Below are 56725 nucleotides of genomic sequence, written 5' to 3' on the forward strand. Positions count from 1 at the left end.
TAACAGGGGCACCGCCCCCGACCGTTGCGCGTAAACGTCAGGCCGCCGCGCCGCGCCCGGATATATGCAACAACGCCCCTCGATAGCGGTATCCGTCGTGGTTCCGACGTCGTCAAGGCGATCGCGCTCGGGGCATCCGCGGTGCTGCTCGGCCGCGCGACGCTTTATGGGCTGGCGGCGCGTGGCGAAAGCGGCGTCGACGGCGTGCTCGCGATACTGAAGGATGAGATCGATCGTACCTTGGCGCAAATCGGCTGTCCGACGGTTGGGCAGTTGTCGGCCGAGTTCCTGCAATCCGAACGTCCGGCGATCCACGCCAACGACTACGCACTCGTTTAAGAAGGGAGAGAAAGATGCCGGAGATTCGCATCAAGGGGATTCGTACGCGCGCGGTAAACGTGCCGCTGGAGTATCCGATACGCACGGCGGTGGGTGTCGTGGCTACGTCGCCGCTCGTTTTGATCGACCTGCATACCGATGCAGGCGTGACCGGCAGCGCCTATGTTTTCACATACACGCCGCTCGCGCTCAAGGCGGTTCAGCAGATGATCGATGGCCTGGCGAGCATCGTGGTTGATCGTCCGCTTGCCCCGATTCAGCTGGCACAAACGCTCGAGTCCCGCTTTCGCCTGCTCGGCAACACAGGGCTCGTGCGCATGGCATGCGCCGGCATCGACATGGCCGCGTGGGATGCGCTCGCAAGGGCACATGAGCTGCCCCTCGCGCGCTTCCTCGGCGGAGAAACGATCTCGCTGCCCGCCTACGACAGCCATAGCATGGACGACGTCGATCTCGGTCGAAAGCGAGCAGAGCAAGCCGTTCGTGCAGGCTTCAAAGCCATCAAGACGAAGATCGGTTATTCGAGCCTGGATCAGGACGTGAACGTGTTACGGAGCATTCGAGACGTCGTCGGTGACGGCGTTCAGATCATGGTCGATTACAACCAGGGACTCACGGTTCCGGAAGCGATTCGTCGCGGGCGTGCGCTGGATGATGAAGGCGTCGCCTGGATCGAAGAGCCGACCTTGCAACACGACTACACCGGTCACGCGAAAGTGCGAAGCGCTTTGAAAACGCCGATTCAGATGGGAGAAAACTGGTTCGGCCCCGATGAGATGAGCAAGGCGCTTTCAGCGAGCGCATGCGACTTCTGCATGCCCGATCTCATGAAGATCGGCGGCGTGACCGGCTGGCTGCGTGCTTCCGCGATAGCCGAGCAACATGGCGTTCCCATGTCGAGTCATATCTTCCAGGAATTCAGCGCGCATCTGCTGGCCGTCACTCCGACTGCACATTGGCTGGAACGGATGGATATCGCCGGACCGATCTGCGAGCCGTCGCTGACGTTCGAGGATGGCAAGGCTCTTTTCGGTGACCGGCCCGGCGCCGGCATCGTATGGCGCGAGAAGGAAGTCGAACGATTCATTGTCTGAGAAGCAGGCTGGCCGCAACGACATCCTGCCGTTACTCATCACGCAGCCTCCTTAAGAGAGGCGTCAATTCTTTAAATACGATGGAGACAAGCATGAACCCAAGCAGCTCTGGCGACGCCCTCGATGGCGCTCGCGTCAATTCGTTTCATCTGGTTATCATGTTCTGGTGCTCGCTGTTGATGGTCTTCGACGGCTACGACCTCGTGATCTACGGTTCGGTCCTTCCGGACCTGATGGCCGACTGGCACCTTCCTGCTGTTACCGCAGGGCTGATCGGTAGCGCCGCGCTGTTCGGGATGATGATCGGCGCACTGACGCTTGGAAGTCTCTCCGACAAATTCGGCCGGCGCATCGTCATTCTCACTTGCCTCGTCTTGTTCAGTGTCTCCGCGTTGGTCAACGGCTTTTGCACCACCTCGACTGAATTCGTGTTGTGCCGCTTCTTCACCGGCGTCGGTCTCGGCGGCATGGTTCCGAACATCGTCGCGCTGATGACGGAGATGTCGCCGAAGAGGAAACGCAACGTGATGGTGACGGTGATGCTCAGTTGCTTCTCGGTGGGCGGCGTGATCGCTGCGCTCACCGGCAAGGTCATCACGCCGCACTTCGGGTGGCGAGCCAACTTTTACGTCGCCGGACTTCCGCTCCTCGCGTTTCCGATCCTGTATCGCTGGTTGCCGGAGTCGCTCTCGTTTCTCGTGTTGAACAATCGCCTCGACGACGCGCGCAAAGTACTGCGCAAGCTTGCACCCGACTTCAAAGGGACGCCAGAGTCGCTGGCAATCGCAATGCGTGCCGAAATGACCGGTGGCAACCGCGCACGAGCACCCCAGTTGTTCACTGAGAGGCGCGCACTCAACACGCTGCTCATCTGGCTTTCTTTCGGCATGTGCATGCTGATGGTGTACGGCTTGAACACGTGGCTGCCCAAGCTGATGATCGCAAACGGCTACTCGATCGGCTCGAGCCTTAGCTTTCTGATCACGTTGAACGCGGGCGCGATTCTCGGCGGATTGGTGAGCGGACTGCTCGCCGACAAGTTCGGTGGCAAGCCGACGCTTATTCTCTTCTTCGCCGTCGCGGCGGTCTCCATCGGGCTTCTGGGTTTCCGTCAGAACGCGATCGTCTTGAATATTCTGTTGCTGCTCGCCGGCGCGACGACGATCGGAACGCTTTGCATCGTCCATGCGTTCGCGGCGCAGTTCTATCCGCCGCACATCCGGTCCACTGGCGTGGGTTGGGCAGCGGCCGCAGGGCGGTTTGGTGCCGTAGCCGGGCCGGCATTGGGCGGGTTTCTCGTGAGCGCGGGCTTGCCGGTCACGGTCAATTTCATGATCTTCGCCGTACCCGGAGTGATCGCGGCGATCGCCGTGACGCTGACTTCGTCGCGCGACGGCAAGTCCGTAGAACACTCGAAAGCCTCGGTTGCCATTGCGAAGTGATACGCGACCGCTCACATCAACAGACAGGATGACATGATGAATACGGCCAAACGAAACGATCAATGGCAAGGCAAGGTGTTTTCGGACGGATGGGTGGTGCCGGCTGGCGGGACTACCCCCGTCATCGAACCCGCGACGGGCGAGACGTTGGGACTTATCGGCGCGGGATCGCCGGCTGATATCGATCGCGCCGTGCAATCGGCAATGGTTGCGCAGCCTGCGTGGTCCGCGATGCCGTTCGACCAGCGCGCGGAAATCCTGCGCGAGGCGGCGCGGTTGCTCAAGGAGCGCGCTGCCGAGATCAATGAATGGAACGTACGCGAGTGCGGATCGACATACGCTAAAGCCGAGTGGGAATTGCATGCGACATACGAGCAGTTCCTGATGGCCGCGGCAATGCCGATGCAGCCGGACGGCGCGCTCTATCCGTCGGTCGTACCTGGCCGGATGAATCTCTCGCGGCAGGTGCCGATCGGCGTGGTGGGAGTCATCTCGCCCTGGAATTTTCCGATCATGCTTGCGATGCGATCGGTGGCGCCCGCGCTCGCGGTCGGCAACGCCGTCGTGCTGAAGCCGGACCCGCAAAGCGGCTTGGCGGGGGGCTTGCTCATGGCGAGCGTGTTCGAAGATTCAGGGCTGCCATCCGGCGTGCTGCATGTGATTCCCGGCGGCCCGCAGACCGGCGATGCGCTCGTGCGGCATCCGGACGTCGGCATGATTTCGTTCACCGGCTCGACAGCGGTCGGACGTTCGATTGGTGCCGTCTGCGGCGAGATGTTGAAGAAGGTGGCACTCGAACTCGGCGGCAACAACGCGCTAGTCGTGCTCGACGATGCGGATGTCGATGCGGCGAGTTCCAGCGGTGCGTGGGGATCGTTTCTGCATCAAGGGCAGATCTGCATGCAGACGGGACGCCATCTCGTCCACCGTTCGATTTACGAGGAGTACGTCGACAAACTGGCTACGCGTGCAAGCCAATTGAGCGTTGGTAATCCGCGGACTGGACAGGTACATCTCGGGCCGCTCATCAACGAAAAGCAAAGAGACAGGATCGACAGCATCGTCCGGGAAACGGTGTCTGCTGGTGCCAAACTTCAAGCGGGCGGGACGTTCACCGGGCTTTTCTATTCACCGACCGTACTGTCTGACGTGAAGCCCGACACGCCCGCGTTTCGTGAGGAGTTGTTCGGGCCGGTCGCTCCCATCACGGTGTTCGATACCGAGGATGAAGCCGTCGCTCTGGTGAATGGATCGCCCTATGGTCTGGCCGCCGCGATCCATTCCCGATCGATGTCGCGTGCGTTGTCGATGGCTTCGCGGATCAAGGCCGGCATGATCCACATCAACGATCAAACCGTGAACAACGAGTTCCATGTGCCATTCGGAGGGATGGGCGCTTCCGGAAACGGTGGCAGGTTCGGAGGACCGGCGAACTACCACGAGTTCACGCAGACACAGTGGGTCAGCCTTACCGACAAACCGATGATCTATCCGTTCTAGCGCTGCGCGCGCGGCGCGCTTGGACGGACGCCTATACTCGCTTCCGTCTATCCGCCGCTCCCAGGACGAGATGGGCCAACGATCCAATCACGATGCCCCAGAACGCGGACCCGAGCCCAAGAAAGCTCATGCCCGATGCCGTGGCGACAAAAGTAATGAACGACGCTTCCCGGTGCTGTTCATCCTGCACGAGCGCGATCAGGTTCGATAGCGTCGCGCCGAGCAGTGCGAGCCCGGCGAGCACCGCAACGAAGCCTTTGGGAAGCGCAGCAAAAAGCAAAACGACTGTCCCCGCAAAGATGCCGCCGAGCAGGTAAAAGAAGCCATTCGCGATGCCTGCGATGTAGCGTTTATTCGGATCGCGGTGTGCATCAGCGCCAGTGCAGAGCGCCGCGGTAATGGCGGCGATGACAACGGTAATCCCGCCGAACAGAGCGACGACCATCGATACCGCGCCCGTAATCATCAGGACGGGACGCGCGGGCGTCTGATAGCCGGATACTCTTAGAATAGCCAGCCCCGGAAGGAATTGACCAGTCAGGCTGACGAGCACCAGAGGCAACGCGAGACTGACAGTCGATTGCAAGGTCCAGTGCGGAATGATGAATTCAGGCCGCGTAATCTTGAGACTCACCGACTCGAAATGTGCCGTTCCGTGCACGACGGCAAAGATGCTGCCAAGCACCAGCACGACGATGAGCGCATAACGCGGAAGCAGCCGCCGGAAGATCACGTAGGCGGCCACCATGCCTAGCGCGAGCGCGGGATCGACGGAGACTGCCTTGAACACGCCGGTCGTGAATTGGAACAGGATGCCCGCCATCATCCCTGATGCGATGCCCGGCGGAATCTTTTTGATGACGAGGTCGAAGTAGCCCGATGCGCCAAGCGAGAGAATAATCAGCCCGGCGGTGATATATGCGCCGATCGCTTCGTTGAGCGGCAGCGCGGGAAACAGCGTAACCAGCAGTGCCGTGCCGGGCGCGGACCACGCGGTGATGATCGGCTGCTTGAGCAACCAGCTCAGCGCGATGCCGCAGATAGCCGATCCGATCGAGATTCCCCATACCCACGAGGCAACCATCGCGTTGCTGGCGTGAGCCGATCTCCCTGCTTCGAACAGGATCGCGAGCGGTCCCGCATAGGAGATGAGCACGGCCAACAGGCCGGCGGTGATTGCTGAAAGGGACCAGTCTTCCCGCAGGCTGCTGCCCTGCATCTGTTTTTGGCCGTCGAGGCTCATGGTTCGCATCGTCATGTAAGGAAACAGCGCACGCAACTCTACATCGAAATCGCTGCATCGTCCTCCTCCCCAGATGCGATTCTGCTTCGATGCGAACAAGCGCGTAATCTGTCGGCTTGGATGCATCGGCGGGGACCGGCGACGGTCTTCGAATCTCAGTCACTCACACGGGACGCTTCTCCATCATGGAATATCGACAACTCGGCCGCTCGGGCCTCAAGGTCTCCACCGTCACGCTCGGCACGATGACCATGGGCGGCAAGGGCAAGTTCGCTTACGTCGGCGACGTGGGCCTCGACGACGCGCGCCGCCAGATCGACATGTGCATCGACGCGGGCGTCAACCTGATCGATACCGCCGACGTCTATTCGAACGGCGCGTCGGAGGAGATCGTCGGCGAGGCGCTTGACGGCAAGCGCCGTGGCGGCGTGCTGATCGCGTCGAAGGCGCGCTTCCCCATGGGCGACGGCCCGAACGATCGTGGCCTCTCCCGTCATCATCTGGTGCGCGCTTGCGAGGCGAGCCTCAAGCGGCTCAAGACGGATGTCATCGATCTCTATCAAGTGCATGAGTGGGACGGCATCACGCCGCTCGAAGAAACGCTCGAAGCGCTCGACCTGCTCACGCGGCAGGGCAAGATTCGCTATGTGGGCTGTTCGAACTACTCGGGCTGGCATCTGATGAAAGCGCTGCACGTCAGCGAGCGCGATCGACTGCCGCGCTTCGTGAGCCAGCAGATCCACTACACGCTCGAAGCGCGCGAAGCCGAATACGAGCTTGCGCCGATCGCACTCGACCAGGGCCTGGGCATTCTCGTGTGGAGTCCGCTCGCGGGCGGGCTGCTGTCGGGCAAGCACCGGCGCGACACGACGCCCGAAGGCACGCGCCAGCTCGCCGGCTGGACCGAGCCGCCGATCCGCGATGCAGAGCGACTGTGGTCGATCGTCGATACGCTCGTCGAGATCGCGGGCGAGCAGAACGTGTCGGCTGCTCAGGTCGCGCTCGCGTGGACGCTCGGACGGCCGGCGGTGGCTTCGGTGGTCGTCGGCGGGCGCAACGAGGCGCAACTGCGCGACAACCTCGGCGCGGCCGATTTGAAGTTGACCGCCGATCAGCGCACGCGGCTCGACAACGTGAGCGCGCCGCCGCTGCTCTATCCGTACTGGCATCAGATGCAGACCGCGAGCGACAGACTCAGCCCTGCTGATCTGTCGCTGCTTGCACCGCATATCGATGCATCGCGCAAGTGAGAGGCACACCGACATGACAGGCCATAGCAATCCGCTGCTGCGCGACTGGCAAGCGTTGCCGCCCTTCGACGAGATTCGTGCGGAGCACTTCGCTCCTGCTTTCGCCGAGGTTTTCAAGCAGCATCTGAATGAAATCGATGCACTCGCCGACAACCCTGCCGCGCCCACGTTCGATAACACCGTCGCCGCGTTCGACGCAGCAGGCGCAACGCTTGATCGCGTGCGGTTGACGTTCGAGAACCTGTGCTCGTCGGAAGCGCCGCCTGCGTTGCAAGCGGTCGAGCGCGAAATGGCGCCGCTGCTCGCCGCGCACGACAGCAGGGTCACGCTGCACGCCGGTTTCTTCGCAAGGCTCGATACGATCCACCGGCAAGCCGCCACACTCGATTTGAGCGAAGAGCAGCAGCGTCTGCTGCAACGCCTGCATACCGATTTCGTGCGCGCGGGCGCCACGCTGCAAGGCGCCGATCGTGAGCGCTTTGCGGCCATCGCGACGCGGCTCGCCGATCTTCAGACGCAGTTTGCGCAGAACGTCCTTGCCGACGAAGCCGCCTACCAGTTGCGGCTTTCATCCGAAGCCGACCTCGCCGGTCTGCCCGAATTCCTGCGCCAGGCCGCACGTGGCGCCGCGCAGGAACGCCGCGTGGATGGCTACGTCATCACGCTCGCGCGTTCGCTGGTGCAGCCGTTCCTCACGTGGTCGTCGCGTCGCGATCTGCGCGAAGCGGCGTGGCGCGCGTGGACGAGTCGCGGGGAAACAGCGGCGCGCGACAACCGTCCGCTCGCGCGCGAAATCCTGGCGCTGCGGCAACAACAGGCGCGCCTGCTCGGCTACGACCACTACGCCGACTACGCCCTGGCCGATCGCATGGCGGGAAGTGCCGCCGCGGTTCATGAATTGCTTGCACAGGTGTGGGAACCGGCGAAGGCGAGCGTCGAAGAGGAATTGAAAGCGCTCGCCGCGCACGCCTCCGCACTCGGCGAGCCGACCGACATCGAGCCGTGGGACTGGTATTACCTGGCGGAAAAAGTACGCGCGGATCGCTTCGCCCTCGACGATTCGCAAGTGAAGCCGTACTTCAGCCTCGATGCGATGCAGAACGCGATGTTCGATTGCGCGAGCCGGCTGTTCGGTCTGGAGTTCGTCGAGCAGCGGGGCGTGCCGCTGTATCACCCGGACGTGCGCCTGTGGGAAGTGCGCCGGGGAGGGGAGCGCGTGGGCGTTTTCATCGGCGACAACTACGCGAGGCCGAACAAGCAAGGCGGCGCGTGGATGAGCGTCTATCGCAGGCAAAAGCGCGATGCCGGCGGCGGCAACGTCGAGCCGATCGTCGTGAACAACACCAACTTCTCACGCGTCGAAAACGGCCCGACGCTGCTCGGTTTCGACGACGTGCGCACGCTGTTTCATGAATTCGGCCACGGCCTGCACGGCTTGCTATCCGACGTCACGTATGGGCGGCTTTCGGGCACGAACGTGCCGCGCGATTATGTCGAGCTGCCGTCGCAATTGATGGAGCACTGGGCCACCGTGCCGGAAGTGCTCGCGAAGCACGCACTGCATGTAACGACTGGCGAGCCGATTCCCGGCGTGCTGATCGAGCGCATCAGGGCCGCGCAGACTTTCAATCAGGGGTTCGATACGGTCGCGTACACATCGTCGGCGCTGATCGACATGGCGCTCCATTCGCAGAAAGACGCTGATGGTATCGATATCGCGCGGTTCGAAGCCGAGGAGCGCGAGCGTATCGGCGTGCCGCGCGAAGTGGGCATGCGTCATCGCTTGCCGCACTTCGGGCACATCTTCAGCGGCAGCTACTATGCGGCCGGATACTACGTGTACATGTGGGCGGAAGTGCTCGAAGCCGATGCATTCGATGCATTCGAAGAAGCCGGCAACGCGTTCGATCCCGCGCTCGCGGACAGACTGCAACGCCACGTGTACAGCGCGGGCGACAGCCGCGAGCAACGCGCCGCGTATCGCGCGTTTCGCGGCCGTGATCCGCGCGCCGAATCGATGTTGCGCAAACGCGGCTTGCTGGCGAAAGATCAGACGTGATCCGATCGCGGTCCCGATGCCGCGACGGGCATCACCTCGTCGGTGCGGTCGAACACTTTTTCGGGCTCGTCGGCTTCTTCGGGCGTTTCGTTGTCGAGGACTCTGCGCATCCTGTCTTCGTCGAGTTCGTGAGTCCACTTGGCGACCACGAGCGTCGCCACCGCATTGCCGATGAAATTCGTCAGCGCGCGCGCCTCGGACATGAACCGGTCGATGCCGAGAATCAGCGCGAGTCCTGCGACGGGTACGTGTCCGACCGCGGCGAGCGTTGCCGCAAGCACGATGAACCCGCTGCCCGTCACACCGGCGGCGCCTTTGGACGTCAACAGCAACACGGCCAGCAGTGTGAGCTGATGCGTGAGGTCGAGTGGTGTGTTGGTCGCCTGCGCGATGAAGATGGCCGCGAGCGTCAGGTAGATCGACGTGCCGTCGAGGTTGAACGAATAGCCCGTAGGAATCACGAGCCCGACCACCGATTTTTTCGCGCCGAGATTCTCGAGCTTGACCATCACGCGAGGCAAAGCCGCCTCCGATGACGACGTGCCCAGCACGATGAACAGTTCTTCCTTGAGATACTTGATCAGCTTGAGCACGCTGAAGCCGTGAAACCGCGCTATCAGCCCGAGCACGACGAAGATGAACAGCAGGCAGGTGGCATAGAACGTCAGCATCAGCTTGCCGAGCGAGAGCATGCTGCCGATGCCGTACTTGCCGATAGTGAAGGCCATCGCGCCGAACGCGCCGATCGGCGCCACTTTCATGATGATACCGACGATGCCGAAGAACACATGCGAGATCTTCTCGACGAAGTCGAAGACGAGCGTGCCCCGGCCGCCGAACTTGTGCAACGCGAAGCCGAACATCAGCGCGAATAGCAGAACCTGAAGTATCTCGCCCTTGGCGAACGCGTCGACGACGGTCGAGGGGATGATGTTCATCAGGAACTCGGTCGTGCTCTCCATCTTGCGACCGCTGGTGACGGTGGCGACCGCCTTGGCGTCGAGCGTCGAAGGATCGACGTTCATGCCGGCGCCCGGCTGCACCAGGTTGACGATCACGAGCCCCACCACGAGCGCGATGCCGCTGACGATTTCAAAATAGAGCAGCGCAAGCCCGCCGGTCTTGCCGACCTTCTTCATGTCCTCCATGCCGGCAATGCCGACCACGACCGTGCAGAAGATGATCGGAGCGATGATCATCTTGATGAGCTTGATGAAGGCGTCGCCGAGCGGTTTCATCATTTCTGCGGTGTGCGGCGCAAAAAATCCGAGCAGAACGCCGGCGATGATCGCGACGATCACCTGAAAATAAAGTGATCTGTAAAGCGGTTTGTGCGCTGCCATTTGAGCCCCCAAACAGTCACTTCGGTCGTCGTCAGCGCCCTCACGCGGGCGGCCATCGCGATACCGGTCGATCAGACATTATCTGCTTACCGGATCATTACGAAGGCTAGGCTTCCCGTTCGTCGGCGGCAACCGGGCAAACCCGAGGGTGCGTTGCAGCAAAAAGTTCGCAAGAGGGGGCGTTCTCGGGCGATTCGTCAAAAGGCGCAGCGCCTTACAAAGCCACTACGTGCTTAAGCCGCTCATAAGCTTCGGCTCGCTATGCTCCGTGGCACTCGCTTTTTTGAACGCCGTAAGCGTGATTGACCACCGATCGCCACTCACAGGAATTCGACATGACCAAAGACGCACATACCGCAACCGAATATGCCCTAAGCAAAGTCCCCCAGATTACCCTGGGCTTTTGGGTCATCAAGATCGCCGCCACGACGCTCGGCGAGACGGGCGGCGACTGGGTGACGATGTCGTTGAACCTCGGCTATCTGATCGGCTCGGCAATCTTCACGTTGTTCTTCATCGTGCTCGTCTCTGGGCAGATCAAGGCCGATCAGTTCCGCCCGTTCCTCTATTGGGCAACCATCGTCGCCACGACGACGCTCGGCACGACGATGGCTGATTTCGCCGATCGATCGCTCGGTGTCGGCTATCCCGGCGGCGTCGCGATCATTCTGGTGCTCCTCGTCGCGAGCCTTGCGATCTGGTACCGGACCGAAGGCGACGTCTCCGTTCAAAGCATCACGACGCCCAAGGCCGAATGGTTCTACTGGATCACGATCCTTCTTTCGCAGACGCTCGGCACGGCGCTCGGCGACTGGCTGGCCGGCGACGATCGCGGCGGGCTCGGGCTTGGCTACGCATATGGTGCGCTGATCTTCGGGGCGTGTCTGGTGGTGGTCGCCGTGCTCTATTTCCGCACGGCGATATCGCGCACGGCGCTCTTCTGGGCCGCTTTCATCCTGACGCGGCCGCTTGGCGCGACGCTCGGCGATTTTCTCGACAAGCCCGTCGCGCAGGGCGGCCTGCATGTCAGCCGGCTGTACGCTTCGCTGATCCTGCTTGCGTTCATCGTCGTCAGCGTGGCGCTGATTCCGCAGCGGGCCGCGCAGAAGGCCGAGCCGGTTTGAGCAGACGCGTTACAGCCTTATCGGCCGAAGAAGACGTTGCACTGCGGGTCCGAACGGCATGGCCGTGACTGGTATCGTCCCATTTGTTTCTGGGTGTCCGGTACCGCTCCGTACGACGTGTCCGGGGTCGACTGGCTCGTTGCTGCGGCGTTGGTGGGATCGGCGGCGCCGGGCTGGCCTTGGGCGTACGCCGTCCCCGTCAAGGCGAACAAGCCGAGCGCGGCTGTCGCCAAAATCTGTGCTGATTTCATGTTAGCTCCTTGGATACACGCGAGTGCGGACCGCCAAAGACGGTTCATGATGTCGATATGACGGGTTATATAAAGGGGTTCGCATCCGGCACGCGCAGGGCATGGCACGGTGCGAACCTCGTACGTGGGACATCTGCGCGGCGGTCGCCGGACAGGGCAGAGAGGCGTGCGAAATCGGTAAAAGCCGATTCGACTTCGTGAGTCGTTCGGTGCGGCAAGAAAGCGGTCTGCCTTTACGTTATAGACCGTCCGAATGCTTGGTGTGAGGAATTGCGCCTGGCGCCTCGCCGGTGGCAAAGAACGGGCGGCGCGGAGACTAGCAGGTCGCTGAAAAGTATCGTGATCCTGGTATGGGAAGACACACGAACGCAGCGCACGCAACCGATGCTATCGTTCCTGCCATCCGTCGTCATCGAAAAGGAGAGGCTCGTGAGCGCATGGCTGCATCAAGTGTGGTCAACGGTGCAGCGCGAGTTTTCGGATCTGAACGACACGGAGGACGTGACGCAAGTCGTCCTCCGGCTGGGTCTCGCGCTCGTGCTCGGCGGTGTGCTCGGTTTCGAGCGCGAAATGGCGGGCCGGGACGCGGGCTTGAGGACGCACATGCTGGTGTCGGTCGGCGCGGCGCTCTTCGTGCTTGTGCCGCTCCAGTCGGGCTTCTCGCAGGAGAACATGAGCCGCGTGATTCAGGGACTCGTGTCCGGGATCGGCTTTCTCGGCGCCGGTGCGATCATCAAGCTGAGCGCCGAGCGCGAAGTGCGAGGGCTCACGACGGCGGCGAGTCTTTGGGTCAGCGCGGCCGTCGGGATGGCGGCGGGCTTGGGGCGCGAGGCGACCGCGATTCTCAGCGTGGCGATCGCGCTAATCATTCTTTCGGCGGCACGGGTGCGCAGGCCGGCGGAGTCGTCGGAGACATCGGAGCCGCCGAAATGATCGAATGACGAGTTCAGCGACGGTACGTGAGTCGCGCCTCTTCGAACTCGTGCAGCACTTCCCTCTCTTCGACGCACGAACTCCGGCTTCGAGCGTCGGCGCATCTCTGAAGCCCCTTGTCCTGCGTCCAATCGTTCGCTGCGATGACGTCGCGCGCTAATGTCTGCTGCTGATCGCCTTTGGACTGATCCCGGCGGAGCGAATTACGCGTGTTTTGATTAGGGTTTATACTTATATACATCTGTGAGCGTTCCAGAGCGAGCGCGATGGCGCCCTTTTTGCGCCCGCATCAGCACATCTGTTGCCGAAGAAACATATTTAGAGGTATCACGCCATGAAATCGCTTTTTGCCATAGTCATCTGGGCTACTGTCCTGACTCCTGTCGTCACGGGCTGGATTCCGAGAATCCGCGCATCGGTGCTGGAAGCACTGCAAGTGCGCGCCGAGGTCAGTGAAATCATGGCCGAAGCGTATCGTCGCCAGCGCTAGGCTCACGCGCAGCCAGGCAAGCAGGGGCGACGCAATGTCGCCCTTCGTCGAGCAGTTTTTAACACAGCCCGACGCGGCGACGTTATTCATACACCCGCTCTGCATCGAGCCCCACCTTCGCGCACAGCCAGTCGCAGAAGCACTTCACCTTCTCCGTGTTGCGTTCGTTTACGCGATACGACAAAAAATGCATCTCCCGGGCGAGCGGCTCGAAAACTTCCGCACCGAGCTCGACCAGTTCTCCAAGCGACAGCCCGCGCTCGGCGAGCCGCGTAGTTTCGAGCGCGACGCCCATGCCGTCTACCGCTGCTGATATCGCGAGCGCGCCGCGATCGAACGACGGCCGCGCGCGCGGTGGCAACGCAAGTCCGAATCACATGAACGGGTCGCACGGCATCGCCGGCTGGCAGTGGCTCTTTCTGCTGGAAGGTATTCCGACGGCGATCGTCGGGCTCATCGCGTTCTTCTATCTCGACGACAAGGTCGCCGATGCGAAATGGCTCACCGGTTCGCAGAAGGCGATGCTCGAAGCCAACCTGAGGGAAGAGCAGCCCGCCCACGCGCTGCATTCGGTGAAGGACGGCCTCATGCATCCGAAGGTGCTGCTGCTGAGCCTGATCTACTTCTTCTTCACGATGGGCCGTACGGCGTGAGCTTCTGGCTGCCGACACTCGTGAAGGCGAGCGGCGTGGCCGATCCGCTGGACATCGGCCTGCTTTCCGCGATTCCGTATGCGGCGGCGGCTGTGTCGATGCTGCTCGTCAGCCAGAGTTCGGACGCACGCGGCGAGCGTCGCTGGCATCTGGCCTTGCCGGGCGTGGTCAGAGCGGCGGGATTGTGCGCGAGCGTCGCGTTCGCCGATTCGACGCCGATCTCGCAGTTCCGGGTGCTACCGCCCGCGATCCTGAGCGGCGCTGCGGCCGTCGCGGGACGCGCGCTGGCGAACTCGATCGGCAGCGTTTCCGGGGTCGTCAGTCCGTATGTGATCGGACTGATCCAGACTGGCACGGGATCGACGGTTAACGGGTGCTCGGGTTGGCGGTGAGCCTGATCATCGGCAGCGTTGCCGGCCACGCCCCAAACTCACCGAAACCGGCCCAAACACGCCGATGGGCGTACATGCGCGCGTTCTGGCATCCCGTGTGCATGTCGATCGAACTGACGGACACGCCGCGCTTTCTGAAGATCCTCGGCGAGAAGCTGGTGGCGTTTCGCGATGGCAGCGGACGCATCGGCGTGCTGCACGCGCATTGCGTGCATCGCGGCGCGTCGCTGAAATATGGCGCGATGCAGGAACGCGGCATCAAGTGCTGCTATCACGGCATGGTCTTCGACGTGGACGGCACGTGTATCGCGTGCGCGAAGCAAGGTGCTTGTGCTTGATCTTTAATCGGCATCGGCGCGTCGGCGCCATTCCAGCCGCGTGCGTCCTTGAGGTTCGTAGTGTGTGCCGAAGCGCACGAGTCCATGCTTCCTCAGATGGCACGTCATTTCATAGCTCACGAGCATGCCGCTCTCCGTCGGCAGCACTTCGAGGTCGATCGAACGGATGCGCGGCTCGTAGACAAGTAACGTCGCCTCCATCTGCGCCTTGAGTTGATGCGCGGACGCCGGCAGGTTCCGGTAGATCGTGCTCAGATCGGGCAGGCCATAGTCCGGCAGATGCTTGAGCGTACCGGCGCGCGTGTTCAGGATGCGCTGCAAATTCTCCAATACGCTCAGGATTTCCAGCGTGTCGTTGTCGTGGCCTTCGAGTGGTTCTCCGTCGATGTGGCCGAGCAGCATGTCGTAGAGCGATGGCCCGATCGTCATGCAGTGCTGCCTGCTTCCTCGAACTCTACCGCGATGCCTTCGTCATCGGAGAACGAGAGGCGCACGCCTGTGCATTCATGCTGAGTGGCGGCGCGTGCGAGCAACTCGCGCGCGAGTACCGGCAGGATCTGCTGGTCGAGCAGACTGTCGATATTGCGCGCTCCCGTGTCGGGCAACTGACAGGCGCGCACGAGTTCGCAGATCAATGCGTCATCGCAGACGAACGGTACGTTGAAGCGCCGCTCGATGCGTCTTGCCACTTTATCGAGTTTCATCCGCAAGATCGATGCCATCGCATGAGTCGACAAGGGGCGATAGACCACCGTCTGAAACCGCGCGAGCAGCGCCGGCTGAAAGTGATCGACGAGCAACGGACGGAGCAATTCCATCAGCATGGCAGTGGTCGGCACGCCCCCGGGCGCGCTCGCTGCCATGATCTCCTCGCTGCCGAGATTGGACGTCATCAGGATCACGGTATTGCGAAAATCGATCACACGGCCTTCGCCGTCTCGCATGAATCCGCGATCGAACACTTGATAGAACAGGTTCAGCACATCGCGGTGCGCCTTCTCGACTTCATCGAGCAGGATGACGGAGTACGGCCGTTGACGCACGGCTTCGGTCAGCACGCCGCCTTGCCCATAACCCACATAGCCCGGCGGTGAGCCCTTCAGTTGCGATACCGTATGCGCTTCCTGATACTCCGACAGATTGATCGTGACGAGTGAACGCTCGCCGCCGAACATGAGATCGGCAAGGGTACGGGCGGTTTCAGTCTTGCCGACTCCCGACGGCCCCACGAGCAGAAACACGCCGAGCGGCGCTTCCTCCGGCGTGAGCCCCGCCTTCGCGGCGCGCAGGCTCTTGCCGAGCGTTGCAAGCGCATCGTCCTGGCCGACCACGACGCGTCCGAGTTGCGACTCCAGGTCGAGCAGCGTAGCGAGTTCATCGGACAGAAGGCTGCCGGCCGGGATACCGGTCCAGTCGGCGATGACGCGGGCGATCGCCGCTTCATCGACCTCCGCGTGGATCAGAGCGTCCGCGCCGTGTTGCGCAATGGCCGCGTGCGCCCGCGCGATCGATTTCTGTAGATCGCGTCGCGCGGATTCATCGGTAGCCGCGAGCCATTCTTCGCGGCGTTCGATGAGTGTTTTAACTGCGGCCTTCTGCTCGCCGACCGCGCATTCAAGCCGTTCGAGTTCGATCGCGAGCGCCGCAAGCCTCGCATCGATCGCGGTCAATCGCTCGCTCACGTCCGCCGATGTCGCGCCTTGATCGCGCACGAGCGCCGTGCGTTCGACTTCCAGCGCCGCGCGCTCCGCCATGAGGGTCGACATCGCGACCGGCGTCGCTTCCATGCTCATCTTCACGCGTGCGGCCGCGGTATCGAGCAGGTCGACGGCCTTGTCGGGCAACTGGCGCCCCGTCAAATAGCGGCGTGACAGACGCACCGCCGCGCCGACCGCCGCATCCGTTATATGCACGCCGTGGTGCTGCGCATAGCGCTCTTTCAAGCCGCGCAGCATGAGGCAGGCGCGCGCGTCGTCGGGTTCGTCGACTTTGACCATCTGAAAGCGCCGTTCGAGCGCGGCATCGCGTTCGAAATACTGTTTGTACTCGGACCACGTCGTCGCGGCTATCGTGCGCAACTCGCCGCGCGCGAGGGCGGGTTTGAGCAGGTTCGCGGCGTCCGCGCCGCCCGCTGTATTGCCCGCGCCGATCAGCGTGTGCGCTTCGTCGATGAAGAGCAGGATCGGCGTCGTGGAGTGCTGGACGGCTTCTATCACGTTCTTCAAGCGCTGCTCGAATTCGCCCTTGACGCCCGCGCCCGCCTGCAACAAACCGAGATCGAGCGTGAGCACGCTGACGTTGCGGATCACGGCGGGCACGTCGCCTTCTGCAATCTTGAGCGCAAGACCTTCGACCAGCGCCGTCTTGCCGACGCCCGGCTCGCCGACGAGGATCGGGTTGTTCTTGCGGCGCCGCGCGAGTATATCGACCATCTGACGAATCTCGACGTCGCGGCCGAACACGGGATCGATCTTGCCATCGCGTGCCTTTTGCGTGATGTCGATGGTGAAGCGTCGTAGCGCTTCGGATTCGGGTTGCGGCTCCGCTGACGCAGCAAAAGACGCTTCAACCGACACCCGATCGAGCTCGCCGCGCAGCCGTTCGATCTGGGTCGCGGACACGGAGAGCAAAGGCCACGCATCGGGCGCGCGCAAGAGATGAGGTGCGTCGGCGAGCGCCGCGAGTAGATGAGCGGAACGGATCGATGGCGAGTCGCCTTCGAGCGACGCGCGCACCCACGCCGCCTCGAGCCACACTCCAAGCCGTTGCGATAGCCCCGGTTTGCCGCGCAATTCGTGCGGTAACCGATCGATGGCGGCAAGCAAACCGTTCCAGATTGAGTCGACGTCGAGCTCATAGCGTCGCAGGATCGCGACGAGATCGCCATCGCCCAGTTCGAGCAACTTGATCAGCCAGTGCTCGACATCGAGATCGCGGTGCGCGCGCGTTTCGCACAGGCTGGCCGCAGCGGCGAGCGCGCGGGCGCAATGATCGTTGAGACGGCGCAGGTACGGGGAAAAGTCGCGTTGGGTCATGGCGAAAAGGGCAAGGATGGCGTCGGTCCGCGCGCGGCGGACCGACGATAAGAAGGCTGTTACGAGCGCTCGTTCCAGCTATCGGTGTGGATGATGTTGCCGTCCTTGTATGACCACGTAATCTTCTCGTAGCGCAGTTCGATGTCTTCGAGATGGTTGTGCTTCTCGAACGACGGGTTCTTGATGTCGAGCATCTTCGGCTTCACTGCGACGACCTTCACGTTGTCGAGCTTCGTGTTGAAGTACTCCTCCTCCTTGCCCGCATCGTCGATCTTGTACCACTTGATCTCAATCGACTTCAGCGTCTGCCCGCTCGTGACGGCCTTGTAGAGATACGGCGTGGAGGCGTCGGTTTCCTTCGTGAAGGTGATCGGCGCATGCACGCGCGTGCCGGTCAGCTTGCCCGTGTTGTTGTCGGTCGGAATGTTGACGCCGTGATTGAACTCGACGATTTCGACACTGCCTTCGCGTCCATTGACCGTGACCGAGCCCTTGATGTCGGCGCCGCCATCGTCCTTGATCCACATGTATGCCGGAATAGCCATTTCTATTTCTCCTTGGTGGGTTGCAGCAAAAGTCCCGAAGCGCCTTGCTTCGGGGAGGATTCGGGTTCACGGAACATCCGGAACCAGCGTGATCTCGACGCGCCGGTTGCGCGCGCGGCCTTCAGGCGAGCGGTTGTCGGCGATGGGGCGCGTGTCGCCGTAGCCCTGAATCGCGAACGCCGATGCGGGCGTCGCGGACGCTGCCATCAGCCAGTCGCGCACGGCGCTCGCGCGTGCGATCGACAGGAGTTGGTTGCTTGCGGCATCGCCGATGTCGTCAGTGTGGCCGGCGATGAGGATTCGTTCGCCGCGCTGTGCGTTGATCATTTCCAGCGCGCTGACCAGCGCGCGCGTCGAGCCGGGATTGAGTTGCGCGGGACCGCTGTCGAAGAGCGACATGCTGTCGAGCGTGATGATCGAAGGCCTCGGTTCGTACGACGCAATTGTCTGGTTGAGCACAGGCAACAGCGCCGCGCCGCGATACATCCCGAAGCTCAGGCGCAGTGGTACGCCTGTGCGCTCGTGTCGATCGAGCCGGTCTCGATCAGCGATGAGCGCGGAAAATGCTTCGCGACGCGCGGCGTCGTTGCTGGCAGGCGTGCTTGCATAACGCGTGAGGTTCACACCGATCTGATCGATGAGCGCCCGATTGTTCTTCCCTGCGCCCCAGCACGCGAGCGCCACGGCGCAGGCGAGTATCGCGATCGCGTGGGCGAATGCGCGCAGACGCGGCGGAACCCACGCGCGTTCTGGACATGCCTCGATCAGCGGCTCAGGCAAGGACCACGGTGTCTCCGATCCGGTGAGCGGTGGCAGGACGAGATGCGTGAGCGATCGCAAATGCGCTAGCCATGGCGAAGCGGGCTGGCTCGCGGCGCCGCAGTCGATCCAGGCCGCGCCGTGCAATAGCCACGGTGCGGCGGGCTGGCGAGGGTCCTGCAGCACGCCGTTGACGTACCGCCAGGTCCAGTCGATCAGCGACGCAAGACCCGCAGCGCGTGGTTCATGCCGCTCAGCTTCGGCTGCGTGGATGACGGCGTCGAACTGGCTGACCGCTGTTAGCGGCGCTTCGGCGGACAGGCCGTACCAATGCGGAGTCGGGCCGTTCTCTTGCGTGAGCCGCTGATACACCGCCAGATAGCCCGGCACGCGCGTACCGAGCAAGCGCGTCGTATCGCTGAGCGCCTGCCGATGCACGCGCAGCATCTGCGTGAGCGAGTCGTGCGTGTGGACATCGGGCGCGAGCGTCAGCACGACGCCATCGAGCGGACGATCGCCGCGCCACGCTCTCGCTGCGAGCGCGAGATCGGGCAGGTGGCGCGGCTTGTCCACGCGCATCCAGATCGAGCTCGCGCCGACATGGACGTTTCGTCCGTTCGCGAAGAGATGTGCGAGCGCATCGCCGAGCACCATGACGAGCGGCATGCGAGAGCGCAGTTCATCCGGCAGATCGCTGACCGCCCGCGATGTGCCGAGCGCTGACAACGTCGCGGCGTTCTGTTCCAACGCGCGCCGCACGCGCATCGTGTGCCACGCGATCAGGGCCGCAGCGGTTACGACTATCGCGAACGTGACACTCCACGCGATGCCACGGCTCAATGGCAGGACCGCGAGCACGACAGGCACCGCGAGTAGCGCGGCAAATACGACCAGCGCGCGGAACGGGTAAGCGTGGGTGTTCATTTCGTTCTGGCGGCGAGCAGGCGCGAGACTTGGGCATCGAGTGCATGCCCACAGGCGAACCAGACGAGAGCCGCCACGACGCACGCAAGCCCTGCAATGGCCCACGGCGAAACGTGCCGCAGCGAGCCGAAGCGATTGCCGCCGCCGGTATCGATGATGAAGTTCGGTTGCGCAGCCGGCCGCGCTTTGGCGATCTGTGCATTGAGTGCCTTCATCAACGCAGCGCGTTCGTGCTCGTTATCGTCACGCGCGTAGCGTCCACGAAAACCGAGGCCCAGTATCGCGGCATAGCATTCGAGCAGTTCAATGTTCGACGGCGTTTCGCGCATGCGCACCGCGAGTCGTTCATAAATCTCTTCGCCGGCGTTGTGATTTCCCGAGCGTTCGACCTGCAGCGGATAAGCATCCCATTGCGAGCGTCCGTCGAGTGAAAGGTGCTTCATCGCCATCTCGTCGAGTAGCCCGCATTGCGCATGGACCGCGTCTTCCTTCACGTCGCGCGGAACGTGGCGGGCTTCGAGCGATGCATCGAATTCGTGAACCAGATGCAGACAGCGTGTGCGCAGGTTCGGCACCGAATCGGTCGTAGCTCCTTGCGCAAGCAGCGATACCTGCAGCGCGGTGTCGCGCAGCAGGGCGCGCATCGTGGATGCTTCGCTCATGACGTCAGCACCGCGTAGAGCTCGAGCGATGCCTCCGGCACGGAAGCCGGCAGATAGAGCTGGCAGGCGCGTGCGGCGAGCATGCGCGCGTGTGCGGGATCGCTGGCATCGAGGGCGAAGTACTGGTTTTCGAGGCGCACCGGAATCGCGGCCGGCACCCGTTGCACCGCTTTCAAAGGGATGCCGGCAAGCGCCGAGTTGACGATGTGTTCGATATCGTCGGGCGAGCCGATCTTGCAGAGCTTCGGAATCTGCTCGATGAGCTGGAACGCGGGCAACGCGGCATTCACCGACAGGTAATAGTCGGCGCCTTCGAGCAGACGGTCGTCCTTGAACTGACCGGTCCAGGACGTCGCGCTCTTGTGCGTCAGGCCAATCGGAATGACGCGCGACGGAATGATCGCATCGAGCAGGTCGCGGATCAGCGCTTCGAGCGTCGTGAATATCTCATCCTGCTTCGTGTGTTCATACGGCGGGATGGCGGTGAGCGCCGTGCCCGTGGAGAAGGTCATCAGCGCGCCGGTCAACGTCGCCAGCACGTCGTACAGGCGCTCTGGCGGCTGGTTCGGATGCGTGCCGAGAAACGACAGCCGCGGCCAATGTGTATGCATGCAGTGCAGCAGCCAGAAGAGCGAAACATCGGCGACACCGAACTCCGCGATCTGGTCGATGCGTTCGCTGCGTCGCGCGGCGAGGGCCGTGCTCTTTGCGAGCAGGATGTCCGAAAGACGCGCGACGCGTTTCCGATGGCGTTCATGCGCGACGAGCGTGAGGCACGGCGGCACGAACGCGCGGTCCAGCTCGAACTGGCCGCGCGCACCGCGCACGAGCCGTGCGATCGGGCACACGACATCGTCCGCATGCGGCTCGAAATCGAATAGCAGATGCACGGCCTGACGTTCGACCGACAACTCCTCGACGCCGGTTCCGTTCAGGTCGGGCACTTCCACGAACTCGCGAAAATAGCGACGCGGACGCGAAAGCGTTTCGTCGCCGAAGCGGCAGTTGCTGCCGTCGGCGTTCAGCAGCGGCAGCGCCGCGAGCACGGTCACGCTTTGCACGTCGGCAGCGATGTCGCGCGAAAGATCGCGGGGACGGGGCAGCACATCGGCCACCGACGTATCGACGAGCGTTCCATCCGGGAAGCGCAATTTCAGGCGCGTGAGCGTGAGCCGGTTCGCGGTGAGCGTGTCTTCGTCGAGTCGAACATCGATGATTCCCCAAGGCTCGGCGATGGCGAGCGACGCAAATTGCCGGTTTGCCGCATTAAGCCATTGTTCCTGTTGCTGAAAATGCTGTGGCGTGAGAATCAGCCCCTCGTGCCAAAGCGGCTTGAAAGTCCGCATAACGACTAATCGCTTATTTTTTGGTTTATCGAATAATGGGCATTTTAAACATGAACCATGCGGACTCGTCTATTATTGAGATAAATATCACGATTCTGGATGCGTCTCCAAATGTTCGGAGCATGTATCTTATTTAAGATATTTTGAGGGTGTGTCTGAGATGTTCTGTGACTTAGGAGCTCTCTGGCTACTCGCCCAGGCTTGATGACCGGGCGATTTCTGCGCCTCAAGACGGTAAGCCCTTAGGCAGCTTGGACAGCATTTAAAAAAAGCGAATTATCTCGAAATTATTTTTGTTTCATCTCAATATAATCAATGTCTTTGCGCTTGACGAAAGTTGGCTTCGCCTGATCTAATAAAAATAAAAAGGAGTGCAGCAACGATTCTCCCGCGATTTCGCAACGACGCAGGTTATTTTTAAAATAGCCGGTTAATCGGATTTTTCAAGTGAGCATGGCCGCGCGTCGTGGCGGAGTCGCTTGCGTGTCGTATAACCATCGATAAAGGAAAAGCCGAACCATGTCAGAAAGTTTCCAAAAAGAGATTCCCAAGGCGCGCGTCAATATTTCGCTGGATTTGCATACAGGCGGGGCGCAGAAGCGCGTCGAGTTACCGCTCAAGTTGCTGGTCGTGGGCGACTACAGCGCGGGTCAGGCGGCTGGCGCGCTTGCCGATCGCAAGAAGATCGACGTCAACAAGAACAACTTCGATGCGGTGCTAGGCGATCTGAACCCGCAGGCGCGCATCAACGTGCAAAACACGCTGGCCGGCGACGGATCGGACATGACCGTCGCGTTGAACTTCAAGTCGATGAAGGACTTCGAGCCGGAGCAGGTGGCCAGGCAGATTCCCGAGTTGCAGACGTTGGTGGCTGCGCGCAACCTGCTGCGCGACCTCAAATCGAACCTGCTCGACAACAGCACGTTCCGCCGCGAGCTGGAGAAGATCGTCAGGAACCCGGCGTCGACGGAAAGCCTGCGCGCGGAGCTGGAGAAGATCGGCACCACCCTCGTGCCGCCGGTGGCCCATGACTGAACGCGCCCTCGCCCGCTAATCAAACTGACAACGCACAACAGGAAGACCATGTCACGCAATGAAGCCCAGGCGCTCGGCGCCGAGACGGTCACGCTGGAAAAAGACGGCCCCAGCGTCTACGCGACGCTCTTCGAAAAGATCAATCTGAAGCCTGTCGCGAGCGCTCGTCCGCTCGAAGCGTTCCAGGACAACGACGCGCTCGCCGAAGCGCCGACCGACGAGCGCCTGTCGCGCGCGGTGAGCGTGTTCCTGAAGATGGTCGAGGGGTCGAGCCGGCCGGTGGATCGGGTGGACAAGTCGCTGCTCGATTTTCATATCGATACGCTCGATCAGAAGATCAGCCGCCAGCTTGATGCCGTGATGCATTCGGACCAGTTCCAGCAGATCGAATCGGCGTGGCGCGGGCTCAAGTTCCTCGTCGACCGGACGGACTTTCGCAAGAACGTGCGGATCGAATTGCTCGACTGCTCTAAGGACGCGCTCCAGCAGGACTTCGAGGACACGCCCGAAGTGATCCAGAGCGGCTTGTATCGGCACACGTACATCCAGGAATACGACACGCCCGGCGGTCAGCCGATTGGTTCGATCATCTCGAACTTCGAATTCGCCAACTCGCCGCAGGACATCGCGTTGCTGCGCAACATCTCGAAGGTGGCGGCGTCCGCACACATGCCGTTCATGGGATCGGTCGGGCCGAAGTTCTTCGGCAAGGAAACGATGGAAGAGGTTGCCGCGATCCAGGACATCGGCAACTACTTCGATCGCGCCGAGTACATCAAGTGGAAGAGTTTCCGCGATACCGATGACGCGCGCTATATCGGCCTGACGATGCCGCGGGTGCTGGGCCGTCTACCGTACGGCCCCGATACTGCGCCGGTGCGCGCCTTCAACTATCAGGAAGCGGTCAAGGGCACTGATCACAGCCGCTATCTGTGGGTCAATGCGTCGTTCGCTTTTGCCGCGAACATGGTCAATAGTTTCATCAAGAACGGCTGGTGCGTGCAGATTCGCGGGCCGCAGGCGGGCGGGAAGGTCGCGGATTTGCCGGTGCATCTGTACGACCTCGGCACCGGCTATCAGCCGAAGATTCCAACCGAAGTGCTGATCCCCGAGACGCGCGAATTCGAGTTTGCCAATCTCGGCTTCATTCCGCTGTCGTTCTACAAGAACCACGACTTCGCGTGCTTCTTCTCGGCGAATTCGGCACAAAAGCCCGCGCTGTACGACACGAAGGAAGCCACTGCGAACAGCCGCATCAATGCGCGTCTGCCGTACATCTTCCTGCTTTCGCGCATCGCGCATTATCTGAAGCTGATTCAGCGCGAGAACATCGGCACGACCAAGGACCGTCGGCTGCTGGAGATGGAACTCAATAACTGGATCAAGAACCTCGTCACCGAGATGACCGATCCGGGCGATGACTTGCAGGCTTCGCATCCTTTGCGTGAGGCGAAGGTGACGGTGGAAGATATCGAGGACAACCCGGGCTTCTTCCGCATCAAGCTTTTCATCATTCCGCACTTCCAGGTCGAAGGTATGGACATTGGGCTGTCGCTCGTGTCGCAGATGCCGAAGGCGAAGAGCTGAGAGTCGCCGCCATGGGTTCGATGACCTTACCGACGCAGGCTTACACCTTAAGTCTCGCGAAGCAGCCCGCGCCGTTCTCAGTGCTGTCGTTCGAAGGGCGCGAGGCGATCAGCGAGACGTACCGGTTCGCGATCGAATTCACAAGCGCGCGGGCCGCGATTCCTGTCGCGGACGTGCTCGGCAAGCCGGCCAGGTTCGCGATCGAACCGATCGACACCAACGCCGGGCTGCCTGCGGAACTCGTCGCGCGGCTTGCCAGGGAACCGGCGCGGCTCTTCAACGGCATCGTCACGGCGTTCGACGAATTCGGTTCGTCGGCCGATGAAACGCGCTATCGCGTGGTGCTCGAGCCGCGTCTGTCGGATCTGAAGCTCGAAGTCGCAAGCCGGCTGTTTCAGAACCAGACGGTGCCTGCGATGATCGAATCCGTGTTGCGCCACTATGGTTTTATCGCGATCGATTTCCAGTTCAAGCTGCGCGCCAAGTATGACAGCCGCGAGTACAACACGCAGTACGGCGAATCGGCGCTTGCTTTCGTCGGGCGCATCGCGGCCGATGAAGGCATCTGGTTTCGCTTCGAGCAGACGGCCGAGCGCGAGGTGATCGTGTTCGGCGACGACCTCGATGCGTACGCGCGCGAGCCGAAGTTGAACGCGCCGTATCGCGAAGAAGGGGGCACGGGGGGCCCGGGTGTGGAATCGGTGATGTCGCTGAGCGAGCATCGTACGCGTGTGGTGCAATCGGTGACGGTGGACGATTACAACCATCGTGCGGCGGGTGTGGCGTTACTGGCTGAAGTCAACGCGGCGCGCGATGATGGAACCACGGCTGGCAACCAGTATCGCTGGGGCGAGCATCACGCGACGCCCGAGGCGGGCAAACGTGTCGCGACGCTGCGGCATCAGGCCGAACTGGCGCGTCAGGTGGTTTTCGAAGGCGCGGGCAACGTGATCGGCATGACGCCGGGCGCAGTGTTTCGATTCAGCAATCGCCAGCTTGCCAACGCCGAGCATGGTCTGTTGCTGACGACCGCCGTTCATCGCGCTTCTCGCAAGGAAGCGTATACGTGCGCGTTCACGGCGATTCCTTCGGATCGGATCTATCGGCCTCTGGTCGATGCGTCGGCGAAACCGAAGATCACCGGCATTCTTCCTGCGCGCGTGATGTCGCCGGATAACTACAAGTACGCGTATCTCACGCCGCAAGGCTGGTATCGCATTCGGTTGCCGTTCGATCTCGATACGTGGAGCCCGGGCGGCACGAGCCGGCCGGTGCGGCTCGCGAAGCCCTATGCGGGGCGGGATTATGGGCATCACTATCCGCTGATCGATGGTACCGCACATACGCCGGGATGTCCGATTGCGACATCGACATCGTGAATGCCGGAGAAATCGGACGCGTGCGAAAGACCAAGCGCCAACTTTGGCGCGCTTTCCAGAAAAGCGGTCTTGTCCTCAGGAAACAAACCTGCCTGCCACAGATCGTTGACTTCGATGTTCGTTGCATTTCCGCACAACAATGCTTTAGGGATTCCGGTGTGAAAATCGGATACGTCGCTTACGGTCGGGCGATGCAACAGTGCAAGGGGCGTCAGATTTCGCCGCACGGCCAACGGCGCCCAGGCAAGCAGCGTTGCGACCGCAGACTCGGCACTGTTCTCCGGAGGACTCCTGTGCAACTGCGCAGATACGAATAGCACGAACTTTTCGAGCGCCGGTCCCCCTCTGACGTCGAGCCATTCGTCGAGAACCATCAATCCCTGCTCAACTGGAACCAATGTCACCCTCGCGTGACGAAACTTCTTTGCCTTCCAGCAACCCTCCCATGCCGACACGAGCTTATCGGCTTCGGTGTCAGCGGGAAGATGCAATGCGACGGTAAGGGGAACGTCACTCGGGACACTATTGAGCGCCTCATCCATCCGATCAAGCAGATTGTCGAAACACCTTCCGTATTGATCTTCAGTGCTCGCACTAACGTCGACGTCGAGCGCGGTATGCCGTACGGCGTGCTTGCCTCCCCGAGGCTTTCGAGCACTGAGGATTTCCTCTTTAGAGAGAATCAGGTCTGAGAGCTTGCTCTCTCCCGCTGCAGTCGAATATGCGATCTCGATGACGGCCAATGGCTCGCTCGCGAATCGAATCGCCTTCTCTCTGTCCTGCCGGCGGACTTCTTTTTCCGCGTTCTGGCGCGCGGTCTCGTCATCGTAGTGGTGCAAACGAAAGCCGTATACGAGGCACCATGCCAATGCCGGTAATCCAAGCAAGCGAATCCAGAACCACGCCGAACCTGTTGGCTCGCTCGTCGGCCACGTCAATAGTCCAATGACAACGCCGGCGAGCATGAATACCACGAACAGACCCAACCATATGATCGGCCTTGGAGGTTTGGGCGCGGCTTCATCTAGCTCGGCAGGAGGAAGAACTACGGGCATAACCTGCGGGGTTTAGATAAGACTCGAAATCAAACGACACCCGCACATCGCTCGATGGCCATGTCGGGCAATTGGCACACCATCGTCCATCATTGACTCATCGCCCTCGATGATGAGATTGGGGCTGATGTCATGTAGCGGACACGACACCCTGTCGCCCTTCCTCGCGACAGAGCGTTCGTCGTAGCTCATGGATGACGACGCGCTGATCACCCTTCCACCGTGATCGGTCGCATCGCCCAGTCGAACGAGATTCATGCTATTTATCTCTTCTGTTGTGTCGATCATTTCGCCGAAGCCGTCGGCTGATCGGCCCGAACTGCATTCGGTCTCAAGCGAATCGACTTCACGATGGCGTCCCACAGTCCGATGCCTTCGTTTGGCGTCAGCGATGAGCTCACGTAGTCTCCTGTTCCCAGTCGTCCACCAGTCCCGAGGTTGATCGAAAGATAGGGGCGAGACAACGCCGGCCTGGCTCGCATCGACTCGGCGACAAAACGGAGCAGCATGTTGTCGTGCTCGTCCGTCATTCGTACCACCGCCTCGTGGGCTTCCATGCCGCCAAGCGTTGTGTCTCGATTGCGCAGCATGTGCATGTCGGATCGACCATCCGCGATCCGCACGCGTTTGGCCAATAGTTCATCAGGTTGGTCCGGTAGCAGCGCCTTGTTGTAAACGTTCAAAAGAAGATCTGGATGTCTGTCCATCATGTAGTCAATATCCGCGTGCTCTTCGTCCTGATTGCTGTCGATCACGACCGGCCCCAGGCAAAATCCCGGTCCGGCCTTCTCGGCATCGTCGTAGCTGCGGATCTGCTTCGCGACTTTCAGCATGCGGGCAGCAACTTGCTCGGGTAACTCAGTCACGCCACCCGGCTCGTAGCGGCCAGCGTCGGGAACACCTTCGTAAGATTCCGCGGTCAACCGTAGCTGCGTGCTTCCAACCAGCACGAGCAACGCGTGCTTGCTGGCGGACGGGCTTCCAATATCGTCATATTGGCGAAGATAGATCGTTCGATCGTCTATGACTTGATAGTCGAGCAACATGGACTTTTTCGTCGACCAGTTCTGATCGCTTTTGATCCTCTCCGCTTCGGTCGAGGCTTTCGCGCGCATCGCCTCTATCGTGCTATCCAGCGATTCGATCTCCACGTCCACTGTGTTGAAGCTCTCGTCCAGACCAAACGACAACTCGACTCGCCCAAGCACCTTCATGTCACGCGGAACGTCCATCACGAACCGGCCCACGCAGACGGTCTTCATGTTTGCGGTCAAACCTTCAATCACCTTCTTCTCCTTAGCCGTGGGACCACATCCAGCGAGCGTCAATATCAGGAAGGCGCCAATCGACATCCATCCACGCGCCGTCATGCATTCACCTTTGCTTTGGATGCAATCTTCTGTAACGCATACAACACGACCAACTGTGCCGTTTCATTGCGGTAGGCTGGTTCGTGCTTGATGTCGGGCAGGCCGAATTGCTGCTGAATCGCGTCGCCGCCGCTGTGAAGCGGGAACGCCCCCGAACTGACAGGGACGGTGCCGTCACCCCCGCCATCCTGCTTTGCGCAGATCAAATCCCAGTGGCTTGTTTCGTACGAGGTCGGGCCTGCGCCATATGTATCGCCCAGCGTCAATACGGTCTCGGTTTTACCTCCAACCCGCAATGGGTTGCCGCCGTCATCGCGCACACCATCGAAGCCCATGTCACGGACCTGTTCGGGGGTCGGACGATTCGATTGACCCTCAGGGCGAAGCGCACCGGCCTTGATCGTCCAATGCACGCCTTCGAAGCTCGGAACAGCCTTATCCCTGCCATAGAAAACGTATGTATTGCGGTGGTAGGAACTCGCTATCCCTGCATGGAATGTCGCCGCAAGCTCAAGGTTTTGTAAGTATTGCCCCCATTTCAGCCCAGTTCCGCCCGGCGGACTCAGCCACTCCTTTCGAATCAATCCCCACCAGCGATCTTCGCGGAGGTAGATCTCACGATAGGGGTCGCCTTGACTCGGTTCCGCACTCGATGACTTGCCCGACGGTCCATCGATCGTGAGCCAACCTGCGCGATACTCAGCGGTGGGAAGCAGTTGCAGGGCGCCCGGCGCCTGCGCAAAGACCGCAGTCACCTCCTGCCCGGTATTGCCGATGACCACGCCGGCCATCGGGTCCTCGTCTTTCATGCCGATCTTGCAGCGACGATACGCAACCGCCGCTCCGACGCTGGGCATAACGCCATGCACGACCCCCGCGATCAACTCGTGCATCGCGGGTAGCTGCTGACACGAACGCGCGACGAGACCACCCATCGAATGAGTCACCAAAATGACCTGCGAGCACTGTGAATGGGCGTGATTGTTCTCCACGATGACCGCCTTGATTCGTTTTGCGAGAAGCTTGGCAGCAACAGCGTTGCTCTCCAGCCAGTTGTAGCCGAATGCGTACACCGGCATACGGCACCGCGCACGTGCAATCAGGTCATCCGACAACAATTCGACTGGGCCCTTGTCGCTATGCGTTGGCAGGCCGCGCATCGACATGCGAATGCCTTTTGCCAAAGGTGGCGCTTCGCGCGGCCGTTCACCGGGCTTGGGGCTGGCGTTCATCGCCACGTACGAAAACTGCGGCCATTTGGCGGGGTTGCAGCCCTGACCGTTCAGAACCCGTTCCAGCCACAGCAGAAATTCGTGATAGCTGCCTTCTCCCACCTCGCCCCATCCACGTGATCGGTATTGATCATGCTTGTGGACTGAGCCACCCAATCGCTTGGGTACGGCGCCTCGAGGATCGACTTCCACCGCTGCTGGATTAAGTGTTCTCTGCCGGTCGCCGGGGCTCCTTATCCCCATATCCTTCGCAAGCCCAACCGGCACGTTCTTTAGAGGGCCTAGGTTAAAAGCTTCGGAAGGGTTGTCAAGCCTCCAAGCGCTTTTGGTTTCACTCTTCGCTTTCAAATTCGAACCCATGATCCCCGGCACGAAGATCACCGGCAGCACATTCCCAGGCGGCAATTCGAGAATCACCGGGTCGGTAAGATGGGCCGACGTCAGTTGCCAGCTAAACTCCAAGTCCCCGTTAGCACTAAACCCGCCAGGCGCAAATCGCGATGTTTGATCGACTCCGCTCATTGAGGAGCTCCTTCATTTCCGCTTCCAGGAAAGCTGATACGCAGCCCCTCTACGCTGACGCCCTGCTGAAGTTCGATCACTCCGTCGGCATCGGTCACGCCGCGAATCTCGCCCCCATCCGCGCGCGTCAGGATAAAGGCGTGATTGCGGGCCGCCTCGCCATTCGGTAGCTGCACGCGAAAACGCTCATTGAACGCCGTCCCACTCCATTTGTTGGCAGCCAAAGATTGAAACTGCGCCCCGCTCTTTCCCCAATACGCGCACTTCTCCAGGATGTCCCCAGGCGTACCGTTTTCAATGCGCTCTCCGCTTATCCGGATATACGATCCGCCTGCGCCAATCCAGACCTCTTTCGCAGCGGTGAGAACAAGCTTCCCGTCACTGCTGGTGATCGTCACGTCGTTGAGTGCGGAGAGAGCCATTTGGCCGTCCTGCGCCTCGATCTCGACTTTGCCGCTGGCCGCGATTAGCTTCATCCCGAGCTTCTGGGCAAACAGTGAGATGGCTTCGCCAGCCGCCACCGTCGCTTTCTTCAGAACACCGATGTCGACGGAGCCGCCAGCGTTGAACGACAAGTTGTTCCGCGCTGCGAGTTGCAGATGCTGCCCGCTCGTCAGCGCGATACCTTCAGGCGCGGACGCAAGAATCACGGCGCGCTGCAGTCCATCAAGCCGTTGTTCGAGGAACTGCCGTTGCTGATCGATCTCGGCGAGATGCGCGTTCGCAACCGCAGCGCGGTCGGTAAGGCTTCGCATCAATTCGAACGCTTCGCTTAACTGGGCTTTTGCCGCTCGCATATCAAGTTGCTTGCCGTTCGCCTCAGGCTGTGCTTCTGTTGTCAAAAGCATGCCTTTTTGGGCGCGAGCAACCACATGTCCGTCAGAGCGCAACTCGGCGCCTTGCCCCCGCTCCCTACGGCCGGCATCGACCATCTGCCCCAAATTCAGCTCACTACTCTGAAACGGCGTCCTCAAATGAACGTGCTCGGTCCCTTCACGATCCTCCATCCGCAGCTCATTCCTGCCAGCCGTGCGAATGATATTGCGCGTGTGATTCTCGTTGTTGACGTGATCCAGATGCTGGCTGTCGTGCAGCGCGCCGATGATCACGGGCCGATCAGGATCGCCTTCCGTAAAAATGACCGCGACTGCGGGATGGTTAGCCGTGGCACTAGCCATCGAGTACGCGGCACGATCGGCGACGCCACAACTCATCGCGTGGCGAGAAGAAGACTTACGCCTTGCCGTCGCACAGCCATTGAGCCTCGAAAGCAACTGACAAGTAATACATGAGCGCACGCAAAAGAAAAATTTGGGGATATTGGATCATCGTCGGAGCCGTTACGTTGGCGATGGCAATCCTTGCGTACTACAAAGGCGGCGCGGTAGATCCAATGCCGTGGCGAAGAGTGTGGCCAGCATTGGCGGCCGGCATCGCAGCCGTAATGCTTCGCGCCCCGCTCGCGAGAGCCTGGCTCGCTGTGGCACGTTGTGCACCGAAGCGGCAATCCGGTCAGTATGATCGCGACCCGATGGCCCGTGTCGGAGCGGAGCAAACAACAAAGGCTGTCAATCTGAACTCGTACCGCTCCAACAGGCTCCGGGAAACGCTTCGCGAACTTCACGGATGGCGCTGGCGTTATCGCGAGCGATGGGTGCTCGTTGCAGGCGACGAATCGCTGGTCAAGCGCCTGGCACCCGGGCTCGCCGATACCGGCTACGCGATCGCCGGCGACACGGTGCTTCTATACGCCAAGCAAACTGGCAGCGCGCTCGACACTGATTGGCTCGATCAGATCCGGCGCATGCGCGGCCGGCGTCCCGTCGATGCGATCGTGGCTGTGTTACGCGCGCAGACATCCTGTGAGCAACGGTTCGATGGCGGAGCACTCGCACAGCGTTTGGCTCAACACGTCGGTGCACTGCGCTGGATCGCGCCAACATATCTGTTGAGCGTCACGGAATCGGGCAGCCGCGCGCCGATTCTGGACGAGTCTATTGGCTGTACGTGGTCCAGAACGAGACCTCATGTCGATGAAATCGACAACTCTCTGTGCCAACTCTCTCGAGAACTGGCCGGGATCGGTGTCGCACATGTCGCGAAGAAGCTTCACGATAGCTATCCTGCTGAACTGTCGAAGCACATCGAGAGGTATGGCAGGGCTTTGTCGGCCCTCATCAGCCAAATCGACCAGGCGCGTGTGTGGCGTGGTTCGATTCATGGTGTGTTCTTCACAGCGTTTCTCAAAGAGCGTCCGGCGAGCGAGGCCGAAGCTGAAAAAGTCGATACCGAATCTTGGAACTCCGTGTGGCACGCTGTTGCCGCACACAGCCACCACCTCCGTGGCCACCGCGTCGGCTTTTCACTAGCGTCCGCAGTAGCGTGCCTCGTCACAGCCGCCACTGCTCTGTGGATCGCCGGCACTTTACTCTCCGGCTTCAACAACCGCACAACGATCCAGACCGCTGCCGACACGGCATCGAACCTCTCAACCGCGCAAGATCGCACGCAAGCCGCACTCACGCTCGACGCCCTGCAAAAGACGATCGACACCCTCGAAACCCGCCAGCGCGAAGGCAGCCAGTGGTACACCCGTTTCGGCCTGAACCGCGATACGGAGACGCTCACCGCCCTCTGGCCCACCTACGCCACAGCCAGCAACCGCACGCTGATCCAACCGATCCGCGCAAGCCTCGAAGCCGACTTGCGACAACTCGGCGCGCTAACCGATCAGCAACTCGCGAACGGCGGCGAAGCGCAGATCAAGCGCGCCTATAACAAGCTGAAGGCTTACCTGATGCTGGCCCAGCCGCAACACGTCGACGCCAGATTCCTGATCCCCGAACTGATGCAAACATCTGAACCCACGCGCCCCGAATCGTCGCAGGTGAGCCCGGGCGCCTGGCACGACCTGACTCAACGCCTCGTGACCTTCCACGCGAACCACCTCGCGCAGCACGGCTCTTCGCTCGCGATCCCTGCCGACGCAAGCCTCGTCAGCACGGCGCGCCAGACGCTCGTCAGCGTGGTCGGCCTGCAGAACTCGACCGACACCGTATACGAGCAGATCCTCGAAGAAAACCGCAGCAAGTATCCGCCGATATCGCTACAAACGCTGCTAGGCGACGAGATCACCAGCGGCGGCCTCTTCGCGACGAACAAAACCGTACCCGGCATCTACACCCGCGCTGCATGGGACGAACGCATCGGCCGCGCGATCGACGCCGCTGACGAGCAACGCACGATCGCAGCCGACTGGGTGCTAACGACGGCGCCCTCAACCGTCCCAACCAGCTCCCTCAAACAAGCCCTGCGCCAGCGTTACTTCGACGATTACGCGCGCAACTGGCAGCAGTTTCTCAACAGCGTGCGCTGGCAGCCGGACACGACGCTATCGGGCACCGTCGACCAGTTGAGCCTTTACGCCGACGCCCAACGTTCACCGCTCTCGGCGCTGTTCAAGGTGATCGCGTTTCAGGCCGCAACAGGTACGAGCGGAGAGTCGCTGTCGGACACGCTCGTCACGAAGGCACGGGAGTTGATCAAGGGCAGCGCGAAGGAGGATCCGTCCAAAGCAACCCCGTCCAAAGCAACCCCGTCCCCCGACGCCCCGCTCGCCGCCGCATTCGCGCCGCTCCTGCGCCTGGCCGGAAGCGATAAGACTTCGACAGCACAATCCGACCTGAGCCTCCCGCGCTACCTCGAACGCGTTACGGCGGTGCGCCTGAAGCTGCAGCACATCATGGCGAGCCCCGATCCCGACGCCCTGTCCCGCACGGCGGCGCAGGCGGTCCTGCAGGGCAAGACGTCGGACCTCGGCGACAGCCGCGACTACGCGGGCCGGGTCGCCGCGAGCCTCGGCGAACAGTGGGCTGGTCTCGGCGATGCGCTGTTCCAGCGTCCGCTCGACCAGACCTGGGATGTCGTGCTCAAACCCGCATCGTCGAGTTTGAACGAGACGTGGCGTGCCTCCGTCGTCGCCGCATGGAACAAGTCGTTCGCCGGGCGCTATCCGTTCGCGGACTCGGACAACGATGCGTCGCTGCCGGAGATGGCGCGCTTCCTGCGCGCCGACAGCGGCGTGATCGCGCAGTTCGTCACGACGCAACTCGGCGGCATCCTCGAACGTCAGGGCGACCAGTGGGTCGTCGCGCAAGGGGCGGGGCGCAATGCACTGGCCGTCGACCCCGAGTTCGTGCGTTCGCTGAACCGGCTCACGCGCGTATCGAACGTGTTGTTCCCGAACGGCGACGCGGGCGTGCGGTACGAACTGCGCGCGATTCCGACGCCCGGCGTCATCGACATGAGATTCAAGCTGTCGGGCCGTGAGCTACATTATTTCAACCAGAAGGAGGAATGGACGCCCTTCATCTGGCCGGGCGATGCGCTGGAGAACAACGCGCACGTCGAATGGCAGACAGAGCAGGCGGGCGTTCGTTCGGACCTCGATTTCGCGGGCCGCTTCGGCCTGATCCGGCTGCTCGAGCGCGCGACGGTCACGCAGCAGGACGGCGCGCGCTATGTGCTGAAGTGGATGCCGGGTGGACGGACTTCGGTGCCCGTGGCTCGTAAGGACGAACCCGCGCGTCCGCGGCTCGAAGCGAGCGTATCGGCTCCGGCAAAAGCTGTGCACATCCACGACGACTGGAGCGCAGACCCTTCCGCGACGCTCGTGTCCACAGCGCTTACGCTTGCAGCCGTCGAAACCAAGCCCGCGTCCAGCCCGCGCGCGACGCCGAAAGAAGAAGTACGCCCCCGCGCGCCGGTCCAGCCGATCGCGTTGCAAGTGCAACTGCGCAGCGAGTCGGGCGCGGGTCCGCTCGATGCGTTAAAGCTGCGCCACTTCGCGCTGCCCTCGCGCATCTTTCTGACCGGTGCCGGAGGGCAGAGCTTGTCGTCTGATCCGCCGCCCTTGCCCGCGGCGGCAATCGCGGCGGCGAAGCATGCCGCGACGCCGTTGCCGCGTCATACGATGCCGGAGATCGAATGAGCCTTTTCTCGAATCTGCTCAAGTCGCTGATCGGCGCGCGCGATCCCGACGACCTGCTGCGTGAACGTATCGATTCGTGGGCAGCGTGGCTCGAGCCGCTTCCTGGCGCCGACGGCATCGGTCGCGACCCGGGCTATGAGGACGCATTCTTCGCGATCAAGGACGAACTCGCGAAGCTCTCCGGCATAGACGATGCATTGATCACGCATTCCTGCGAGCAGTTGCTCAAGGAGACGGGTAAGGACCTGCGGCTCGCCGCCTACTACGCGTACGCGAGGCTTCGACAGGACGGCACAACCGGTTTCTCCGATGGGCTCGAACTGACCGCCGCGCTCGTCGATCGCTTTGGCGAAGCGCTGCTGCCGGCGCGTGCGGAAGCGAAGAAAGGCGCGCTCGACTGGCTCGCGACCTCGCGCATGATCGACCAGTTGGCAGGCGTCGGCGATAACGCGTCATTCGCCCCCGCCGACCTCGAACGCGCGATGGCCGCGCTGAACCTGCTCGTCACGCGCACGGCGCAGTGGTCCGAAGCCGCGCGTCCGAACCTGCAGCCGCTCATCTCGCGCTTTGAATCGTACACACAGCCGATGCAGCCGACGCAATCGGCGCCTGTGCCCGCGGCGCTCGCGACGGCGCAAAGCAGCATCGCGCCGATCGCGTCCACGCGCGACCTGCTCGACCAGACCCGCACGATGGCCCGCTACCTGCGCGATCAGGAGAACGGTTATCTGCCCGCCGCGCGCCTGATCCGCTGCGTGCGCTGGGATACGGTCCACGACCTGCCGCCCGCTGATACCCAATCGCGCACGCGTCTACCCGCGCCGCGTGCCGAGTTGCGCCAGCAAGTTCGCCGGCTCGTGCTGCAAAAGCACTGGCACGAACTGCTCGAACGTGTGGAGGGCGCGTTCACCGAAGGCGCGAATCACCTGTGGTTCGACCTGCAGTTCTTCCAGCACACGGCGCTCGATCACGCGGGCAGCCCGTACACCGAGTGGCGCGATCTGCTGCGCACCGATTTCGCGCTGCTGCTCGAGCGCCTGAATGGCATCGAGCGGCTCGCCTACAACGACGGCACGCCCTTTGCCGACGACACCACGCTCGACTGGATCGCGCGCCACGCCGTGGTGCGCGATCTGGAGGCAGGCGAGACGCTAGCGCCGCTGCCCATATCGGGCGACGAAAACGATACGAGCGGCTGGGTCGAGATGGAAGCGCAAGCGCGCGATCTGCTCGCAAGCCAAGGGCTCGATGCGGCCTACGCGTGGCTGGCGGGCCTGCCCGGCATCCAGTCGGATCGACAGCGTTTCCTGCAACGCTGGCTGATGGCGCGCATAGCGGACCACGGCGGGAAGCCCGACACCGCGCTCCATCTCCTCACCGATCTGAATGAAACGACCGGACGATACGGCCTCACGCATTGGGAGCCTGTATTGACTTTCGACGTGAAGCATCACCTGCTGCGCGTGCTGAAGGTAGCCATGACCCGCAAGGACGCCGACAAACCCGCGTTGAGCCGTCGCGTCGAGCAACTACAGGGCGAACTGACCGTGCTCGATCCGGCTCGCGCCGTAGCGCTCTAAACGAACCAGGGAACTCAAAAAAAATGGATGACTCCATCCTGCGCTACTACGAAGCGGAGATGCGCTATCTGAGCGAGGCCGGCAAGGAATTCGCCGAGGCGCATCCGGACCGCGCGCGCATGCTGAATCTCGATCGCGTGGGAGATCGCGATCCGTACGTCGAGCGTCTTTTCGAAGGTTTCGCGTTTCTCACGGGCCGCCTGCGCCAGAAGCTCGATGACGAATTGCCCGAGCTGACCGAGGGCCTCGTCAGCCTTTTGTGGCCGCATTACCTGCGCATGATCCCGTCGCTGTCGATCCTCGAAATGACGCCCGCGCTCGAAACGCTGCAGCAAACGGAGATCGTGCCGGCAGGGCTCGCCGTGCGTTCCGGCAAAGTCGGCTCGAGCGGCGTGGAGTGCCTCTACCGGACGACACAGCCCGTCACGCTGATGCCGATCCGTCTGACAGGCGCGGCGCCATCGGTGCGCCACGACGCCCGCTCGGTGATTCGCTTGAGCTTCGAAATCGATCGGTCGGCGCGTCGCGAGGCGCTGGATCTGTCGCGCATCCGTCTGTACCTGAACGCCGATTTGCCGGTGGCTTTCGCGCTGCATCTCGCGTTGACGCGACAAGCGCAATCTGTGTCGCTGCGCATTCCGGAAGTGCGCGACGGCGTGCCCGTGCAAGTCAAAAACGCGCGGTTCGAAGCGGCTGGCTTCGCGGCGGACGAACGCCTCTGGCCCAAGGCCGATATCGCTTTCTCGGGCTATCAGTTGCTGCTCGAATACTTCACGTTTCGCGAGAAGTTCCTGTTCGTCGACCTGTGCGGCCTGGGCATCGACGCCTTGCCGCCCGATGCCTGGAGTTTCGAGGTCGAAGTGCTGCTCGCCACGAGCTATCCCGCCGATCTGGGCTTCACGGCGGCCAACGTGCGCCTCTTTTGCACGCCGATCATCAACCTCTTCGAACTCGATGCGGAGCCCGTGCGCATCAATCATCACGACACCGAGTATCGCGTGAAGCCGATGCATCATCACGGCGCTTTTGTCGAGACGTATTCGGTGGAAGCGGTCGAATCGTTCGATCACGAGAGCGCCGAGCGCTTCGAGTATGTGCCGTTCTCGACGTTCCGCCATCGCGGCGGAATGCTTCGCCACGAAGCGCCGGAGCGCTACTTTCACACGCGCGTGCGGCAGGGCGTCAAGGGCCTCTTCGATGCGTGGATCATCCTCGGCGGCCACGCCTGGGAATCGATGCAGGACTTGCCCGAGGAAACGCTCTCGCTGCGCGTGACGGGAACCAACGGCATGCTTCCGCGCAAAGGCCTGCGCGAAGCGAGCATCGTCGATCTCGTCGAAAGCGCGCCGAACGTGGCGCGCGTGCGCAATCTTACGTCGCCGACGCTGCCGGTCTATCCGCCCGTCGACGATCGCTTTCAATGGCGCGTGCTCTCGCATCTGGCGCCGAATTTTCTATCGCTGATGGACGCGGAAGTGCTGCGCGGCGCGCTCGCGCTTTACGACTGGACGAGCGACGAGATGAACCGTCGCAGGCTGGCCGGCATCCAGCACGTATCGCAGACGTTGAAGCGGCAGGTGAAGGGCGGGGGCGTCGAGCGCGGCGTGCTGGTCGAAGTGACGCTCGACAGCCACGCGTTCGCGGGCGAAGGCGATGTGTGTCTCTTCGGCGAACTGCTGCATCGATTCTTCGCGCTCTATGCGGAAATCAATCTTTTCACGCAACTAACGGTCATTTCGCTGCTGTCCGGTAAGCGCATCGGTTGGCCGGCGAGTCATGCCGAACGTGCGCCGCTATGAACGCGACGGAAACCCGAGTCGGCAAGCCGGATGTTCCGCCCCTCATGCGTGCGGTGCTCGCGCGCGCGTCGCGGATGAACTTCTTCCAGTTGTGCCAGTTGCTCGAACGTCTTGCGCCGGACTACGCGAGGCTCGGGCTGTCCGACAGCCTTGCCGACGAGCCCGTGCGGTTCCGGCCGTATCCGAAGGTGGGATTTCCCGGCACGGAGGTCGCCGCCGTCGAATTCGATGACGAGCGTCCGCACGCGCCGCCATCGGTTCGCACGACGTTCCTCGGCCTCTACGGCGTGAACGCGATGATGCCGCCGCACCTGATCGACGACATCGTTCTGAGGCGAGAAGGGCACGAGGAGGTCATGGCCTTTCTCGACGTGTTCAATCACCGGATCGCGACGCTTTTTTATCGTGCGTGGCGCAAGTATCGATACGCGGCGGGTTTCCGGCCGGGCGGCACCGATGCGATGTCGCGCGACCTGCTGTGTCTCGCGGGCTTCGGTCTCGGCGACAAGGCCGCGCGCACCGGGTTGCCTCCTGCACGCGTGCTCGGTTTGCTGGGCCTGCTTACGCAACGCACGCGCACGGCCGAAGGGCTCGTCGGAATCGTGGCGCTCGCGGTGCCCGGCGCGGGCGTGAAGATCGACGAGCGGTTTCCGGTGTGGGTCCGGCTCGAAGATCAACGCGGGCTTTGCTCAGGCGAAGGTCTTGGGCGCGGACACGTACTCGGGCGGCGCATCCTCGATCGCGGCGGATCGGTGCGCATCACGCTTGCGCCTGCGAGCGCCGCGCAGGCACATGGCCTTCTGCCCGGCGCGCCGCTCTATCGCGAGCTGATGAGCCTGCTGCGCGTGTATCTCGGTAACAAGGCGGATGCAGTGCTGCGCATGGAAGTGTCGGCGGCTGTCGCGCCCGTGCTGCGGCTCGGGACGACCGCTGGAAAAGAGGAAGGCGGCCGTCTAGCCTGGACGACGTTGTTGAAACCCGTGGGGGATCGCGTGATCACGATCCCTCTAGGCCGCTACGAGGCCATTTGAACCTGGAGTCTGCATGCGATTTTTCGTTGTTCTAGTAGCGCTTGCGTTGAGCGCGTGCGGCGCGTGGCAGTCGGTATCCGATACGACATCGGACGCTTACCACGCCGTGTTCTACAAGCAGGTCAAGACGCTGAACGTCGATTTCACCGCACGCGCGTCGCTGAATCCGGACGAGGCGGATCGTCCGGTCTCGGTCGCGGTGCGGGTCTATCAGTTGAAAGACCGCCAATCGTTCGATGCCGCCTCCTACGACGATCTCCTGAAGAACGACCGCACCGCGCTAGGCGGCGATCTGCAGGACGCGGCGGGCGTCGTCGTCAATCCGGGGAGCGCAGCGAGCCTGTCGCAACCGATGCGTACGGACACGCAATATGTGGCGATCGTCGCGTTCTTCCGCGATGTGCGCAATGAACGCGACTGGCGCCGCGTGATCGCGAAGAAGTCGATGCCGGCGGATGCGCCGCTGAAGTTCGAGCTGATCGATCGCGAGTTGATCAGCTCGAGCGACTCACGCTAAACCGGATTCGCCGCGATGAAGTTCTTCATCGTCGCGTAGGCCGGGTTGCGGGTCACGCCATCGGGCTGGATGAGGCCGTAGTTCCCATCGATCACCGCGTACATCATGATCGACTGGATGTTGTACTTGTCCTTGATCTCGCGATACGAGCCGAGTGCGTACGCAATGTAATCGGCGGCGGCTTGCGGCGTGTCCTTGGCGCCCGACCAGCCGAATTCCGTCAGCCAGATCGGTACGTTAAACGAGTCCTTTAGCACCTGAAGGATATTTACGCACGCATTGTTGCGCCCGGCGCATTCGATTTTGCCCGAGCTCTTGTACCAGTGATACGTCGTAAAGTCCCAGCGCACGGGCGCGGCGCCGCTCACGCCCTGCGCCGTGCCGTTCGGCGATACGCCTGTCCACAGCATCTGCAGCGCGCGATACCCCATCGGGATGCCGACGTTTACGCCGCAGTGGATCTTCGGATCGACCGCCTTGACGCCGTCGATCATGCCGCGAATCACGCCTCGGAACGACGGCCAGTGCGCGGGATTCCAGTCGGACGTCTGACTGCCGTCGCCAGCGATCTTGAGGCCGACGGTATCCAGCTCATTGCCGCATTCGATGTATTTGACGAGGCCCGCGAGCGGCTTCGTCACGCGCACGGCGAGGTCGTAGCCGAGCGTGTAGGCGGCGGCTTCCGTGCTCTCGGGGTCCCAGCGGGCCGAGCGCGGGTTGATCACCGGGAAGATCGCGACGCCGCTGCCGGCGAACGGACCCTTCAGCGCGGTCGCGAGATACGTGGACATGCCGGCGTCGGCGGTGTCGCAGCGGTAGTTCGTGACGCCGAGGTCCTTCAGGATCGCGAGCTGCTGCTCGGGTGGCATCGTTTGGTAGATGCTGTTGTTGCCCCACGCCATATGGCCGTTGATGCCGTAGAAGAGCGCGGCGTCGGCGGCGGCCGTGTTGCCGCGCGGGTCGGACGTGCCGATCGAGGTCCACGGACTGCCGTTCTTGTACCAGCCGCCGATCGAGTTTTGCGCGTAGATCTCGCCGTTGAAAAACAGGATCAGGACGAGCGGTTTGGCGGAACCGGTCGGGACGCCGGCGCCGTTCTTCGTCACACGGCTGTTGACGAGCGTCCAGAGGTTGCCGGTGTTGTCCGTGATCGATGCGGCGGGCGGGATGACCGTGCTATTCGGCGATGCCTTGTTGGTTGCTGCTTTTGAAACGGGGGTGATGTCGACTGCGTTGTCTGGTTCGCCTGCGCTGCCGCCGCCGCCGCATCCGGCGAGCACTGCGCTGCCGGCGCCGGCTATCGCCAGGGAGAGAAACTTTCTGCGGGTGAGGAGTGATGTTTCGCGTGAATGATGGGTCATGATTAACAGGTATATCCGATCCGATTTTGTCAATGGACCGAATGGTATTTAACGAACTTTTACCTGTCAGCGTTACGGATTCTTAAAAAAATGTGGATGAGTTAATAGATTTGGAAAATGCCGGGCGGAGAGGGAATTTGCTGTTCATTTCGCTCCAGCGGGAAATTATTTCAATGCGTTATCAATGCGAGAAACGATCAATATCGATTGGCTGAATAAACGTTGCTCGCAGAAAGTCCGATCCGGTTATTGGAAAATGATTTAGCGGATTTATCCTATTTACCGGATTTTAAATTCGCTGAAGCGCAGTAAATAGCGCACCTTCCCATCTCGAACACTACCCAATTCGCTCCACTTTCAATCCGGCAAACAAGCGCCCAAACCCCCGTCTGTTCGACGCGCCAAGTTCACGCCTCTGCTGCGACACTCCTTCCATGCTCGCGAAGAACCAGCCAGAGCCGATTACCGAAGCGTTTTCCCATGATCCCGATTGCAGTCAGTGGATGGTCCGTTTGAAAACCGTCGTCGAACACCGGCGGGAGGCCGATCACGTCCGGCATCGGCTGGAAGACGAAGGCGTGACCATCGCGCGGCATCGCTCGCGTTCGGCACGTGGCAAGCGCACGCGCGACGACTGGCTGATCCTCGGCGGGCTCGCGCTGTTCATTGCGTCGGTCGCCGTGTTCGGGGTGATCGCCGTATGGCAGGTGGCCCAGTGGCTGCTGCCGTTTCACTGGATGTCGTTCGCCGACTGACCGGGCGCCAGGCATCCGACGTAACAATCCCGGTCCGCGGCGGTCTTGCACCACGCGGCCATTTACACCATGAAGGCAAACAGCGTGAAGAGATTGACGATTCGACAACGCATCCTGGCGAGCCTCGGCATCATCCTCGCGCTGATGCTCGTGATGGCCGCGCTTTCCTACGCGATCCTGCGCGGCATCGACCACGATGCGAACAGCCTGCAGGAAGACACGATGCTCGGCACGGCGATCTCCAGCGACCTGCGCGCCGCATGGACGGAGAGCTATGCGACGGCCGAGCGGCTCGCCTACATCGACGACGATCCCGAGCAGACGAAGCGCGACACGCAATTGCTCGCGGAGTCGCGCACGTCGATCGAGCGTCTGATGGACCGCTACGTGCCGACCATTTTCGACGATCGCGACCGTCAGCTTTTCGAAGACTTCAAACGCCACAGCGTGGTGTACGGCCCCGTGCTCGACCAGTTCCTGCACGAACGGGCGACCTCGAAAGACGCCGCGACCGCCACCTTCAACACGAAGCTGACGCCGGCATGGGAAGCGGGCCAGAAGGCGGCGCGTGTGCTCGTCGAGAACAATCAGGTGGCGCATGCGCAGTCGGTTGCAAGCATTCGCGAATCCGTGCGCGAATCGCAGATCATGCTGGCCGTGATCATGCTGATCGCCGTTGCAGCGGCTGCGGTGCTCGGCTTCATGCTGCTCAAGTCCGTGACCGTGCCGATGCTGCGTCTCGTCGATGTCGTCGACAAGATGCGTACCGGCGACCTCACGCAGCGTCTCGCGCTCGACCGTCGCGACGAGTTCGGCACGCTCGAAGCGGGGTTCAATCGCATGACGGACGAACTGACCGGGCTCGTCGGCCAGGCGCAGAAGTCGGCGGTGCAGGTGACGACTTCCGTCTCCGAAATCGCCGCGACGGCGCGCGAGCAGCAAGCCACCGCCAGCGAAACAGCCGCGACGACAACCGAAATCGGTGCGACGTCGCGCGAGATTTTTGCGACCGCGCGTGACCTCGTGCGCACGATGAACGAGGTGTCGGGTGTGGCGGAACAATCGGCGGCGCTCGCTGGCACGGGGCAGACCGGCCTCACGCGCATGGAAGAAACGATGCGACTCGTGATGGATGCGGCCGGCTCGGTCAACGGCAAGCTCGCAATCCTGAACGAGAAGGCGGGCAACATCAATCAGGTCGTCGCCACGATCACGAAGGTCGCCGACCAGACCAACCTCCTGTCGCTGAACGCCGCGATCGAAGCCGAAAAAGCGGGCGATTATGGACGCGGCTTCGCGGTCGTCGCGACCGAGATCCGGCGTCTCGCGGACCAGACGGCGGTCGCCACGTTCGACATCGAGCAGATGGTGAAAGAGATTCAGTCGGCGGTGGCGGCGGGCGTGATGGGCATGGACAAGTTCTCCGAGGAAGTGCGGCGCGGCATGCTCGACGTGCAGCAAGTGGGCGGCCAGTTGTCGCAGATCATCCATCAGGTGCAGACGCTCGCGCCGCGCTTCGTGATGATCAACGAAGGCATGCAGACGCAGGCGACCGGCGCCGACCAGATTTCACAGGCGCTCTCGCAACTGTCTGAGGCCGCGCAGCAGACGGCAGAGTCGCTGCGCCAGTCGACGCAGGCCATCGACGATCTCACGCACACCGCGAACGGGCTGCGCACCGGCGTGTCGCGCTTCAAGGTCGCGGCCTGAACGCGGGTGAATGAACCGATGCTCTTCGTCCAGTTCTCGCTCGGCTCCGACCGTTATCTGCTCGACAGCGCGCAGATGGAACGCATGCTTCCGCTCGCGCCGCTGAAGGCGCTGCCGGGCGCGCCGGACTGGGTCGCCGGCATCATGGATTACGAAGGGGCGCCGGTGCCCGTCGTCGATCTCAGTGCGCTCGCGCTCGCGCGTGCTTCGCGCGAGCGGCTCTCGACGCGGCTCGCGCTCGTGCGCTATCCGCAGCGCACGGCGAGCGGCATCGAAGAGCGGCGTCTCGGGCTGCTGCTCGAACAGGCGACGCGCACGATCAAACTCGATGCCGCGAGTTTCCGCGATGCAGGCATCGATACGCCGCACGCGCGCTATCTCGGGCCGCTTGCGCACGATGGTCTCGGTCTGCTGCAATGGGTCCGCATCGAACATCTGCTGCCGGACGACGTGCAGACGCTGCTGTTTGCGGAGCGTGCTACGTGAACCATCCACACGTTCAATACGATCTCGCTCTCACCGAGCGCTTCGTCGCGCTGTTGCACCGGACGATCGGGCTCGATGCCGAATCGATCGGTTCGGGCGCGATCGTGCGCGCGGTGCGCGAGCGCTTTACGGCATGGCGCGATGCCAACGCTTCGGAAGCCACGCTCGACGACTACTGGCACGAAGTCAACGCCGCGCCTGAACAACTGCAGGATTTGATCGAAGCCGTCGTCGTCCCGGAGACATGGTTCTTTCGCGATGCAGAGGCGTTCGCCGCGCTCGTGCGTCTCGCGCGGCTGCGGCTCCACGATCAGCCGGAAAAGCGCGTGCGCGTGCTGAGCCTGCCGTGCTCGACGGGCGAGGAAGCGTATTCGATCGCGATGGCTTTTTGCGATGCGGGCATCGCGCCGGAACGCTTTGCGGTCGAAGCCATCGACGTGAGCGAGCGCGCGCTGGCTAACGCCCGCCGCGCGCACTACGGACGCAACGCGTTTCGCGGTCATGCGATTGGCTTTCGCGACCGACACTTCGAACGTACGAACGATGGCTGGCGTCTGAACGCGGCTATCGCAGAGCGCGTGCGCTTCACGCATGCGAACCTGCTGCAGCTCGATCCGCACGCGTTCGAGCGTTTCGACTTCGTGTTTTGCCGCAACGTGCTGATCTATTTCGATCCCGCGACGCAATCGGCCGCGCTGCGCGTGCTCGACGCCCTGCTCGCCGACGGCGGCATGTTGTTCGTCGGTCCTGCCGAGACGGGCCTCATGATGCGCGAAGGGATGCGTTCCGCGAAGATCCCGCTCGCGTTCGCGTTTCTGCGCGCGGAGCCGGAGGTCGCTGTCGTGCCGATCAAACCGCGGGCCGCGCCGCCAAAGCCGCTTCCGGCGTGGACGGTTCCCGCGCCGCGTCCCGTTACGCCTGCACCGTGGACGATGAAGCAGCCCATCGCTCCGGTCCCGGCTAAACGCGACGACGCCAACGCAAGCCTCACCAAAGCACGCGTGCTCGCCGACGCAGGCCAGCTCGATGCCGCCGAAGCCGCCGCACGCGCTTATCTGGAAGGCCACGCATCGAGCGCTGACGCCTACTACCTGCTCGGCGTAATCGCCGACGCCCGCGACGACCGCACCGCCTCGCGCAGCCAGTACAAGCGCGCGCTCTATCTCGATCCCGCGCATCGCGAGGCGCTCACGCATCTCGCCGCTCTCCTGCAAATCGATGGCGACGCGGCCGGCGCGGGCCTTCTGCTTGCACGCGCCGAGCGGCTCGAAGCGAGGCCGCGATGAACGATCGTTTAAATACCGCAGTCGATGTCGCCCACATCGACGACTGCTGGAACCGCATCGGCGTACGCGGAGACGGTTCGTGCTCGAAGCTCGAAGAGTACGTGCATTGCCGCAACTGCCCGGTGCACGATGCCGCCGCCGCGCGCGTGCTCGATCGCGTCGAGGCACGCATCGAAGCACACGACTTCGCCAAAACGCCGTCGGCGGCGCAAAGCGCGGAAGCCGTGTCGTATCTCGTGTTCCGCATCGGCGACGAATGGCTCGGCCTGCCGACCGCGATCTTCCGCCAGGTCGCGCAACTGCGGCCGATCCACTCGCTGCCGCATCGGCGGCATCGCGCGGTGCTGGGCGTCGTGAACGTGCGCGGACGTTTGCTCGTGTGCGCATCGCTTGCGCGGCTCTTCGGCATCGAAGCGGCGCAACCGCAGGCCGCGAGCCGCGCGTCGAACACGGCTATCGACGCGCGCGAACTGGGACGCTTGCTCGTCGTCGAAGGGCAGGGCGAAGCGAACGCGGGCCCGATCGTTTTCCCCGTCGATGCCGTCGATGGCGTGCATCGTTTCGCGCGCTCCGCGTTCAAGCCGGTGCCCGCGACGCTCGCGCATCACGCGGCGTCGCATGCGCGCGCGGTGGTCGCGTTCAAGGGCGTGACGGTCGGCCTGCTCGACGCCGGGCGCCTCCTCGATACCCTGAACCGGAGCCTCACATGACGAGCGGCGACACCATTCCGCCGTCGCTGATCGAGCTGTTCTGCGAGGAAGCCCGCACGCAGGCGCAGATTCTGTCGGACGGCCTGCTCGCGCTCGAACGTGCGCCGCGTGAGCCCGTCACGCTTGAGGCGTGCATGCGCGCGGCGCATTCGCTCAAGGGCGCGGCACGCGTGGTCGGCGTGCCTGTCGGCGTGACGCTCGCGCATGTGATGGAGGATTGCTTCGTCGCGGCGCAGGAAGCGCGCCTGACGCTCGATGCCGGACATATCGACATGTTGCTGCGCGGCGTCGATCTGATCGTGCAGATCGGAACGACGCGCGGCGCGGAAGAGGAAGCGCAACTGGAGCGCAATGCCGATGCGTTCGCCGCCGAGTTGAGCGCGCGGCTGGAAGGAACGGCTGCGCCTGCATCAATGCAGCTGCATGAAGCACCGTTCGATTTGTCGAGCGAACTGACGCTGCCAGTCGTTGCAGCCCCCGAGCCGGAACTCAACGATGAACCCGCCTACAACGCGCCCGCTGCCGGTCCGCGCATGCTGCGCGTGCGCGCCGACACGCTCGATCGCCTGCTGAGCCACTCCGGCGAGTCGCTTGTCGAATCGCGCTGGGTGAAACCGTTCGCGCAATCGATGCTGCGTGTGAAGCGCATCCAGCGCGATGCGAACCGTGCGCTCGAACGCCTGCACGAAACGCTCGCCGACGTCCCCGAATACCAGCAGTTCGACCCGCGCGCACGCGCCGCGCTCGACGAAGCGCGCCAGCTTTCCGCCGAAGTTCACCGGCATCTCAACGAGCGCCTCGCCGAACTCGAAAACTTCGACCGCCGCTCGACGCATTTGTCGCAACAGCTTTACGACGAAGCACTCGAATGCCGCATGCGTCCTTTCGTCGATGCCACCGGTGGCTTCGCGCGCATGGTGCGCGACGTCGCGCGTTCGCTTGGCAAGGAAGCGCGGCTCGTGATCGTCGGCGAATCGACGCAGGTGGACCGCGACATCCTCGACATGCTCGACGGCCCGCTCGGGCACTTGCTGCGCAACGCCGTCGATCACGGCATCGAGCCGCCGTCGGTGCGGCGCGCGCTCGGCAAGCCCGCCGAGGGCACGATCACGCTCGAGGCGCGGCACAGCGCGGGGTCGCTCTTCATCAGCGTGTCCGACGACGGCGCGGGAATCAACATCGATGCGTTGCGGCGCGTCGTCGTGCAAAAGGCGCTCGCGAGCGAGGCGACGGCGGCGCGCATGTCGGACGTGGAACTGTCCGAGTTCCTCTTCCTGCCCGGCTTCTCGATGCGCGATACCGTCACGGACGTGTCAGGCCGCGGCGTCGGGCTCGATGCCGTGCAGGACGCAGTGCGGCAAGTGCGCGGCAGCGTGCGCGTGATCCACGACGCCGCGCAGTCGCACACGGGCACCCGCTTCCTCTTGCAGTTGCCGCTGACGCTTTCGGTGATCCGCAGCCTGATCGTCGAGGTCGCGGGCGAGCCTTATGGGCTGCCGCTCGCGCACGTCACGCGCACGATGGTGCTGCCCGCGAACGCGATCGACCTGCTCGAAGGCCACCAGCATTTCTCCTTCGACGGCCGCCGTCTCGGCCTCGTCACGGCGCATCAGGTGCTGCAGGCCGGCACGTTCGACGCCACCGGCGACCAGTTCAACATCGTCGTGATAGGACAGGGCGCGGTGAGTTACGGCATCGTCGTGGATCGCTTTCTCGGCGAGCGCATGCTCGTCGTTCAGCCGCTCGACAAGCGCCTCGGCAAGGTGCGCAACATCGCGGCGGGCGCGCTGATGGAAAACGGCGACCCGCTCCTGATCGCCGATCTCGATGACTGGCTGCGCTCGGTGGAGAAGCTCGTCGCGGGCGGCGAGATCGGGCGCGTGGGCGCGGGCACGGCGCGCACCGAAACGGCGGCGAAGCGCGTGCTCGTCGTCGACGATTCGCTGACCGTGCGCGAGCTGGAAAAGAAGCTGCTCGTTTCGCGCGGCTACGACGTGACCATCGCGGTCGATGGCATGGACGGCTGGAACGCCGTGCGCGGCGAGCGCTTCGACCTCGTCATCACCGATATCGACATGCCGCGCCTCGACGGTATCGAACTCGTGTCCTTGATCCGGCGCGATGCGCAGCTTTCGAATCTGCCGGTGATGATCGTGTCGTACAAGGACCGCGCGGAGGACCGCCAGCGCGGACTCGACGCGGGCGCCGACTATTACCTCGCGAAAGGGAGCTTTCACGACCAGACGCTGCTCGACGCCGTGCGCGACCTGATCGGCGAGGCGAAGTCATGAAGCAAGGCAACAAGGAGCCGCGATGAAAATCGGCATCGTCAACGACGTGTCATTGGCCGTGGAAGCGCTGCGCCGCGCGCTTGCCGCGCGAGCCGACTTCGAGATCGTGTGGGTCGCGCACGACGGCACGCAGGCCGTGGACTACTGTGTCGCGCAGACGCCCGACGTCGTGCTGATGGACCTCGTGATGCCGAACCTCGACGGCGTCGAGGCGACGCGCCGCATCATGGCGCGCGCGCCGTGCGCAATTCTCGTCGTGACGGTCGACGTCGGCGCGAACGCGTGGCGCGTCTACGAGGCGATGGGCGCGGGCGCGCTCGATGCCGTCGATACACCCGCGCTCGCGGGCGCCGACGCGCGGCGCGGCGCGGCGGCGCTGATCGCGAAGATCGACCAGATCGGCGCGCGGATCGCGGCGGCGAATGGCGCACTCGCGGCGCGCGTTGCTCCGCGCGTGACGAAAGGCAGCGCGCTGGTTGCGATCGGCGCGTCGGCGGGCGGCCCTGCCGCGCTCGCGACGCTGCTCGGCGCGCTTCCGGCGGACTTCGCGGCGTCGATCGTGATCGTGCAGCACGTCGACCGGGCGTTCGCCGAGGGCATGGCGCAATGGCTCGACGCACAAACGAAGCTGCCCGTGCGCATCGCGCGCGAAGGCGACACGCCCGTGCCGGGCACCGTGCTGCTCGCCGCGACCAACGACCACCTGCATTTCGCCGATGCCACGCGGCTCGGCTACACGGCAGACCCCGTGGACCTGCCGTACCGGCCCTCCGTCGACGTGTTCTTCCAGAGCATCGTCGAGCGCTGGACGGGGCGCGCGCTCGGCGTGCTGCTCACCGGCATGGGGCGCGACGGCGCGATCGGCTTGAAGACGATGCGCGCGAAGGGTTATCACACGATTGCGCAAGATGAAGCGACCTGCGCGGTCTACGGCATGCCGAAAGCGGCGGCCGCGCTGAACGCGGCCGTCGAAATCCTGCCGCTGCCGCGCATCGCGCCCGCCATCACGGCCGCATTCAGAACGGCTGGCTGACACCATTTATTGACCAAGGACATCTCAATGGAACATCCCAATCCGGATTCGCTTGCCGAACGCGCCAGACGCGCAGTCGGCGCAGTCGGCGCTGCCGGTGTGACGGGAGCCGCGACGGCCGCAGGAGCGGTTGCCGCGAGCATCGAACGGGCCAGCGCGCGCTCGCACGCCGACGAGCGCGCGGTCGCCGATCTGCTCGCCGCCGCGCTGAACGCGCCGCCGGCTGCCGAATGCCCGGTGATGGCGCTGCTCGTCGACGATCAGGCGATCATCGCCGAGGCGCTGCGCCGCGCGCTCGCTGACCAGCCCGACGTCGACCTCCACTACTGCGCGAATCCCGAGGACGCGTTGCGCGTCGCGCGCGAGACGCGGCCGACCGTGATCCTGCAGGATCTCGTGATGCCGGGCGTCGACGGGCTGACGCTCGTGCGCCAGTATCGCGAGAATCCGTCGACGCGCGATATCCCGATCATCGTGCTCTCGACGAAGGAAGAGCCACGCATCAAGAGCGCGGCGTTTTCGGCCGGCGCGAACGACTATCTGGTCAAGCTGCCCGATACGATCGAACTCGTCGCGCGGATTCGCTATCACTCGCGCTCGTATCTGAACCTGCTGCAGCGCGACGAGGCGTATCGTGCGCTCAGGCAGTCGCAGCAACATTTACTTGCGACCAACCTCGAACTGCAGCGGCTGACGAATTCGGACGGGCTGACGGGGCTTTCGAACCGCCGGCGTCTCGACGACTACGTCAGCGCGGAATGGCGGCGGGCGATGCGCGACGGGACGTCGATCGGTTTCCTGATGATCGACGTCGACAACTTCAAGTCCTATAACGACACCTACGGCCACGTCGCCGGCGACGACGTGCTGAAACTGATCGCGCATGCGATCGAAGCGAGTCTTAACCGGTCGTCGGATCTTGCTGCGCGCTTTGGCGGCGAGGAATTTGCCGTAGTGCTGCCGGGGACGTCGGTGCCGGGCATGCGGCTTTTGTCTGAAAAAATCCGCATCGCAGTCGAGGCGCTGGGCGTGCCGCACTCGGGCTCGTCGCACGGGCGCCTGACGGTCAGCATCGGCGGCGTGACGCAGACGCCGCATGGCGAAGACGGTTCGAAACAACTGATCGAAGCCGCCGACGTGGCGCTGTATCGGGCGAAGCGCGACGGGCGCAATCGCGTGGTGGTGGGATAGCGTTGTCGCGGCCGGCCGACACGCGGGTAAACGACAGGAGAGGCACGACGCCAGGATGCGGTGCGCCGTTCGCGCAACGAAATAGCAATTCGCATCGATTTCGTGATCGCGGTTGAGGACATTTGCGCGATAAGGCAGATGAAAGCACCTGATCCCTGGTTCGAAGTTGCGTTTTGCAACCCAGACCTTTTTTGCACCAGTTTGACGTGCATGATTCATCTGGATAATCTTCGCCTTCTGAAGATAGCAGGATCTGTAATGAGCGAGCATCAAGAAGTAGCGGCGCTGGACAGTTCTGCTCTCGATATCCCCGTTCCGCCGCGCGATTTTGGTGCGACACGCCGCCTGCTGATCATCGTTCTGGTTGCGTCGATCGTAACGCCCCTGTTTTTCATCGTCGGCTACGGATATTTCGGATACCGGAGCAGGATCGCCGAATCGTCTGAAGTTATCGACCGCCTGGCACGCGTCGCCGAAGAGCAGGCGGTCAAGGTGCTCGATTTGAACCGCGAGATGTCGTCGCGCCTCGTCGGCATGCTGGGCACCGACGGCGACGTGCAAATCCTTGCGCGTCAGGAAGAATTGCATCGCGAGCTGCATGCGATGACCGAGCGCCTGCCGCAGATCGCCGCCATCGCGATCTTCGGGCGCAACGGCGACTTGCTCGCCAGCAGCCGCGGATTTCCGGCGCCGCGCGTCTCGATCAGCGATCGCAGCGACTTTCGCACGGGCCGCCGTTCGGCCGCTGCGCAGATCGATATCTCGCTGCCGTTTCGAGGTGTCGTCACCGGCGCCGATGTGTTCAACACGAGCACCGCCCGGCGCGACGCCTCCGGACGCTTCCTCGGCATTGTCTCCATCTCCCTGCAACGCGACTATTTCATCTCGTTCTACCGCGAACTCGCGGCTCAGGACGGCGCGCTCACGCTCGGGCTGTATCGACGCGACGGCGGCATTCTCGTGCGATCGCCCCCTCCCCGGATACAGCCCGCCCCCACGCGCAACCTGCCGCTCGTCAACGCGATCGACGGCGCTGGACCGCACGGCCGCATCCGCTTCGAATCGGCGCTCGATGGCGTCGACAAGCTGCTCGCGTATCGGCAGGTCGGCACGTATCCGCTTTACGTGACAGCGGGAATCGCCGTGTCGGCGGTGACGAACCGCTGGCTGCAGCAGGATGGCCTGATCGCGCTCGCGACCCTGCTTCCTTGCAGCGGGATCTGGATTCTCGTGGGCTTTTCGCTGCGCCGGCTGAAGGAAGAGCAGGCGGCGTGGGAAAGCTGGCGCACCGAAGTGGGCATGCGTCTCTCCGCCGAAGCGACGGCACGCCAGATGCGGCGAATGGGCGCGCTCGGCAATCTGGTGGCGAACGTCGCGCACGATTTCAACAATCTGCTGATGGTCGTCAAAGCGAATATGGAGCTGGCGCGGCGCAAAGGCTTCAACGGGCTGGAGAAGGAGGTGACGGCGGTTGAGCGGGCGTCGGTCGGCGCGGAAGTGCTGGCGCGCAAGCTGTTGAGCGTCGCGCGCAAGCAGCCCTTGCGGCAGGAAACCACCGATTTGAGCAAGTGGCTGGCGGACGCCACATCGCTCATCAAGACATCGCTTGGCGAGGATGCAAAGCTGACGATCTTCTCGGCGCCCGGTCTCTGGCCAGTCTACGTCGATGCCACCGAATTGCAGGCCGCGCTGATCAACATCGCCGTCAATGCGAAGGACGCGATGCCCGACGGCGGCGAGTTCGCCGTCCGTTGCGAAAACGTTCAACTGAAGCACACGTCCGGGCGCCTGAAGCCGGGCGAGTACGTCGTGCTCGCGTGTTCCGATGACGGCACCGGCATGCCGGCCGCCATCGCACAACGCGCATTCGAGCCGCTCTTCACCACCAAGACGACGAGCGCAGGGACAGGCCTCGGACTCGCGCAAGTGGCTGCGATGTGCGAGCAGGCGGGCGGCACGGCGCGCATCGACAGCGTGCCCGGTAAAGGCACGACGATCCGCCTCTTCCTCCCGCGATGGGCGGGCGAGGCGTCGGATGCGGCGGCATCGGCGCAGTCGGCGGCATCGGCCGGAGCGTCGAGCCAGGGCTCTGTGCTGCTTGTCGAGGACAACGAGGAGGTCGCGGCGGGCCTGGCGGCCGTGCTGGAAGTGTTCGGCTGGGACGCGCGTCACGAGCTGACCGGCGACGCCGCGCTCAAGGCGCTGGAGGAGGGCGCGACGTTCGACCTCATCCTCTCTGATATCCAGATGCCGGGCGCGAACAACGGCATCGACGTGGCCGAGAAAGTCAGGCGCACGTGGCCGCATCAGGCGATCGCGCTGATGACCGGTTACGCCGACGAACTGGAGCGGGCGAAGCACGTCGGCGTGACGATCCTCGCGAAGCCGTTCAACATCGACGACTTGCAGGCGCTGCTGCAACGCGTGCACGTCTCGACGCGGCTGGCCGGAGCCGGCACTGAACTCCGGCTGAGCTAATTCGATGCCCTAGTGCGCGACGATGCCTGCCGTACGAAAACACACGCGGCGTCCACGTTTTGAAGGCATAGAATGAGCGCTCGTCTGTCTGGGCGCCTCACATGCCGATCCACTATCTTCGCAGCCTGACTGCCCGCAACCGCACCGGCGCGGCCAACCGGCGCCTCGGCCTGGCACTCGCGTTCGTCGCCGGGGCCGCGAACGCGGGTGGATTTCTCGCGGTCGGGCAATACACGTCCCACATGTCGGGCATCGTGTCGGCGCTCGCGGACAACCTCGTGATCGGCGAAACGATGCTGCTCGTCGGCGGCCTGAGCGCGCTCGTCGCGTTCATCGCGGGTGCGGCGGCTTCGGCGATGCTGATCAACTGGGGCCGCCGCCGTCAGGCTCACAGCGAATACGCGATGCCGCTCCTGATCGAAGCCGCGCTGCTGCTCGTCTTCGGCTTCCTGGGATCGAACCTCGAACAGCATCGCGTGTTGTTCATGCCCGCGACCGTGGCCCTGCTGTGCTTCGTCATGGGTTTGCAGAACGCGATCATCACAAAGATCTCGAAGGCCGAGATCCGCACGACGCACGTGACGGGTCTCGTCACCGATATCGGCATCGAACTCGGCAAGCTCTTCTACTGGAACCTCGGCGAGGCGCACGACGGGACAGCCAAGGTGCGCGCGGATCGCGCGCGCCTGCGGCTGTTATCGTCGCTGCTCGGGATGTTCGTCGCTGGCGCGCTCGCGGGCGCTTTCGGATTTAAGCACGCCGGTTTCATCGCGACGGTGCCGCTCGCGACGATCCTCGTCGCGCTTGCGGCAGTCCCCGTGCTCGACGACTTGCGCAGCAAGAGCATGCGCGTTTGAGATCGACATGAAACGTCAATTCGACGACTTGCAGATCGGCAGCATCGAACTCTTTTGCCTCGCCGCCGAACTGAGCAGCTTCAGCGCGGCCGCGATCGCCGCGAGCGTGACGCCGGCGGCGGTGAGCCGCTCCGTGTCGCGGCTCGAAGGAAGGCTAGGGGTGCGGCTTTTCGTGCGCACGACGCGCCAGATCCGTCTCACCGACGAAGGCCAGATCTATTTCGAGCAATGCCGCGGCGCGCTCGCGCAACTCGTCGATGCCGAGCGTCAGGTCAGCGGCCAGCACGGCCACCCGGCGGGCACGCTGCGCATCAGCCTGCCGACGCCTTATGCGCACTATCGCGTGCTGCCGCTGCTGCCTGAATTCAGGGAGCGCCATGCGGATGTCAGGGTCGAGACGCACATCAGCAACCGCAACGTCGATTTCGCCGACGATGTCTTCGATCTCTCCGTGCGCGGCAAGGCACCCGACGATTCGAACCTGATCGCACGCAAGCTCGAAGATGCGGAACTCGTCGTCGTTGCGACGCCGGGTTATCTGCGCCGCGCGGGAACGCCAGCGACGACTGAAGACCTCTTGCGCCACGAGTGCATCCAGTTCGATATGCCGAGCAGCGGACGGCGTCTCGCGTGGACGCTGCGCTACGACGGCGAAGACATCGACGTGCCGACAGCAGGCAGTTACGGCTGCGCGGAGGACGTGCTCGGCGGCGTCACGCTCGCGCGCGCGGGGGCGGGGTTGTTTCAGACGTATCGCTTCGTCGTGGAGGAAGACCTGCGCGCGGGCACGCTCGTCGAAGTGCTAAAGGAGTACGGTGGCGTGACGCGCCCCTTCGTGCTCCTCTATCCGCATGCGCGGCACATGTCGTCGCGCGTGCGCGCCTTCGTCGATTTCCTGATCGAGAAGAAGCGGCTCGTGAGCTGAACCGCGCGTCAGTCGCCCTGCGGCCTGATCTTCGCGATGACCACCAGCACCACCGTCGCGTTCGCCGGCAACTGGCGGTGCGAGAACGCGGATCGCGCGTGGCCGGCCTTCGATTCGAGCACGTCGGCGAAGAGATCGGATGCGCCGTCGATCACGGCGGGCTGCTCGAAATTGCCGTCGGCGCTCGCGACATGCCCTTCGACCCGCACGATGTGCTCCAGCCGCTCGAATCCGCCCAGGTGCGCGTGGATCTGCGCGAGCACGTTGAGCGCGGCGATTTCGGCGGCCTGCCGGCCTTCCTCGACGCTCACGTCTTCTCCGACACGCCCCTGAAACGCGACGCGGCCATCGCGCAGCGGCAGTTGTCCGGAGACGAACAGCAGGTCGCCGGCTTCGCTTGTCGCCGTGTAGCGGCCGAGCGGCTTGGGCGGCACGGGCAGGGCGAGGCCGCGTGCGGCGAGACGAGTTTCGACGGACATGATGATCTCCTTGCTTGGTTTGGCTTGAGTTGAACTATAGAAAGCGGCAGCGCCGCGAAAAAGCCCCTGAGCCGAAAAGGAGTTGATACATGAGGGAACAGGCGACGCTGGATTGCCTGATTCTCTGCCCCTGCGGCTCGTTATGCACCACGACAACGCACCAACCCGGTGAGTTCTGCAAGACCCTTGATGCGATGTTATGTTGCGGCAACGACTGGCTCGGGAACTCCTCCGCAGCCGCACAACCTTCAAAAAACCCTATCGATGGAAAACCTCTCCTCAACCGTTAGCGATCTACCTCTAAGCGACACACCTTCTTCCTTGCGCCAGTGGCTCGCCGTAGCAGCGGTGACAACCGGCGCATTCGCGTTCGTCACGACGGAATTTCTGCCGGTCGGCCTGCTGCCGCACGTCGCCAGCGAACTGGACGTGCTGCCGGGAACCGCCGGGCTGATGGTCACGACGCCGGGGATAATCGCTGCGATCTCGGCACCCGGACTGATGCTCGGTGCGGGGCGCATGGATCGTCGTCATGTGTTCCTGCTGCTCACCGCGATGCTGCTCGCGTCGAACCTGTTGTCCGCGTTCGCGCCGAATTTCACCGTCATGCTGCTCGGGCGCGCGCTCCTGGGCGCAGCATTGGGCGGTTTCTGGACGCTCGCCACATCGGCAGCAAGACGCCTCGTCGAGCCCAAAGACGCAGCCCGAGCGATGGCGATGATCCTCACTGGCGTGACCTGCGCGACGGTGATCGGCGTGCCGCTCGGCACGTTCATCGCGAGCCTCGCATCGTGGCGGGTCTCGTTCATGGCGACAGGCGGACTGGTCGCCGTCGCGCTCGTGGCGCAGTTGTTCCTCGTGCCGTCGCTGCCGTCGGCGGCGGCGTTGCGGCTCTCCGATCTCACGCTGTTGCTGCGACGCTCGCATCCCCGCAGGAGCCTGCTGATGGTGGCGCTCGTGTTCGGCGCGCACTTCTCGTCGTACACGTACGTGACGCCGTTCCTGCTCGGCGATGCCCATCTCGATATGTCGACGATTACGTGGCTCTTGCTCGGTTTCGGCGTGATCGGTTTCGTGTCGAATTTCGTGGCATCGGCTGCGGTCGCGCGCAACCTGAAGCTTTCCGTCGCGGCGATGGTGTCCCTCTTGATGTTCGCGTTGCTGCTGATGCCCGTGCTGCGTCACTCGGAGTTCGGCGTGAGTGCGGTCGTGCTCGCGTGGGGCATCGCGTTCGGCGCGCTGCCGCTTTGCTTCAGCGTGTGGATCCAGCGCGCGACGCCTGAACAGCCGGAAGCCGGCTCGGCGCTTTTCGTGAGCATCATCCAGGTGGCGATCGCGGCGGGG

45 protein-coding genes and 3 pseudogenes are annotated in these 56725 nt (G+C 62.9%); 31 read left to right on the forward strand and 17 right to left on the reverse strand.

Annotated features, from left to right (window positions below; all coding sequences use genetic code 11):
• Window positions 1-75: 75 nt before the first annotated feature.
• The 4 genes and pseudogenes from AWB67_RS24250 to AWB67_RS24265 form a co-directional block, all read left to right on the forward strand.
• Window positions 76-339, forward strand: a pseudogene (locus tag AWB67_RS24250) (alpha-hydroxy-acid oxidizing protein); the annotation flags it as partial.
• A 14-nt stretch (window positions 340-353) separates the two neighbouring features.
• Window positions 354-1433 (forward strand): enolase C-terminal domain-like protein, encoded by a 1080-nt coding sequence (locus tag AWB67_RS24255; protein ID WP_087658770.1) that lies wholly within the window; start codon window positions 354-356, stop codon window positions 1431-1433.
• A 92-nt stretch (window positions 1434-1525) separates the two neighbouring features.
• Window positions 1526-2875, forward strand: coding sequence for an MFS transporter (locus AWB67_RS24260; RefSeq protein WP_235025286.1), 1350 nt, complete (start codon window positions 1526-1528; stop codon window positions 2873-2875).
• 33 nt (window positions 2876-2908) lie between these two features.
• Entirely contained in the window at window positions 2909-4375 is a 1467-nt protein-coding gene (locus tag AWB67_RS24265) for a benzaldehyde dehydrogenase (protein WP_087658772.1), read from the forward strand.
• A gap of 31 nt (window positions 4376-4406) precedes the next feature.
• Here AWB67_RS24265 and AWB67_RS24270 read toward each other — a convergent pair whose 3' ends face one another.
• Window positions 4407-5618, reverse strand: a complete 1212-nt coding sequence (locus AWB67_RS24270) for a benzoate/H(+) symporter BenE family transporter (protein WP_235025287.1) — start codon at window positions 5616-5618, stop codon at window positions 4407-4409.
• Window positions 5619-5803: 185 nt separating this feature from the next.
• Between AWB67_RS24270 and AWB67_RS24275 the strand changes: the two genes are divergently transcribed.
• Window positions 5804-6868: an aldo/keto reductase gene (locus AWB67_RS24275; protein ID WP_087658773.1), complete on the forward strand. Its 1065-nt coding sequence runs from the start codon at window positions 5804-5806 to the stop codon at window positions 6866-6868.
• 13 nt (window positions 6869-6881) lie between these two features.
• A complete protein-coding gene (locus AWB67_RS24280) occupies window positions 6882-8927 on the forward strand; it encodes a M3 family metallopeptidase (RefSeq protein ID WP_087658774.1) in 2046 nt (681 codons plus the stop codon).
• Here AWB67_RS24280 and AWB67_RS24285 read toward each other — a convergent pair.
• Window positions 8918-10270: a dicarboxylate/amino acid:cation symporter gene (locus tag AWB67_RS24285; protein ID WP_087658775.1), complete on the reverse strand. Its 1353-nt coding sequence runs from the start codon at window positions 10268-10270 to the stop codon at window positions 8918-8920. The two genes, AWB67_RS24280 and AWB67_RS24285, sit on opposite strands and share 10 nt — an antisense overlap.
• A 335-nt stretch (window positions 10271-10605) precedes the next feature.
• On the opposite strand from AWB67_RS24285, the gene AWB67_RS24290 reads away from it, so the two are divergent.
• On the forward strand, window positions 10606-11394 hold the full coding sequence (locus AWB67_RS24290; RefSeq protein WP_087658776.1) for a COG4705 family protein: 789 nt from the start codon (window positions 10606-10608) through the stop codon (window positions 11392-11394).
• Window positions 11395-11411: 17 nt separating this feature from the next.
• Here the strand turns inward: AWB67_RS24290 and AWB67_RS24295 are convergent, their stop codons facing one another.
• Window positions 11412-11645, reverse strand: coding sequence for a hypothetical protein (locus tag AWB67_RS24295; RefSeq protein ID WP_087658777.1), 234 nt, complete (start codon window positions 11643-11645; stop codon window positions 11412-11414).
• A 384-nt stretch (window positions 11646-12029) separates the two neighbouring features.
• On the opposite strand from AWB67_RS24295, the gene AWB67_RS24300 reads away from it, so the two are divergent.
• Together AWB67_RS24300 and AWB67_RS40880 are read left to right on the forward strand one after the other, a co-directional pair.
• Window positions 12030-12578, forward strand: coding sequence for an MgtC/SapB family protein (locus AWB67_RS24300; protein ID WP_200822298.1), 549 nt, complete (start codon window positions 12030-12032; stop codon window positions 12576-12578).
• 334 nt (window positions 12579-12912) lie between these two features.
• The gene (locus AWB67_RS40880) at window positions 12913-13068 is read left to right on the forward strand and encodes a hypothetical protein (RefSeq protein WP_159964917.1); all 156 of its coding nucleotides are present in this window, start codon (window positions 12913-12915) and stop codon (window positions 13066-13068) included.
• 82 nt (window positions 13069-13150) lie between these two features.
• On the opposite strand, the gene AWB67_RS24310 is transcribed toward AWB67_RS40880, so the two are convergent.
• Entirely contained in the window at window positions 13151-13429 is a 279-nt protein-coding gene (locus tag AWB67_RS24310) for a type 2 periplasmic-binding domain-containing protein (protein ID WP_327366412.1), read from the reverse strand.
• A 16-nt stretch (window positions 13430-13445) separates the two neighbouring features.
• Between AWB67_RS24310 and AWB67_RS43395 the strand changes: the two are divergent.
• Window positions 13446-14133 (forward strand): annotated as a pseudogene (locus AWB67_RS43395) (MFS transporter); the annotation flags it as partial.
• Window positions 14134-14144: 11 nt separating this feature from the next.
• Window positions 14145-14421: pseudogene (locus tag AWB67_RS24320) on the forward strand (Rieske 2Fe-2S domain-containing protein); the annotation flags it as partial.
• Window positions 14422-14454: 33 nt separating this feature from the next.
• On the opposite strand, the gene tssE reads toward AWB67_RS24320, so the two are convergent.
• The 6 genes from tssE to tssK all read right to left on the reverse strand — a co-directional run bounded on the left by tssE (window position 14455) and on the right by tssK (window position 21722).
• The gene (gene tssE / locus AWB67_RS24325) at window positions 14455-14880 is read right to left on the reverse strand and encodes a type VI secretion system baseplate subunit TssE (protein ID WP_087658779.1); all 426 of its coding nucleotides are present in this window, start codon (window positions 14878-14880) and stop codon (window positions 14455-14457) included.
• Window positions 14877-17486 (reverse strand): type VI secretion system ATPase TssH, encoded by a 2610-nt coding sequence (tssH, locus tag AWB67_RS24330; RefSeq protein ID WP_087658780.1) that lies wholly within the window; start codon window positions 17484-17486, stop codon window positions 14877-14879. The genes tssE and tssH overlap by 4 nt, the downstream gene beginning before the upstream one ends.
• Window positions 17487-17545: 59 nt before the next feature.
• Window positions 17546-18031: an Hcp family type VI secretion system effector gene (locus AWB67_RS24335; RefSeq protein WP_087658781.1), complete on the reverse strand. Its 486-nt coding sequence runs from the start codon at window positions 18029-18031 to the stop codon at window positions 17546-17548.
• A gap of 66 nt (window positions 18032-18097) precedes the next feature.
• Entirely contained in the window at window positions 18098-19714 is a 1617-nt protein-coding gene (locus tag AWB67_RS24340; protein ID WP_087658782.1) for an OmpA family protein, read from the reverse strand.
• Window positions 19711-20376 (reverse strand): DotU family type IV/VI secretion system protein, encoded by a 666-nt coding sequence (locus tag AWB67_RS24345; RefSeq protein ID WP_235025290.1) that lies wholly within the window; start codon window positions 20374-20376, stop codon window positions 19711-19713. Before AWB67_RS24345 ends, AWB67_RS24340 begins: the two co-directional genes overlap by 4 nt.
• Entirely contained in the window at window positions 20373-21722 is a 1350-nt protein-coding gene (gene tssK, locus AWB67_RS24350) for a type VI secretion system baseplate subunit TssK (protein WP_087658783.1), read from the reverse strand. The genes AWB67_RS24345 and tssK overlap by 4 nt, the downstream gene beginning before the upstream one ends.
• Window positions 21723-22241: 519 nt before the next feature.
• Here tssK and tssB point away from each other — a divergent pair.
• The 3 genes from tssB to AWB67_RS24365 are packed head-to-tail and all read left to right on the forward strand — an operon-like array spanning window position 22242 to window position 25723.
• Window positions 22242-22757, forward strand: a complete 516-nt coding sequence (tssB, locus tag AWB67_RS24355; protein WP_087658784.1) for a type VI secretion system contractile sheath small subunit — start codon at window positions 22242-22244, stop codon at window positions 22755-22757.
• 48 nt (window positions 22758-22805) lie between these two features.
• Window positions 22806-24344 (forward strand): type VI secretion system contractile sheath large subunit, encoded by a 1539-nt coding sequence (gene tssC, locus AWB67_RS24360; protein ID WP_087658785.1) that lies wholly within the window; start codon window positions 22806-22808, stop codon window positions 24342-24344.
• Window positions 24345-24355: 11 nt separating this feature from the next.
• A complete protein-coding gene (locus AWB67_RS24365; RefSeq protein ID WP_087658786.1) occupies window positions 24356-25723 on the forward strand; it encodes a type VI secretion system Vgr family protein in 1368 nt (455 codons plus the stop codon).
• Here the strand turns inward: AWB67_RS24365 and AWB67_RS39660 are convergent.
• The 5 genes from AWB67_RS39660 to AWB67_RS24390 are packed head-to-tail and all read right to left on the reverse strand — an operon-like array spanning window position 25660 to window position 31080.
• Window positions 25660-26778 carry a KPHS_23130 family T6SS system protein gene (locus AWB67_RS39660; protein WP_510183504.1) on the reverse strand — a complete coding sequence of 373 codons (1119 nt, stop codon included), beginning with the start codon at window positions 26776-26778 and terminating at the stop codon, window positions 25660-25662. The genes AWB67_RS24365 and AWB67_RS39660 overlap by 64 nt on opposite strands.
• Window positions 26779-26790: 12 nt before the next feature.
• Window positions 26791-27036, reverse strand: a complete 246-nt coding sequence (locus AWB67_RS24375; protein WP_087658811.1) for a PAAR domain-containing protein — start codon at window positions 27034-27036, stop codon at window positions 26791-26793.
• Between the two features lie 26 nt (window positions 27037-27062).
• Window positions 27063-28130: a T6SS immunity protein Tli4 family protein gene (locus tag AWB67_RS24380; protein WP_087658788.1), complete on the reverse strand. Its 1068-nt coding sequence runs from the start codon at window positions 28128-28130 to the stop codon at window positions 27063-27065.
• A gap of 14 nt (window positions 28131-28144) precedes the next feature.
• Window positions 28145-29902, reverse strand: coding sequence for a Tle4 family T6SS lipase effector (locus AWB67_RS24385; protein WP_087658789.1), 1758 nt, complete (start codon window positions 29900-29902; stop codon window positions 28145-28147).
• On the reverse strand, window positions 29899-31080 hold the full coding sequence (locus AWB67_RS24390) for a DUF2345 domain-containing protein (protein WP_327366415.1): 1182 nt from the start codon (window positions 31078-31080) through the stop codon (window positions 29899-29901). The genes AWB67_RS24385 and AWB67_RS24390 overlap by 4 nt, the downstream gene beginning before the upstream one ends.
• Before the next feature lie 476 nt (window positions 31081-31556).
• Here AWB67_RS24390 and AWB67_RS24395 point away from each other — a divergent pair, with 476 nt between their 5' ends.
• From AWB67_RS24395 to tssJ, 5 genes are read left to right on the forward strand one after another with little or no spacing between them, the layout of a single operon-like run.
• Window positions 31557-34892, forward strand: a complete 3336-nt coding sequence (locus tag AWB67_RS24395) for an ImcF-related family protein (RefSeq protein WP_235025291.1) — start codon at window positions 31557-31559, stop codon at window positions 34890-34892.
• Window positions 34889-36472 carry a type VI secretion system protein TssA gene (gene tssA / locus AWB67_RS24400; RefSeq protein ID WP_087658792.1) on the forward strand — a complete coding sequence of 528 codons (1584 nt, stop codon included), beginning with the start codon at window positions 34889-34891 and terminating at the stop codon, window positions 36470-36472. The genes AWB67_RS24395 and tssA overlap by 4 nt, the downstream gene beginning before the upstream one ends.
• A gap of 23 nt (window positions 36473-36495) precedes the next feature.
• On the forward strand, window positions 36496-38271 hold the full coding sequence (gene tssF / locus AWB67_RS24405; protein WP_087658793.1) for a type VI secretion system baseplate subunit TssF: 1776 nt from the start codon (window positions 36496-36498) through the stop codon (window positions 38269-38271).
• The gene (gene tssG / locus AWB67_RS24410) at window positions 38268-39302 is read left to right on the forward strand and encodes a type VI secretion system baseplate subunit TssG (protein ID WP_087658794.1); all 1035 of its coding nucleotides are present in this window, start codon (window positions 38268-38270) and stop codon (window positions 39300-39302) included. The genes tssF and tssG overlap by 4 nt, the downstream gene beginning before the upstream one ends.
• A gap of 13 nt (window positions 39303-39315) precedes the next feature.
• Window positions 39316-39819, forward strand: coding sequence for a type VI secretion system lipoprotein TssJ (gene tssJ / locus AWB67_RS24415; RefSeq protein WP_087658795.1), 504 nt, complete (start codon window positions 39316-39318; stop codon window positions 39817-39819).
• Here the strand turns inward: tssJ and AWB67_RS24420 are convergent.
• Window positions 39816-41099, reverse strand: coding sequence for a glycosyl hydrolase (locus AWB67_RS24420; protein WP_087658796.1), 1284 nt, complete (start codon window positions 41097-41099; stop codon window positions 39816-39818). The two genes, tssJ and AWB67_RS24420, sit on opposite strands and share 4 nt — an antisense overlap.
• Window positions 41100-41683: 584 nt before the next feature.
• Between AWB67_RS24420 and AWB67_RS24425 the strand changes: the two genes are divergently transcribed.
• The 11 genes from AWB67_RS24425 to AWB67_RS24475 all read left to right on the forward strand — a co-directional run bounded on the left by AWB67_RS24425 (window position 41684) and on the right by AWB67_RS24475 (window position 54902).
• Window positions 41684-41935, forward strand: coding sequence for a hypothetical protein (locus AWB67_RS24425; protein WP_125477654.1), 252 nt, complete (start codon window positions 41684-41686; stop codon window positions 41933-41935).
• A 69-nt stretch (window positions 41936-42004) separates the two neighbouring features.
• Complete coding sequence (locus tag AWB67_RS24430) at window positions 42005-43645, forward strand: methyl-accepting chemotaxis protein (RefSeq protein ID WP_327366417.1); 1641 nt, start codon at window positions 42005-42007, stop codon at window positions 43643-43645.
• Between the two features lie 18 nt (window positions 43646-43663).
• Entirely contained in the window at window positions 43664-44131 is a 468-nt protein-coding gene (locus tag AWB67_RS24435; protein ID WP_087658798.1) for a chemotaxis protein CheW, read from the forward strand.
• Window positions 44128-45417: a CheR family methyltransferase gene (locus AWB67_RS24440; protein WP_235025292.1), complete on the forward strand. Its 1290-nt coding sequence runs from the start codon at window positions 44128-44130 to the stop codon at window positions 45415-45417. Before AWB67_RS24435 ends, AWB67_RS24440 begins: the two co-directional genes overlap by 4 nt.
• Complete coding sequence (locus AWB67_RS24445; protein ID WP_087658800.1) at window positions 45414-46127, forward strand: chemotaxis protein CheW; 714 nt, start codon at window positions 45414-45416, stop codon at window positions 46125-46127. Before AWB67_RS24440 ends, AWB67_RS24445 begins: the two co-directional genes overlap by 4 nt.
• On the forward strand, window positions 46124-48418 hold the full coding sequence (locus AWB67_RS24450; RefSeq protein WP_087658801.1) for a hybrid sensor histidine kinase/response regulator: 2295 nt from the start codon (window positions 46124-46126) through the stop codon (window positions 48416-48418). Before AWB67_RS24445 ends, AWB67_RS24450 begins: the two co-directional genes overlap by 4 nt.
• Window positions 48419-48440: 22 nt before the next feature.
• A complete protein-coding gene (locus tag AWB67_RS24455; RefSeq protein ID WP_087658802.1) occupies window positions 48441-49451 on the forward strand; it encodes a chemotaxis response regulator protein-glutamate methylesterase in 1011 nt (336 codons plus the stop codon).
• 27 nt (window positions 49452-49478) lie between these two features.
• The gene (locus AWB67_RS24460; RefSeq protein WP_087658803.1) at window positions 49479-50642 is read left to right on the forward strand and encodes a diguanylate cyclase; all 1164 of its coding nucleotides are present in this window, start codon (window positions 49479-49481) and stop codon (window positions 50640-50642) included.
• Between the two features lie 258 nt (window positions 50643-50900).
• Complete coding sequence (locus AWB67_RS24465; RefSeq protein ID WP_087658804.1) at window positions 50901-53120, forward strand: hybrid sensor histidine kinase/response regulator family protein; 2220 nt, start codon at window positions 50901-50903, stop codon at window positions 53118-53120.
• 101 nt (window positions 53121-53221) lie between these two features.
• Entirely contained in the window at window positions 53222-53977 is a 756-nt protein-coding gene (locus AWB67_RS24470) for a YoaK family protein (RefSeq protein WP_087658805.1), read from the forward strand.
• 7 nt (window positions 53978-53984) lie between these two features.
• The gene (locus tag AWB67_RS24475; RefSeq protein ID WP_087658806.1) at window positions 53985-54902 is read left to right on the forward strand and encodes a LysR family transcriptional regulator; all 918 of its coding nucleotides are present in this window, start codon (window positions 53985-53987) and stop codon (window positions 54900-54902) included.
• Window positions 54903-54910: 8 nt separating this feature from the next.
• Here the strand turns inward: AWB67_RS24475 and AWB67_RS24480 are convergent, their stop codons facing one another.
• Complete coding sequence (locus AWB67_RS24480; RefSeq protein ID WP_087658807.1) at window positions 54911-55381, reverse strand: RidA family protein; 471 nt, start codon at window positions 55379-55381, stop codon at window positions 54911-54913.
• A 264-nt stretch (window positions 55382-55645) separates the two neighbouring features.
• On the opposite strand from AWB67_RS24480, the gene AWB67_RS24485 reads away from it, so the two are divergent.
• A partial coding sequence (locus AWB67_RS24485; RefSeq protein WP_087658813.1) for an MFS transporter occupies window positions 55646-56725 on the forward strand: 1080 nt, incomplete at its 3' end.

Source organism: Caballeronia terrestris, from assembly GCF_001544515.1.
Classification (GTDB): domain Bacteria; phylum Pseudomonadota; class Gammaproteobacteria; order Burkholderiales; family Burkholderiaceae; genus Caballeronia; species Caballeronia terrestris.

What these genes read in the sequence shown, in the direction of transcription:
- AWB67_RS24365 (WP_087658786.1), top strand. Translation starts at nt 24,356, where the DNA reads ATGGGTTCGATGACCTTACCGACGCAGGCTTACACCTTAAGTCTCGCG.
- AWB67_RS24445 (WP_087658800.1), top strand. Translation starts at nt 45,414, where the DNA reads ATGAACGATCGTTTAAATACCGCAGTCGATGTCGCCCACATCGACGAC.
- AWB67_RS24335 (WP_087658781.1), bottom strand. Translation starts at nt 18,031, where the DNA reads ATGGCTATTCCGGCATACATGTGGATCAAGGACGATGGCGGCGCCGAC.
- tssC (WP_087658785.1), top strand. Translation starts at nt 22,806, where the DNA reads ATGTCACGCAATGAAGCCCAGGCGCTCGGCGCCGAGACGGTCACGCTG.
- tssJ (WP_087658795.1), top strand. Translation starts at nt 39,316, where the DNA reads ATGCGATTTTTCGTTGTTCTAGTAGCGCTTGCGTTGAGCGCGTGCGGC.
- AWB67_RS24470 (WP_087658805.1), top strand. Translation starts at nt 53,222, where the DNA reads ATGCCGATCCACTATCTTCGCAGCCTGACTGCCCGCAACCGCACCGGC.
- AWB67_RS24300 (WP_200822298.1), top strand. Translation starts at nt 12,030, where the DNA reads ATGCTATCGTTCCTGCCATCCGTCGTCATCGAAAAGGAGAGGCTCGTG.
- AWB67_RS39660 (WP_510183504.1), bottom strand. Translation starts at nt 26,778, where the DNA reads ATGCCCGTAGTTCTTCCTCCTGCCGAGCTAGATGAAGCCGCGCCCAAA.
- tssK (WP_087658783.1), bottom strand. Translation starts at nt 21,722, where the DNA reads ATGCGGACTTTCAAGCCGCTTTGGCACGAGGGGCTGATTCTCACGCCA.
- tssE (WP_087658779.1), bottom strand. Translation starts at nt 14,880, where the DNA reads ATGACGATCGGGCCATCGCTCTACGACATGCTGCTCGGCCACATCGAC.
- AWB67_RS24385 (WP_087658789.1), bottom strand. Translation starts at nt 29,902, where the DNA reads ATGAGCGGAGTCGATCAAACATCGCGATTTGCGCCTGGCGGGTTTAGT.
- AWB67_RS24480 (WP_087658807.1), bottom strand. Translation starts at nt 55,381, where the DNA reads ATGTCCGTCGAAACTCGTCTCGCCGCACGCGGCCTCGCCCTGCCCGTG.
- AWB67_RS24340 (WP_087658782.1), bottom strand. Translation starts at nt 19,714, where the DNA reads ATGAACACCCACGCTTACCCGTTCCGCGCGCTGGTCGTATTTGCCGCG.
- AWB67_RS40880 (WP_159964917.1), top strand. Translation starts at nt 12,913, where the DNA reads ATGAAATCGCTTTTTGCCATAGTCATCTGGGCTACTGTCCTGACTCCT.
- AWB67_RS24430 (WP_327366417.1), top strand. Translation starts at nt 42,005, where the DNA reads ATGAAGGCAAACAGCGTGAAGAGATTGACGATTCGACAACGCATCCTG.
- AWB67_RS24270 (WP_235025287.1), bottom strand. Translation starts at nt 5,618, where the DNA reads ATGAGCCTCGACGGCCAAAAACAGATGCAGGGCAGCAGCCTGCGGGAA.
- AWB67_RS24265 (WP_087658772.1), top strand. Translation starts at nt 2,909, where the DNA reads ATGATGAATACGGCCAAACGAAACGATCAATGGCAAGGCAAGGTGTTT.
- AWB67_RS24295 (WP_087658777.1), bottom strand. Translation starts at nt 11,645, where the DNA reads ATGAAATCAGCACAGATTTTGGCGACAGCCGCGCTCGGCTTGTTCGCC.
- AWB67_RS24290 (WP_087658776.1), top strand. Translation starts at nt 10,606, where the DNA reads ATGACCAAAGACGCACATACCGCAACCGAATATGCCCTAAGCAAAGTC.
- tssG (WP_087658794.1), top strand. Translation starts at nt 38,268, where the DNA reads ATGAACGCGACGGAAACCCGAGTCGGCAAGCCGGATGTTCCGCCCCTC.
- AWB67_RS24285 (WP_087658775.1), bottom strand. Translation starts at nt 10,270, where the DNA reads ATGGCAGCGCACAAACCGCTTTACAGATCACTTTATTTTCAGGTGATC.
- AWB67_RS24455 (WP_087658802.1), top strand. Translation starts at nt 48,441, where the DNA reads ATGAAAATCGGCATCGTCAACGACGTGTCATTGGCCGTGGAAGCGCTG.
- AWB67_RS24260 (WP_235025286.1), top strand. Translation starts at nt 1,526, where the DNA reads ATGAACCCAAGCAGCTCTGGCGACGCCCTCGATGGCGCTCGCGTCAAT.
- AWB67_RS24435 (WP_087658798.1), top strand. Translation starts at nt 43,664, where the DNA reads ATGCTCTTCGTCCAGTTCTCGCTCGGCTCCGACCGTTATCTGCTCGAC.
- AWB67_RS24465 (WP_087658804.1), top strand. Translation starts at nt 50,901, where the DNA reads ATGAGCGAGCATCAAGAAGTAGCGGCGCTGGACAGTTCTGCTCTCGAT.
- AWB67_RS24475 (WP_087658806.1), top strand. Translation starts at nt 53,985, where the DNA reads ATGAAACGTCAATTCGACGACTTGCAGATCGGCAGCATCGAACTCTTT.
- AWB67_RS24390 (WP_327366415.1), bottom strand. Translation starts at nt 31,080, where the DNA reads ATGGCTAGTGCCACGGCTAACCATCCCGCAGTCGCGGTCATTTTTACG.
- AWB67_RS24345 (WP_235025290.1), bottom strand. Translation starts at nt 20,376, where the DNA reads ATGAGCGAAGCATCCACGATGCGCGCCCTGCTGCGCGACACCGCGCTG.
- tssA (WP_087658792.1), top strand. Translation starts at nt 34,889, where the DNA reads ATGAGCCTTTTCTCGAATCTGCTCAAGTCGCTGATCGGCGCGCGCGAT.
- AWB67_RS24280 (WP_087658774.1), top strand. Translation starts at nt 6,882, where the DNA reads ATGACAGGCCATAGCAATCCGCTGCTGCGCGACTGGCAAGCGTTGCCG.
- AWB67_RS24425 (WP_125477654.1), top strand. Translation starts at nt 41,684, where the DNA reads ATGGTCCGTTTGAAAACCGTCGTCGAACACCGGCGGGAGGCCGATCAC.
- tssH (WP_087658780.1), bottom strand. Translation starts at nt 17,486, where the DNA reads ATGACCCAACGCGACTTTTCCCCGTACCTGCGCCGTCTCAACGATCAT.
- tssF (WP_087658793.1), top strand. Translation starts at nt 36,496, where the DNA reads ATGGATGACTCCATCCTGCGCTACTACGAAGCGGAGATGCGCTATCTG.
- AWB67_RS24375 (WP_087658811.1), bottom strand. Translation starts at nt 27,036, where the DNA reads ATGAATCTCGTTCGACTGGGCGATGCGACCGATCACGGTGGAAGGGTG.
- tssB (WP_087658784.1), top strand. Translation starts at nt 22,242, where the DNA reads ATGTCAGAAAGTTTCCAAAAAGAGATTCCCAAGGCGCGCGTCAATATT.
- AWB67_RS24460 (WP_087658803.1), top strand. Translation starts at nt 49,479, where the DNA reads ATGGAACATCCCAATCCGGATTCGCTTGCCGAACGCGCCAGACGCGCA.
- AWB67_RS24380 (WP_087658788.1), bottom strand. Translation starts at nt 28,130, where the DNA reads ATGTCGATTGGCGCCTTCCTGATATTGACGCTCGCTGGATGTGGTCCC.
- AWB67_RS24450 (WP_087658801.1), top strand. Translation starts at nt 46,124, where the DNA reads ATGACGAGCGGCGACACCATTCCGCCGTCGCTGATCGAGCTGTTCTGC.
- AWB67_RS24275 (WP_087658773.1), top strand. Translation starts at nt 5,804, where the DNA reads ATGGAATATCGACAACTCGGCCGCTCGGGCCTCAAGGTCTCCACCGTC.
- AWB67_RS24255 (WP_087658770.1), top strand. Translation starts at nt 354, where the DNA reads ATGCCGGAGATTCGCATCAAGGGGATTCGTACGCGCGCGGTAAACGTG.